This is a genomic window from Streptomyces chiangmaiensis (genome assembly GCF_036281785.1).
Taxonomy (GTDB): Bacteria; Actinomycetota; Actinomycetes; order Streptomycetales; family Streptomycetaceae; genus Streptomyces; species Streptomyces chiangmaiensis.
Map to the genome: position 1 here is coordinate 1 of NZ_JAYWVC010000029.1, position 57,424 is coordinate 57,424.

At 70.9% G+C, this 57,424-nt stretch carries 48 protein-coding genes, 1 tRNA gene and 2 pseudogenes (1 of these 51 cut by a window edge); 27 read left to right on the forward strand and 24 right to left on the reverse strand.

Features of this window, described 5'->3' with window-relative positions; translation table 11 throughout:
• The 5 genes from VXC91_RS12265 to speB form a co-directional block, all read right to left on the reverse strand.
• Positions 1-1,647 (reverse strand): ABC transporter ATP-binding protein (locus VXC91_RS12265; RefSeq protein WP_408057373.1); only part of this gene is annotated, 1,647 nt, incomplete at its 3' end.
• A gap of 76 nt (positions 1,648-1,723) precedes the next feature.
• A complete protein-coding gene (locus VXC91_RS12270) occupies positions 1,724-2,245 on the reverse strand; it encodes an SdiA-regulated/phytase-like domain-containing protein (protein WP_329507171.1) in 522 nt (173 codons plus the stop codon).
• Positions 2,246-2,286: 41 nt separating this feature from the next.
• On the reverse strand, positions 2,287-3,246 hold the full coding sequence (locus VXC91_RS12275) for a serine hydrolase (protein ID WP_329507172.1): 960 nt from the start codon (positions 3,244-3,246) through the stop codon (positions 2,287-2,289).
• A gap of 173 nt (positions 3,247-3,419) precedes the next feature.
• Positions 3,420-5,156, reverse strand: a complete 1,737-nt coding sequence (locus VXC91_RS12280) for a thiamine pyrophosphate-binding protein (protein WP_329507173.1) — start codon at positions 5,154-5,156, stop codon at positions 3,420-3,422.
• Positions 5,153-6,160: an agmatinase gene (gene speB, locus VXC91_RS12285; protein ID WP_329507174.1), complete on the reverse strand. Its 1,008-nt coding sequence runs from the start codon at positions 6,158-6,160 to the stop codon at positions 5,153-5,155. Before speB ends, VXC91_RS12280 begins: the two co-directional genes overlap by 4 nt.
• A gap of 35 nt (positions 6,161-6,195) precedes the next feature.
• On the opposite strand from speB, the gene VXC91_RS12290 reads away from it, so the two are divergent.
• The 3 genes and pseudogenes from VXC91_RS12290 (at position 6,196) to VXC91_RS12300 (ending at position 9,025) form a co-directional block, all read left to right on the forward strand.
• Positions 6,196-6,402, forward strand: coding sequence for a hypothetical protein (locus VXC91_RS12290; RefSeq protein ID WP_329507175.1), 207 nt, complete (start codon positions 6,196-6,198; stop codon positions 6,400-6,402).
• A gap of 119 nt (positions 6,403-6,521) precedes the next feature.
• Positions 6,522-8,149, forward strand: a pseudogene (locus VXC91_RS12295) (PucR family transcriptional regulator ligand-binding domain-containing protein).
• Between the two features lie 87 nt (positions 8,150-8,236).
• Positions 8,237-9,025 (forward strand): phosphatase, encoded by a 789-nt coding sequence (locus VXC91_RS12300; RefSeq protein ID WP_329507176.1) that lies wholly within the window; start codon positions 8,237-8,239, stop codon positions 9,023-9,025.
• A gap of 104 nt (positions 9,026-9,129) precedes the next feature.
• Here VXC91_RS12300 and VXC91_RS12305 read toward each other — a convergent pair whose 3' ends face one another.
• The 3 genes from VXC91_RS12305 to VXC91_RS12315 all read right to left on the reverse strand — a co-directional run bounded on the left by VXC91_RS12305 (position 9,130) and on the right by VXC91_RS12315 (position 11,991).
• Entirely contained in the window at positions 9,130-9,996 is an 867-nt protein-coding gene (locus tag VXC91_RS12305) for an acyl-CoA thioesterase (protein ID WP_329507177.1), read from the reverse strand.
• A 35-nt stretch (positions 9,997-10,031) separates the two neighbouring features.
• Positions 10,032-11,189: an acyl-CoA dehydrogenase family protein gene (locus tag VXC91_RS12310; RefSeq protein ID WP_329507218.1), complete on the reverse strand. Its 1,158-nt coding sequence runs from the start codon at positions 11,187-11,189 to the stop codon at positions 10,032-10,034.
• 193 nt (positions 11,190-11,382) lie between these two features.
• The gene (locus tag VXC91_RS12315) at positions 11,383-11,991 is read right to left on the reverse strand and encodes an SACE_7040 family transcriptional regulator (protein ID WP_329507178.1); all 609 of its coding nucleotides are present in this window, start codon (positions 11,989-11,991) and stop codon (positions 11,383-11,385) included.
• 86 nt (positions 11,992-12,077) lie between these two features.
• Between VXC91_RS12315 and VXC91_RS12320 the strand changes: the two genes are divergently transcribed.
• Genes VXC91_RS12320 through VXC91_RS12335 form a run of 4 tightly spaced genes read left to right on the forward strand, consistent with a single transcriptional unit; the run spans position 12,078 to position 17,754 of the window.
• Positions 12,078-13,694 (forward strand): carboxyl transferase domain-containing protein, encoded by a 1,617-nt coding sequence (locus VXC91_RS12320; protein ID WP_329507179.1) that lies wholly within the window; start codon positions 12,078-12,080, stop codon positions 13,692-13,694.
• Between the two features lie 8 nt (positions 13,695-13,702).
• Entirely contained in the window at positions 13,703-15,652 is a 1,950-nt protein-coding gene (locus VXC91_RS12325) for an acetyl-CoA carboxylase biotin carboxylase subunit (RefSeq protein WP_329507180.1), read from the forward strand.
• Positions 15,653-15,669: 17 nt separating this feature from the next.
• Positions 15,670-16,587, forward strand: coding sequence for a hydroxymethylglutaryl-CoA lyase (locus VXC91_RS12330; RefSeq protein WP_329507219.1), 918 nt, complete (start codon positions 15,670-15,672; stop codon positions 16,585-16,587).
• Between the two features lie 6 nt (positions 16,588-16,593).
• Positions 16,594-17,754, forward strand: a complete 1,161-nt coding sequence (locus VXC91_RS12335; protein WP_329507181.1) for an acyl-CoA dehydrogenase family protein — start codon at positions 16,594-16,596, stop codon at positions 17,752-17,754.
• 2 nt (positions 17,755-17,756) lie between these two features.
• On the opposite strand, the gene VXC91_RS12340 is transcribed toward VXC91_RS12335, so the two are convergent.
• The gene (locus VXC91_RS12340; protein WP_329507182.1) at positions 17,757-18,227 is read right to left on the reverse strand and encodes a hypothetical protein; all 471 of its coding nucleotides are present in this window, start codon (positions 18,225-18,227) and stop codon (positions 17,757-17,759) included.
• A 256-nt stretch (positions 18,228-18,483) separates the two neighbouring features.
• Between VXC91_RS12340 and VXC91_RS12345 the strand changes: the two genes are divergently transcribed.
• The 6 genes from VXC91_RS12345 (at position 18,484) to VXC91_RS12370 (ending at position 25,577) form a co-directional block, all read left to right on the forward strand.
• Positions 18,484-19,533 (forward strand): ABC transporter substrate-binding protein, encoded by a 1,050-nt coding sequence (locus tag VXC91_RS12345; protein WP_329507183.1) that lies wholly within the window; start codon positions 18,484-18,486, stop codon positions 19,531-19,533.
• 47 nt (positions 19,534-19,580) lie between these two features.
• On the forward strand, positions 19,581-20,453 hold the full coding sequence (locus VXC91_RS12350; protein ID WP_329507184.1) for a siderophore-interacting protein: 873 nt from the start codon (positions 19,581-19,583) through the stop codon (positions 20,451-20,453).
• A gap of 109 nt (positions 20,454-20,562) precedes the next feature.
• Positions 20,563-22,005: a lysine decarboxylase DesA gene (desA, locus tag VXC91_RS12355; RefSeq protein ID WP_329507185.1), complete on the forward strand. Its 1,443-nt coding sequence runs from the start codon at positions 20,563-20,565 to the stop codon at positions 22,003-22,005.
• Positions 21,989-23,266 carry a lysine N(6)-hydroxylase/L-ornithine N(5)-oxygenase family protein gene (locus VXC91_RS12360; protein WP_329507186.1) on the forward strand — a complete coding sequence of 426 codons (1,278 nt, stop codon included), beginning with the start codon at positions 21,989-21,991 and terminating at the stop codon, positions 23,264-23,266. The genes desA and VXC91_RS12360 overlap by 17 nt, the downstream gene beginning before the upstream one ends.
• Positions 23,263-23,808, forward strand: a complete 546-nt coding sequence (locus VXC91_RS12365; RefSeq protein ID WP_329507187.1) for a GNAT family N-acetyltransferase — start codon at positions 23,263-23,265, stop codon at positions 23,806-23,808. Before VXC91_RS12360 ends, VXC91_RS12365 begins: the two co-directional genes overlap by 4 nt.
• Complete coding sequence (locus VXC91_RS12370; RefSeq protein WP_329507188.1) at positions 23,805-25,577, forward strand: IucA/IucC family protein; 1,773 nt, start codon at positions 23,805-23,807, stop codon at positions 25,575-25,577. Before VXC91_RS12365 ends, VXC91_RS12370 begins: the two co-directional genes overlap by 4 nt.
• 67 nt (positions 25,578-25,644) lie before the next feature.
• Here VXC91_RS12370 and VXC91_RS12375 read toward each other — a convergent pair whose 3' ends face one another.
• Entirely contained in the window at positions 25,645-27,189 is a 1,545-nt protein-coding gene (locus tag VXC91_RS12375) for a beta-N-acetylhexosaminidase (RefSeq protein WP_329507189.1), read from the reverse strand.
• Between the two features lie 143 nt (positions 27,190-27,332).
• Between VXC91_RS12375 and VXC91_RS12380 the strand changes: the two genes are divergently transcribed.
• The 3 genes from VXC91_RS12380 (at position 27,333) to glmS (ending at position 30,689) form a co-directional block, all read left to right on the forward strand.
• The gene (locus VXC91_RS12380) at positions 27,333-28,223 is read left to right on the forward strand and encodes a DUF4429 domain-containing protein (protein WP_329507190.1); all 891 of its coding nucleotides are present in this window, start codon (positions 27,333-27,335) and stop codon (positions 28,221-28,223) included.
• A gap of 337 nt (positions 28,224-28,560) precedes the next feature.
• Positions 28,561-28,818 (forward strand): hypothetical protein, encoded by a 258-nt coding sequence (locus tag VXC91_RS12385; RefSeq protein ID WP_329507191.1) that lies wholly within the window; start codon positions 28,561-28,563, stop codon positions 28,816-28,818.
• A gap of 53 nt (positions 28,819-28,871) precedes the next feature.
• A complete protein-coding gene (gene glmS, locus VXC91_RS12390) occupies positions 28,872-30,689 on the forward strand; it encodes a glutamine--fructose-6-phosphate transaminase (isomerizing) (protein ID WP_329507192.1) in 1,818 nt (605 codons plus the stop codon).
• Between the two features lie 148 nt (positions 30,690-30,837).
• Here the strand turns inward: glmS and VXC91_RS12395 are convergent, their stop codons facing one another.
• Both VXC91_RS12395 and VXC91_RS12400 read right to left on the reverse strand, forming a co-directional pair.
• The gene (locus tag VXC91_RS12395) at positions 30,838-31,404 is read right to left on the reverse strand and encodes a GPR1/FUN34/YaaH family transporter (protein WP_329507193.1); all 567 of its coding nucleotides are present in this window, start codon (positions 31,402-31,404) and stop codon (positions 30,838-30,840) included.
• A gap of 248 nt (positions 31,405-31,652) precedes the next feature.
• Entirely contained in the window at positions 31,653-32,180 is a 528-nt protein-coding gene (locus VXC91_RS12400; RefSeq protein WP_329507194.1) for a universal stress protein, read from the reverse strand.
• A gap of 400 nt (positions 32,181-32,580) precedes the next feature.
• Here VXC91_RS12400 and VXC91_RS12405 point away from each other — a divergent pair, with 400 nt between their 5' ends.
• The 4 genes from VXC91_RS12405 (at position 32,581) to VXC91_RS12420 (ending at position 35,696) form a co-directional block, all read left to right on the forward strand.
• On the forward strand, positions 32,581-32,901 hold the full coding sequence (locus VXC91_RS12405; RefSeq protein WP_329507195.1) for a hypothetical protein: 321 nt from the start codon (positions 32,581-32,583) through the stop codon (positions 32,899-32,901).
• Between the two features lie 377 nt (positions 32,902-33,278).
• The gene (locus VXC91_RS12410) at positions 33,279-34,511 is read left to right on the forward strand and encodes a helix-turn-helix domain-containing protein (protein ID WP_329507196.1); all 1,233 of its coding nucleotides are present in this window, start codon (positions 33,279-33,281) and stop codon (positions 34,509-34,511) included.
• Positions 34,512-34,895: 384 nt separating this feature from the next.
• Entirely contained in the window at positions 34,896-35,498 is a 603-nt protein-coding gene (gene orn, locus VXC91_RS12415) for an oligoribonuclease (protein WP_329507197.1), read from the forward strand.
• A 125-nt stretch (positions 35,499-35,623) separates the two neighbouring features.
• Positions 35,624-35,696: transfer RNA gene (locus tag VXC91_RS12420), tRNA-His, on the forward strand.
• 51 nt (positions 35,697-35,747) lie between these two features.
• Here the strand turns inward: VXC91_RS12420 and VXC91_RS12425 are convergent.
• From VXC91_RS12425 to VXC91_RS12450, 6 genes are all read right to left on the reverse strand, one after another.
• On the reverse strand, positions 35,748-36,128 hold the full coding sequence (locus VXC91_RS12425; RefSeq protein WP_329507198.1) for a VOC family protein: 381 nt from the start codon (positions 36,126-36,128) through the stop codon (positions 35,748-35,750).
• Positions 36,129-36,200: 72 nt separating this feature from the next.
• The gene (locus VXC91_RS12430) at positions 36,201-37,256 is read right to left on the reverse strand and encodes a LacI family DNA-binding transcriptional regulator (RefSeq protein ID WP_329507199.1); all 1,056 of its coding nucleotides are present in this window, start codon (positions 37,254-37,256) and stop codon (positions 36,201-36,203) included.
• Between the two features lie 182 nt (positions 37,257-37,438).
• On the reverse strand, positions 37,439-38,902 hold the full coding sequence (locus VXC91_RS12435; protein ID WP_329507200.1) for a GH1 family beta-glucosidase: 1,464 nt from the start codon (positions 38,900-38,902) through the stop codon (positions 37,439-37,441).
• Between the two features lie 182 nt (positions 38,903-39,084).
• Positions 39,085-40,005 carry a carbohydrate ABC transporter permease gene (locus tag VXC91_RS12440; RefSeq protein WP_329507201.1) on the reverse strand — a complete coding sequence of 307 codons (921 nt, stop codon included), beginning with the start codon at positions 40,003-40,005 and terminating at the stop codon, positions 39,085-39,087.
• Between the two features lie 14 nt (positions 40,006-40,019).
• Positions 40,020-41,018 (reverse strand): carbohydrate ABC transporter permease, encoded by a 999-nt coding sequence (locus tag VXC91_RS12445; RefSeq protein ID WP_329507202.1) that lies wholly within the window; start codon positions 41,016-41,018, stop codon positions 40,020-40,022.
• Between the two features lie 405 nt (positions 41,019-41,423).
• Complete coding sequence (locus VXC91_RS12450; RefSeq protein WP_329507203.1) at positions 41,424-42,746, reverse strand: ABC transporter substrate-binding protein; 1,323 nt, start codon at positions 42,744-42,746, stop codon at positions 41,424-41,426.
• A gap of 492 nt (positions 42,747-43,238) precedes the next feature.
• Here VXC91_RS12450 and VXC91_RS12455 point away from each other — a divergent pair, with 492 nt between their 5' ends.
• Positions 43,239-44,282 (forward strand): LacI family DNA-binding transcriptional regulator, encoded by a 1,044-nt coding sequence (locus tag VXC91_RS12455; protein WP_329507204.1) that lies wholly within the window; start codon positions 43,239-43,241, stop codon positions 44,280-44,282.
• 125 nt (positions 44,283-44,407) lie between these two features.
• Positions 44,408-45,862 (forward strand): annotated as a pseudogene (locus VXC91_RS12460) (GH1 family beta-glucosidase).
• Positions 45,863-45,936: 74 nt separating this feature from the next.
• Here the strand turns inward: VXC91_RS12460 and VXC91_RS12465 are convergent.
• The 3 genes from VXC91_RS12465 to VXC91_RS12475 form a co-directional block, all read right to left on the reverse strand.
• On the reverse strand, positions 45,937-47,400 hold the full coding sequence (locus VXC91_RS12465) for a glycoside hydrolase family 18 protein (RefSeq protein ID WP_329507205.1): 1,464 nt from the start codon (positions 47,398-47,400) through the stop codon (positions 45,937-45,939).
• Between the two features lie 110 nt (positions 47,401-47,510).
• Complete coding sequence (locus VXC91_RS12470; protein WP_329507206.1) at positions 47,511-48,908, reverse strand: sensor histidine kinase; 1,398 nt, start codon at positions 48,906-48,908, stop codon at positions 47,511-47,513.
• Entirely contained in the window at positions 48,905-49,609 is a 705-nt protein-coding gene (locus tag VXC91_RS12475; protein ID WP_329507207.1) for a response regulator transcription factor, read from the reverse strand. The genes VXC91_RS12470 and VXC91_RS12475 overlap by 4 nt, the downstream gene beginning before the upstream one ends.
• A gap of 164 nt (positions 49,610-49,773) precedes the next feature.
• Between VXC91_RS12475 and VXC91_RS12480 the strand changes: the two genes are divergently transcribed.
• Positions 49,774-50,301 carry a hypothetical protein gene (locus tag VXC91_RS12480; protein ID WP_329507208.1) on the forward strand — a complete coding sequence of 176 codons (528 nt, stop codon included), beginning with the start codon at positions 49,774-49,776 and terminating at the stop codon, positions 50,299-50,301.
• A 16-nt stretch (positions 50,302-50,317) separates the two neighbouring features.
• Here the strand turns inward: VXC91_RS12480 and VXC91_RS12485 are convergent, their stop codons facing one another.
• On the reverse strand, positions 50,318-51,184 hold the full coding sequence (locus VXC91_RS12485; protein ID WP_329507209.1) for a spermidine synthase: 867 nt from the start codon (positions 51,182-51,184) through the stop codon (positions 50,318-50,320).
• An 83-nt stretch (positions 51,185-51,267) separates the two neighbouring features.
• Positions 51,268-51,702, reverse strand: coding sequence for a hypothetical protein (locus VXC91_RS12490; RefSeq protein ID WP_329507210.1), 435 nt, complete (start codon positions 51,700-51,702; stop codon positions 51,268-51,270).
• Positions 51,703-52,005: 303 nt separating this feature from the next.
• Between VXC91_RS12490 and VXC91_RS12495 the strand changes: the two genes are divergently transcribed.
• Positions 52,006-53,469, forward strand: a complete 1,464-nt coding sequence (locus VXC91_RS12495; protein ID WP_329507211.1) for a hypothetical protein — start codon at positions 52,006-52,008, stop codon at positions 53,467-53,469.
• 23 nt (positions 53,470-53,492) lie between these two features.
• On the opposite strand, the gene VXC91_RS12500 is transcribed toward VXC91_RS12495, so the two are convergent.
• Positions 53,493-54,089: a histidine phosphatase family protein gene (locus tag VXC91_RS12500; protein ID WP_329507212.1), complete on the reverse strand. Its 597-nt coding sequence runs from the start codon at positions 54,087-54,089 to the stop codon at positions 53,493-53,495.
• A gap of 214 nt (positions 54,090-54,303) precedes the next feature.
• Between VXC91_RS12500 and VXC91_RS12505 the strand changes: the two genes are divergently transcribed.
• The 3 genes in view from VXC91_RS12505 to VXC91_RS12515 are tightly spaced (each overlapping or abutting the next) and all read left to right on the forward strand, a layout consistent with a single transcriptional unit that may run on beyond the window.
• On the forward strand, positions 54,304-55,257 hold the full coding sequence (locus tag VXC91_RS12505; RefSeq protein WP_329507213.1) for a phosphatase PAP2 family protein: 954 nt from the start codon (positions 54,304-54,306) through the stop codon (positions 55,255-55,257).
• Positions 55,208-56,461: a hypothetical protein gene (locus VXC91_RS12510; RefSeq protein ID WP_329507214.1), complete on the forward strand. Its 1,254-nt coding sequence runs from the start codon at positions 55,208-55,210 to the stop codon at positions 56,459-56,461. Before VXC91_RS12505 ends, VXC91_RS12510 begins: the two co-directional genes overlap by 50 nt.
• A protein-coding gene (locus VXC91_RS12515) for a hypothetical protein (protein ID WP_329507215.1) crosses the window boundary here: on the forward strand, positions 56,452-57,424 show its 5' portion. It continues 632 nt past the right edge of the window; 973 of the gene's 1,605 nt are visible here — the first part of the coding sequence; its start codon is at positions 56,452-56,454; the stop codon falls past the right edge of the window. Before VXC91_RS12510 ends, VXC91_RS12515 begins: the two co-directional genes overlap by 10 nt.

Consider the following 57,424-nt stretch of genomic DNA (forward strand, 5'->3'; position numbering starts at 1 on the left):
GCGGCCCCCGTCGAGGACGGCGATGCGGTCGGCGAGATTGAGGGTGGAGCGCCGGTGGGCGATCAGCAGCGTCGTCCGGCCCTGCATGACCTGCTTGAGCGCCTCGTGGATCTCGTGCTCCACACGGGCGTCCACCGCGGAGGTCGCGTCATCGAGGACCAGCAGGCGAGGGTCGGTCAGGATCGCGCGGGCGAGGGCGATGCGCTGGCGCTGGCCGCCGGAGAGGGTCAGGCCGTGCTCGCCCACCTTGGTCGCGTACCCCTGGGGCAGCTCGGCGATGAAGCGGTCGGCCTGGGCGGCGCGCGCGGCCTGCGCGATCTGCTCGTCGGTCGCGTCGGGACGGCCGTAGGCGATGTTGTTGCGGACCGTGTCCGAGAACAGGAACGAGTCCTCGGGGACCAGGCCGATCGCGGCGCGCAGCGACTCGAGCGCCAGCTCGCGCACGTCGTGGCCGCCGACAAGGACGGCCCCGTGCGTCACGTCGTAGAAGCGCGGGAGGAGCAGCGAGACCGTGGACTTGCCGGAGCCGGAGGAGCCGACGACGGCGAGGGTCTCACCGGGGCGGATCTCGAAGGAGAGCCCGTCGAGGACCGGCCGCCCGTCGTGGTAGGCGAAGGAGACATCGTCGAACTCGACGGTCGCCGGAGCGTCGGCGGGCAGCTCCTTGGTGCCGTCCTCCAGCGACGGCTCGGTGTCGATCAGCTCCAGGACGCGCTCGGCGCCCGCGCGGGCCTGCTGGCCGACGGTGAGGACGACGGCCAGCATGCGCACCGGGCCGACGAGCTGGGCGAGGTAGGAGGAGAAGGCGACGAAAGTGCCGAGCGTGATGTGCCCGCGCACCGCGAGCCAGCCACCGAGGGCCAGCATGGCGACCTGGCCGAGGGCGGGCACCGCCTGGAGCGCCGGGGTGTAGACGGCGTTCAGGCGGATGGTGCGCATCCGGCCCGCGAAGAGCCGGCGCCCGACCTGCCGGAGCTTTCCGGTCTCCTGCTCCTCCTGACCGAAGCCCTTCACCACGCGTACGCCGCTGACGGCGCCGTCGACCACGCCCGCCACGGCGGCGGCCTGGGCCTGCGCGTACCAGGTGGCCGGATGCAACCGGGTGCGGCTGCGTTTGGCGACGAACCACAGGGCCGGCGCGACGGCCAGCGCGACCAGGGTCAGCGGCAGTGACAGCCACGCCATGATCGCCAGGGAGATCAGAAAGAGCAGGAGGTTCCCGATGGTCATCGGGAGCATGAAGAGGAGTCCCTGGATCAGCTGCAGGTCGCTGGTGGCGCGGCCGACGACCTGTCCGGTGGACAGGGCGTCCTGACGCCGGCCGTCCAGCCGGGTGATCGTCCCGTACATCTCCGTCCGCAGGTCGTGCTGGACGTCGAGGGCGAGCCGTCCGCCGTAGTAGCGGCGGATGTAGGTCAGGAGGTAGACGAGGACGGCCGCACCGACGAGGGCGCCGGCCCAGGGCGCCATGGACCGGGTGCGGGCCCCGACCACGTCGTCGATGATCACCTTGGTGACCAGTGGGACGACCGCCAGGACGGCCATGCCGCCGAGGGAGGACCCGAGTGCCAGGACGACGTCCTTCGGGTGACGCCACGCGTACCCCGCGAGCCGCAGCGCCCAGCCGCGTTGCTCCCCCTCGTGCACTGCCACGCCGCACCCTTCCTGCCGTCTGAGATCGTCCTGATCTTCCGCAATGGACCAACGCGGACCGGGACGGATTTCATCCCTCCGCAACAATCCCGGGCCGGGCCCGTTCGCGTTCGGGTGTCGGTGACGTCTCCGGCCGAGTACCACGACCTCGTCCGGGCTGCCGGAGCGCAACGTCGCACGGCTCCGGGCACGGTGTGACGAGCCTGGTGCCGTCGCGGTCGACGAACAGGCCCTCGGTGTCGAATCCGGCGCCCTTCTCGCCGGTGAGGTTCACCACACTCGTGGGCTTCAGGCTGCCCCGGCCGAGGGTGAAGAGCGACGAGCAGTCGGAGAGTGCGGCTGTCCGACCGTCGCGGTCGACGGAGAGCGCGGGAAAGTTGCCGACGAAGGTGCCCTCGTACGTCGTCTTGTCGCGGGCGTCGGAGACGCTCTCCATGTCGACGTGGGAGGAGCACGCGCGGGTGGCCGTGGCGGTCCCGCTGGAAAAGGGCCCGGCGGCGGCCGGCGAGGCGGCCGCCGCCGGGGTGGCGGTTAAGGTGGCGAGCAGGATTCCCAGCCGCATGCCGCCGCCGTAGGGCGAGGCGCGCGGCACGGGGATGGACTCCCCCGTGAATCACGGGGAGTCGGACCGTGTCAGCTCTCGGGGACCGCCGGCATGGCCTCCTGCGGCCGGCTCGTGGGCACGTACGCCTTCGTGGTGACGGTCGTCGGCACCAGATCCTTGTGGATGGCCTTGGCCACGTTCTGGATGGTGGTGACTCCGTAGCTCATGGTGCTGTTGTCCTGGGTGAGCACGGTGATCATGTAGTCGTGGCCGCGCCCGTTGAACGTGCCGACACTGTGGATGCGCCAGCCGTGCGTCGCACGCGGCAGCCAGCCGTTCTTGACGTGCACGGAGACGCCCGAGGGCGCGCCCGCCGGGGTGCCCCAGCGCTGCGAGGAGACGACCTTCCCCATCAGCTTCAGGATGTACGCGCGGGAGTTGTCGCTGAGCACCGAGTTCTTGGCGGTGATGAGCTTGAGCAGCTTCTGCTCGTCCTGCACGTTGATCTGGGTCAGGCCCCAGTAACCGTTCGCGCCCGGCCTGGTCCGGGTCATCCCGGCCGCGGCGAGGAAGCCCTTGATCTTGGTCAGGCCGAGCTGTTTCCACAGCGCGCTGGTCGCATTGTTGTCCGACTTGGTGATCATCGCCGTGGTGAGGCTGACCTCGCGGCCGGTCAGATAGCGATTGTGCTTCTTGGCGTCCCACAGCAGCGTGGCGAGCACGGTCACCTTGACGACGCTGGCCGAGTCGTAGGCACTGGTGCTGCGCAGCGAGCAGATGGTGCCGGTGGAGCGGTCGTAGAGGCCGACCGCCACGGTCCCCTTGCGGCCGGAGAGCGCCGCGGTGATGTCCTTCTGCAGTTTGGCGGCCAGGCCCGCCTTGCCCGAGGTGCAGCTGACCGCCGGCGGTGGGGGTGCCCCCTGCTCGAGCGAAGTCGAGCGCTTGGGGGAGGCAGCGGCGGGCGCGGTGGCGGCCACGAGCGGTATGAGCATCCCGGCACCGAGGCTCGCGCAGAGCACACGGGTACGCCGGGACATCCGATGTGTCATGGAAGTCCCCATCCCCTTGTGTGGAGTGGACGTGCCCGGGCACGTCCGACTCCATGACGCACAGGCATGGGTGAAAGGTTGTACGAGGCATCACCCTGGCCCCGGAGGATGCGCACGCGAGCGCCGCCTCGGGAGGCGGCGCCCCGGGTCCCGGGCCGGAGCCGGGCGCGCGATCAGGCCAGATGCGTTGGCGCGAACATGCGCAGCACCGCCGGAAGCACGACGACCGACGGGCCCGGCGCGGTCAGTGCCTTCGCCAGGTCGCTCTCCAGCGTCTCGGGGGACGTCCGCACCCCCGGGACGCCGAACGACTCGGCGAGGGCCACATAGTCCGGGCGCGTCAGCTCGGTCGCCGTGGTCTGGCCGAAGGCGTCCGTCATGTACTCGCGCAGGATGCCGTAGCCACCGTCGTCGACGATCAGCCAGGTGACGTCGAGGTCGTACTGCCGTGCCGTCGCCAGCTCGGCGATGGAGTACAGCGCGCCCCCGTCGCCCGAGACCGCGAGGACCGGCCGCGTCGGGTCCGCCACGGCGGCGCCGAGTGCGGCCGGGAAGCCGTAGCCGAGGCCGCCCGCGCCCTGCGCCGAGTGCATGGTGTTCGTCCCCCGCGGGTCGAAGGCCGACCACGCCCAGTAGGCCAGGATCGTCATGTCCCAGAAGGACGGTGAACCGGACGGCAGGGCGCGGCGCACCGAGGCCAGCACGTCCTGCTCCAGGGCGAGTTCCTGGGACGCGATACGGTCACCGACCTTCGCCAGCAGCGTTCGTACCCGCTCCGGTGCCGTCTCGTCCTGCCGGTCGGCCACCGTCTCCAGCAGCGCCTGCAACGCCAGGCGCGCGTCCGCGTGGATGCCGAGGGCGGGGTGGTTGGACTCCAGTTTGCCGAGGTCGGCCTCGATCTGGACCACTCGGCCGCGCGGCGTGAACGTGTGGTAGTTCGACGACAGTTCGCCAAGACCCGAGCCGACCACCAGCAGCACGTCCGCGTCCTCGAGGAAGTCCGTGGTGTGGCGGTCCTCGAGCCAGGACTGGAGGGACAGAGGGTGCTTCCAGGGGAACGCTCCCTTGCCGCCGAAGGTGGTGACCACGGGGGCGTTCAGCTTCTCGGCGAGCCGGAGGAGCTTGCCGGTGGCGTCCGCCCGGACCACTCCCCCGCCCGCGATGATCGCCGGGCGCTCGGCGCGGGAGAGCAGGTCGGCGGCGACCGCGGTCAGTTCGGGGCGCGGCACCAGTTCGTCAGGGGTCGCGTCCACCGCCGTGACCACCGGCAGGCTCGTCTCCGCGAGGAGCACGTCCTGCGGGATCTCCACCCACACCGGCCCGTGCGGGGCCGTCAGCGCGGACTTCCACGCCGCCGCGATCGACGACGGGATCTGCGACGGGGTGCGGACCGTGTGCACGGACTTGACCACGCCCCGGAAGGAGGCGGCCTGGTCGGGGAGTTCGTGCAGATACCCGTGGCGGCCACCGCCCAGACCCGCGGTCGGGATCTGGCTGCTGATCGCCAGGACCGGGGCCGAGGCGGCCGCCGCCTCCTGGAGGGCGGCCAGGGAGGTCAGCGCGCCCGGGCCGGTGGACACCAGGAGCGGGGCGGCCTCGCCCGTGATCCGGCCGTACGCGTCCGCCGCGAAGCCCGCGTTGTTCTCGACCCGCAGCCCGACGTACCGCAGCGCGGAGCGCCGGAGCGCGTCGAACATGCCGAGGGCGTGCTGGCCGGGCAGGCCGAAGACCGTCGTGGCGCCCAGCCCTGCCAGCGTCTCCACGACCAGGTCCCCGCCGTTGCGGCCGGTCATCACGTGGCGCGCAGCGCCTCCATGAGGGGTGGTGGTCGGGTGACGGGTGGGAGGGCTGAGCGCGGCCTCCGTCTGCGCCGCCGTCGGACGCAGGACCAGCTCGTGGTCGTGGGTCACTTGGTCTCGGCCCCCTCACCGGCACGGGCCGCCGCGATCCGGCGGGTCATGAGGGTCGTCAGCTCGTACGCGGTGTGGGACGCGGCCACCGACGTGATCTCCGCGTGGTCGTACGCGGGCGCCACCTCGACCACGTCGGCCGAGACAAGGTTGCAGGAGGCAAGGCCGCGCAGGATCTCCAGCAGCTCACGCGAGGTCATACCGCCGGCCTCGGGGGTGCCGGTGCCGGGGGCGTGCGCCGGGTCGAGGCAGTCGATGTCGATGGAGATGTACAGCGGGCGGTCGCCGATGCGCTGACGGAGCTGGTCGGCGACCTCGTCCGCGCCGCGCCGGTAGATGTCGGCGGACGTGACGATGCCGAAGCCCATCTTCTCGTCGTCGGTGAGGTCCTGCTCGCCGTACAGCGGGCCGCGGGTGCCGACGTGGGAGAGCGCGGAGGTGTCGAGGATGCCCTCCTCGACGGCGCGGCGGAACGGGGTGCCGTGCGTGTACTCGGCGCCGAAGTAGGTGTCCCAGGTGTCGAGGTGGGCGTCGAAGTGCAGCAGGGCCACCGGGCCGTGCTTCTTCGCCACCGAGCGCAGCAGCGGCAGCGCGATGGTGTGGTCGCCGCCGAGCGTCATCAGATGGGCGCCCGTGCCGAGCAGTTCGTCGGCAGCGGCCTCGATGGTCTCCACCGCCTCGTTGATGTTGAACGGGTTCACCGCGATGTCGCCGCCGTCCGCGACCTGGGCGAGCGCGAAGGGAGAGGCGCCCTGCGCCGGGTTGTACGGGCGCAGCAGACGGGACGCCTCACGGATCGCATTGCCGCCGAAGCGGGCGCCGGGCCGGTAGGAGACGCCCGAGTCGAAGGGCACACCGACCACCGCGACGTCGGCGGTGCCGACCTCGTCGAGGCGGGGCAGCCGGGCGAAGGTCGCGGGGCCCGCATACCGCGGAATGCGGGACGAGTCGACGGGGCCGCGGGGCCGGCTGTCGCCTGCTGCGGTGTTCTCGGTGCTGCTCATCGTCGGACCCCTCCAGGTCATGCGAGTTTCCTCCAGTGTCACGGACCCCCAAGGGGCCCGCCCGGCTCGGCAGCCACGCGGCTGCCGAGCCGAAGCATTGGGGCTGGACGCCCACCACCGCGGGCTCGTCCGCGGTGGTCGCGCCACGGCCCGCGAGCCGCTCGCGCCAGGTGGCCGGCACGGCCTCGTCCGTCGGCTTCGTGGGTCTCGGGGACGCGGTCGGCTGTCGGCTCGACCGGTGAGGACGGCAACGGCTCGCGGGGGACATCCGCCCCGTACCCACGGCTGCCGGTCTGGACCGACCCTAGGTGGCCGGAAAGCGACTCTGAAGTGTACGTTTCATCTACTCGAACGGAGCGTGATGGAGGAACCGTCCACCATGCCGGACACCGTGCCGCCCTCGGCACCGGCGGTGCCGCCGACCCCACCGGTGCCGCTCTCCGCCCTGCTCGCCAGGGAGGACCTGGCCCTGCGGCAGATCGCGGGGCCGAGGGACCCGGGCACCGTGATCCACTGGGCACACACCTCCGAGATGGCGGATCCCTATCCGTATCTGCTGGGCGGCGAGCTGCTGTTGACGGCGGGTGTGCACGTCCCGGAGACCGCGGGCCCGCATGAGGGCGCCCACGGACGGCCCGTGGCGGGGCTGGGGAGTATTTCGACGACTATGTCTCCCGGATCGTGGCGGCGGGCGGCGCGGCGCTCGGTTTCGGACTTGCGCCCGTGCACGACACGGTGCCGCGGGCACTGGTGGCCGCCTGCGACCGGCACGGACTGCCGCTCCTCGAGGTGCCGCCGCAGACGACCTTCTCCGGTGTGGCCCGGGCGGTGTGGCAGCTGATGGCACGGGCCCGCCTCGCCGAGCTGCGCCGGGTCACCGAGGCCCAGCGGAGTCTGGCCGCGGCGGCGGCGCGCCCCGAGCCGGTGCCCTCGGTGCTGCGGCAGCTGGCCCAGCGGCTGACCGGCTGGTCGGCGCTCTACGGACCGGACGGGGCGAAGATCGCGACAGCGGGCCGGGAGCCGGTCTCCGAGGCGCAGGAGGCTCTGGCGGAGCTGGCGCGGGTCGTGCGGCCGGCCGTGTCGTCCGGCGCTCCCGCGGGGGCGGCCCGCCCGCAGCCGGCCGGGCGACCCGCACCGTCCTCCGCCGCCGACACCGTGGCCGCGACCCACCTCGCCGCCTACGCCCTCGGGCCCGGTCAGGGCTTCGTGCTCGGTGTCGCGTCGCCGCGCCGCGACCCGGGTGACCACACCATCGCATCGGTCGCCGCCGTCCTCCTCTCCCTTCTGACCGGCGAGCGCCAGAGCGGCCACGACGCGACGCGGTCCTCGGCGCTCGTACGGCTGCTGCTGGGAGCCGCGCCGGAGGCGGTCGCGCCGCTGCTCGGGGCCGATCGATGGCTCGTCGTGCATGCTCGAGCGGACGCCAGGGCGCCCTCGGGCCCAGGGCCCCGCGAGGGAGGAACGGACGCCCAGGACTCGGTGGCCGCCTCCGCGCTCGGCGCCGCCCTCGGCTCCGCACTGGTCGACGTCGCGGACGGTGTCGTCCGGGTCCTCGTCCCGGCCGACCGTGAACCCGCCCCGCAGCCCGGCTGGACCCTCGGCGTCAGCGCCGCCGTCGCCCCGCGCGACTGGCCCGCCGCCGACACCCAGGCCTCCCGCGCACTGGCCCGCGCCCGCGCCACCCGGGCGCCGCTGGTGCGCCACGGCGAGCGCACGGGTCTGTCCGACCTGGTCCCGCCCGCGCAGGCGGAACTGCACGCCCGCACCCTGCTCGCGCCGCTGTCGGGCGCCCCCGCGCTGACCGAGACCCTGCGCACCTGGCTCTCTCTGCACGGCAGCTGGGACCGCACGGCGGTGGCGCTCTCGGCCCACCGCAACACGGTCCGCCAGCGCATCGCCCGCTGCACGGCATTGCTGCGGGTGAACCTCGACGATCCCGACGTACGCATGGAACTGTGGTTCGCGCTGAAGCGGGTGGGGCGGGACTGACGAGCCGGGGCGCTTTCCCGAGTGACCCACGTCCCATGGTGCGGGACACCGGCCCCGGCCGCCGCCGCGCCCGGCAGAATGGGTGCCATGCCGATACCCGCGATCCCCAGCCGCGCCGAACTGGTCGACCACCTCGTACGGACCCGTATCGCGGGCGACGTCGCCACGCCCCGCGAGAACAACCTCTCCCACTACCGCAAGCTCGCGAACGGCGACCGCAACTACTGGCTCGGCCTGGAGCTCGAGGACCGCTGGAACGACGAGCAGGACGTCCTCGCGGTCATGGCGGAGCGCTGCGGCGTCAACGACGACCCCGAGTACCGCTACGGTCAGGACACCATCGATCCCGAACTGACCGTCGACGCCCTGGAACGCCTCGCGGCACGCCTGCGCAAGGCCGCCGACGGGGAACAGCGCGTCCTGTTCGCCACCGGTCACCCCGGCGGGCTGCTCGACGTCCACCGCACCACCGCCGCCGCGCTGCGCGCCGCGGGCTGCGAGATCGTCGTCATCCCGGGCGGGTTGCAGACGGAGGAGGGCTACGTCATGCAGTTCGCCGACGTGGCCGTCCTGGAGCACGGAGCCACCCTGTGGCACACCCACTCCGGCGAGCCGATGCGCGAGATCCTGAAGGGCCTGGAGCGCGAGGGCCGCCCGCTGCCGGACCTGGTGGTCGCCGACCACGGCTGGGCGGGCCGCGCGGGCCAGTCCGGGATCGACTCCGTCGGGTACGCCGACTGCAACGACCCGGCCCTGTTCCTCGCCGAGGCCGAGGGCACCGTCCAGGTGACGGTCCCCCTCGACGACCATGTGACGAGCCCGCGCCACTACGACCCGCTGACGGCGTACCTGCTGAACGCGGCGGGGCTGGCCTGAGCACTCCGGAAGGTCATGTCGCGACCGGGGCGCGGCGTTCGGTCACGGACACACCCTCGGACCCGCGAGCCCAGGGTGTGTCCGGCCCGATCCGCGGGCGACCGTCACCGCGGGACGCGGACCACGCCTTCCTGGATCACCGTGATGGCCAGCCGGCCGTCCTGGGTGTAGATACGGGCCTGGCCGAGCCCGCGCCCGCCGTACGCCGAAGGGGACTCCTGGTCGTACAGGAGCAAGTCGTCGGCCCGGAACGGGCGGTGGAACCACATCGCGTGGTCCAGTGAGGCCCCGACGACGTCGCCGACGGCCCAGCCGCCGCGTCCGTGCGCAAGCAGGACGGAGTCGAGGAGCGTCATGTCGGAGACGTATGTGGCGAGGACGACGTGCAGCAGCGGATCGTCGTCGAGCTTGCCCTCGGTGCGGAACCACACCTGGGAGTGCGGATCGCGCGGCTCGCCGAACCTCCCGTACGGCGGCTCGTCGACGTAGCGCAGATCGACCGCCTCTCGTGCCTCCAGAAGTCGCTCCACCACGTCGGACGGGAGGTGGCCGTAGTCGCGCATCCGCTCGTGCGAGGTGAGGAGCGTCTCCGGGTCGGGCGCGGGCGGCATCGTGGCCTGATGGTCCAGGCCGTCCTCGTGCGTCTGGAAGGACGCGGAGAGGTGGAAGATCGGCTTGCCGTGCTGCACCGCGACGACCCGGCGTGTGGTGAAGGAGCGGCCGTCGCGGATGCGGTCGACCTCGTAGACGATGGGCGCCCCCGGGTCCCCGGGACGCAGGAAGTACGCGTGCAGGGAGTGGGCGGGCCGGTCCGCGGGGACCGTCCGCCCTGCGGCGACCAGTGCCTGGGCCGCCACCTGCCCGCCGAAGACGCGCGGGACGACGGCGGACCGGGACTGTCCACGGAAGATGTCCTGCTCGATCCGCTCCAGGTCGAGCAGATCGAGCAGGGACTGCAGTGCCTGACTCATGGGGTCAGTTGTATCGGGCGATCTTTTCGGGGACCTTACAGGCCCATGTCCTTGGCGATGATCGACTTCATGATCTCGCTGGTCCCGCCGTAGATCCGGTTGACGCGGTTGTCGGCGTACAGACGGGCGATCGGGTACTCGTTCATGTAGCCGTAGCCACCGTGCAGCTGGAGGCAGCGGTCGATGACGCGATGCGCGACCTCGGTGCAGAAGAGCTTGGCGGACGCGGCCTCGGCCGGGGTCAGCTCACCGGCGTCCAGGGCCTCCAGGGCGCGGTCGGCGACCGCCTCGGCGGCGTCCACCTCGGCCTGGCAGGCGGCCAGCTCGAACTTGGTGTTCTGGAAGTGGGCGACCGGCTTGCCGAAGACGATGCGGTCCTGCACGTACTGCTGGGCGAACCGGACGGCCGCCTTGGCCTGCGCGTACGCGCCGAAGGCGATGCCCCAGCGCTCGGACGGGAGGTTGGCGCCCAGGTAGTAGAAGCCCTTGTTCTCCTCGCCGAGCAGGTCCTCGACCGGGACCTTCACGTCGACGAACGCCAGCTCGGCGGTGTCGGAGGTCTTCAGACCGAGCTTGTCGAGCTTGCGGCCGACCGAGTAGCCCTCGGACTTGGTGTCCACCGCGAACAGGGAGATGCCGTGGCGGCGGTCCTCGGCGGTCGGCGCGGAGGTGCGGGCGCAGACGATGACCCTGTCGGCGTGGACGCCACCGGTGATGAAGGTCTTGGCGCCGTTGAGCACGTAGTGCGTACCGTCCTCGGAGAGCTTGGCGGTGGTCTTCATGCCCGCGAGATCGGAGCCGGTACCCGGCTCGGTCATCGCGATGGCCCACATCTCCTCGGCGGAGACGAACTTCGGGAGGTACCGCTTCTTCTGCTCGTCGGTGGCGAGCATCTTCAGGTAGGGCAGAGCGAGCAGCACGTGCACGCCCGAGCCGCCGAAGGTGACGCCCGCGCGGGCGGTCTCCTCGTACTGGATCGCCTCGAACTTGTGCGTCTCCAGGCCGGCGCCGCCGAACTCCTCCGGCACGTTGATGCCGAACAGACCGAGCTCGGCGAGCTTGTGGTAGAACTCGCGCGGCGCCTGGCCGGCGGCGAACCACTCGTCGTAGACCGGAACGACCTCGGCCTCGATGAAGGCGCGCAGGGTCTCCCGGAATGCCTCGTGGTCCTCGTTGAACACCGTACGGCGCACCGCCGCCACCGCCCTTCTGTGCGCCTGAACCGGCGCCGCTCTCGCGTACCTGGCTGCCCGCCGTCCGGGACCTTCGACCGGTGATCGCCGTCCCCTGGCTAAGCGCTTGCTCAGCAGCACGTTACCGGCCGGTCACGACGGTCGTCCAGAGCAGCCGATGCGTAACGCTCGTCACGCTTGCGGAGCAGCCTCCTCACTCCGACCCGGCCGCCGCGAACGCCCCCCTCGCCATCCGGTGCAGCAGCCCCGCCGTCACCCCGCGGCCCGGGAGCGAACCCGGGCGCCCCAGGTGCGGTGTCGAGTTGAGCAGGCCGAACACCGAGTGCACGGCCGAGCGGGCAGTCGGCTCGGCCAGGTCCGGATAGACCTCACGGACGACCCCCACCCACAGCTCGACGTACTGCCGCTGCAACTGGCGCACGAGTTTGCGGTCGGTGTCCCGGAGGCGGTCCAGCTCACGGTCGTGCAGGGTGATCAGGGGACGGTCGTCGAGCGCGAAGTCGATGTGCCCCTCGATCAGCGAGTCGAGGACCCTCCCGGGGTCGCGCCCCGCGGGCTCCCCGTCGGCCTCGGCGACCCGCCGCCTGGCCCCGGTCAGCAGCTGCCCGCTGATCCCCACGAGCAGCTCGGCGAGCATCGCGTCCTTGCCCGCGAAGTGCCGGTACAGACCGGGTCCGCTGATGCCGACCGCGGCTCCTATCTCGTCGACCCCGACGCCGTGGAAGCCGCGCTCGGCGAACAGCCGCGCGGCCTCCTTGAGGATCTGCTCGCGACGGGTGGGGGCGTCGGTTCTCGTGGCCATGAAATCGATTCTAGACAGGGAGGTTAGCGCTCGTTAACCTGAAGGAAATGCGTTAACGCTCATTAACAAGGTGAGGGGACCGCAGGATGCTGGAGGCACCGGAGCTGACGAGCGCGGCCAACCCCGCGTCGGAGGCCTGGCGGGCCAATGAAGAGGCGCATCGCGCGCTCGGCGAGGAGCTGCGCGCGAAGCTGGCCACCGCCCGGCTGGGCGGCGGCGAGAAGGCCCGCGCGCGCCATACGGCACGCGGCAAGCTGCTGCCGCGCGACCGTGTGGACACCCTGCTGGATCCCGGGTCGCCCTTCCTGGAGCTGGCGCCCCTCGCCGCCGAAGGGATGTACGACGGGCAGGCGCCCGCCGCCGGGGTGATCACCGGGATCGGGCGGATCAGCGGCCGTGAGTGTGTGATCGTCGCCAACGACGCCACGGTCAAGGGCGGCACGTACTACCCGATGACGGTGAAGAAGCACCTGCGCGCGCAGGAGGTGGCGCTCGAGAACGGCCTCCCCTGCGTCTACCTCGTCGACTCCGGAGGCGCCTTCCTGCCCATGCAGGACGACGTGTTCCCCGACCGCGAGCACTTCGGGCGGATCTTCTACAACCAGGCGCGGATGTCCGGCGCCGGCATTCCCCAGATCGCGGCCGTCCTCGGCTCGTGCACGGCGGGCGGGGCGTACGTCCCGGCGATGAGCGACGAGGCCGTCATCGTGCGCAGCCAGGGCACGATCTTCCTCGGCGGCCCACCCCTGGTGAAGGCGGCCACCGGCGAGGTGGTGACCGCGGAGGAGCTGGGCGGCGGCGAGGTCCACGCGCGGGTGTCGGGGGTGACAGACCACCTCGCGGAGGACGACGCGCACGCGCTGCGAATCGTGCGGACCATCGTCTCGACCCTTCCCGCGCGCGGTCCGCTGCCCTGGGAGGTCGTCCCTGCGGTGGAGCCGAAGGTGGACCCGTACGGGTTGTACGGCGCCGTGCCGGTCGACTCCCGCACCCCCTATGACGTGCGCGAGGTCATCGCGCGCGTGGTGGACGGATCGCGCTTCGCCGAGTTCAAGGCGGAGTTCGGGCAGACCCTCGTCACCGGCTTCGCCCGGATCCACGGCCACCCGGTCGGGATCGTCGCCAACAACGGCATCCTGTTCTCCGAGTCCGCCCAGAAGGGCGCCCACTTCATCGAGCTGTGCGACCAGCGTGGCATCCCGCTGGTGTTCCTGCAGAACATCTCCGGCTTCATGGTCGGGCGGGACTACGAGGCGGGCGGTATCGCCAAGCACGGCGCCAAGATGGTCACGGCGGTCGCCTGTACGCGCGTGCCGAAGCTCACGGTCGTCGTCGGCGGCTCGTTCGGCGCGGGCAACTACTCGATGTGCGGCCGGGCGTATTCACCGCGCTTCCTGTGGATGTGGCCAAACGCCAAGATCTCGGTGATGGGCGGCGAACAGGCCGCGTCGGTCCTCGCGACCGTCAAGCGCGACCAGCTTCAGGCGCGCGGGGAGTCCTGGCCGCTGGAGGACGAGGAGGCCTTCAAGGCCCCGATCCGCGCGCAGTACGAGCGTCAGGGGAACGCCTACTACGCGACGGCCCGCCTCTGGGACGACGGCGTGATCGACCCGATGGAGACCCGGCAGGTGCTGGGACTGGCCTTGACCGCCTGTGCCAACGCCCCGCTGGGTGAGCCCGGCTTCGGCGTCTTCCGGATGTGAGGGGATCCATGTTTGACACGGTGCTTGTGGCCAACCGGGGCGAGATCGCCGTCCGGGTCATCCGCACGTTGCGGTCTCTCGGGGTGCGCTCGGTGGCCGTCTTCTCCGACGCGGACGCCGACGCCCGGCACGTCCGGGAGGCCGACACGGCGGTACGGATCGGGGCGGCGCCCGCGGCCGAGAGCTATCTGTCCGTGGAGCGGCTGCTCGAGGCCGCCGCACGGACCGGCGCCCAGGCAGTGCACCCGGGGTACGGCTTCCTCGCGGAGAACGCCGCCTTCGCGCGAGCGTGCGCGGAGGCGGGGTTCGTCTTCATCGGGCCCCCCGCGGAGGCCATCTCCCTGATGGGCGACAAGATCCGGGCCAAGGAGACGGTTCGGGCCGCCGGGGTCCCGGTCGTCCCGGGATCGAGCGGCAGCGGCCTGACGGACGACGAACTGGCCGCAGCTGCCCGGGAGATCGGCGTGCCCGTGCTGCTCAAGCCGTCGGCCGGCGGTGGCGGCAAGGGCATGCGGCTGGTGCGGGAGCCGGAGCGGCTGGACGAGGAGATCGCCGCCGCCCGTCGTGAGGCCCGCGCCTCCTTCGGCGACGACACGCTGCTCGTCGAGCGCTGGATCGACCGGCCGCGCCACATCGAGATCCAGGTCCTGGCGGACGGCCACGGGAACGTGGTGCACCTGGGCGAGCGCGAGTGCTCGCTCCAGCGCCGCCACCAGAAGATCATCGAGGAGGCGCCCAGCGTGCTCCTCGACGAGGCGACACGATCGGCAATGGGCGAGGCCGCCGTCCAGGCGGCCCGCTCGTGCGGGTACGAGGGCGCGGGCACGGTGGAGTTCATCGTGCCGGGCAACGACCCCTCCTCCTACCACTTCATGGAGATGAACACCCGCCTCCAGGTCGAGCACCCGGTCACCGAGCTGGTCACGGGCCTGGACCTGGTCGAGTGGCAGCTGCGGGTGGCGGCGGGCGAGCCCCTGTCCTTCGGGCAGCGGGACATCTCGCTCACCGGGCACGCCATCGAGGCCCGTATCTGCGCCGAGGACCCGGCCCGCGGCTTCCTCCCGTCCGGCGGCACGGTGCTGTCGCTGCACGAACCACAGGGTGACGGGGTGCGCACCGACTCCGGGCTGACGGAGGGCACCGAGGTCGGCAGCCTGTACGACCCGATGCTCTCGAAGGTCATCGCCTACGGCCCCGACCGCGCGACCGCGCTGCGCAAGCTGCGTGCGGCCCTCGCGCGGACCGTCACCCTGGGCGTGCAGACCAACGCCGGCTTCCTGCGCCGTCTGCTGGCCCATCCGGCCGTCATGGCGGGCGATTTGGACACCGGTCTGGTGGAGCGGGAGGTGGACGGCCTCGTCACGACGGAGGTCCCGGAGGAGGTCTACGAGGCCGCTGCCGCCGTCCGTCTGGACGCGCTGCGGCCGCGCGGCGAGGGCTGGACCGACCCGTTCGCCGTGCCGAGCGGCTGGCGCCTCGGGGGCGAGCCCAAGCCCGTGGTCTTCTCCCTGCGGGTGTTCGAACCGGTGGAGCACGCCCTCCGGGGCACCCACACGGTCACCGAGGACGGGGTTTCCGTCGTCCTGGACGGCGTACGCCACACGTTCCACCGCGCCGCCGACTGGCTGGGCCGCGACGGCGACGCCTGGCACGTGCGCGACCACGACCCGGTCGCCGCGTCGCTCACCGGTGCCGCCCGGGCCGGCACCGACTCGCTGACCGCGCCCATGCCGGGGACGGTGACCGTCGTGAAGGTGGCCGTCGGGGACGAGGTGACCGCCGGGCAGAGCCTGCTGGTCGTCGAGGCGATGAAGATGGAGCACGTCATCTCCGCCCCGCACGCCGGGACCGTCGCCGAACTCGACGTCACCCCCGGCACGACGGTCGCCATGGATCAGGTGCTGGCTGTGATCGCACCCCACGAGGACGGCCAGATGGCCAGGGAGGTGGAGAAGTGACCGCGCAGGGACTGCCCATGGTCGTACCGTCCGAGGACCTGCCCCCGAAGGTCAGGATCCACGAGGTCGGCGCGCGTGACGGACTGCAGAACGAAGGACGCACGGTCCCGACGGAGGTGAAGGCGGAGTTCATCCGCCGGCTCGCCGACGCGGGCCTGACCACCATCGAGGCCACCAGCTTCGTCCACCCCAAGTGGGTGCCCCAACTCGCGGACGCGGAGCAGTTGTTCCCGCTCGTGAGCGACCTGCCGGTGGCGCTCCCGGTCCTCGTGCCGAACCAACGCGGCCTGGACCGCGCCCTCGCGCTGGGCGTACGCCGGGTGGCCGTCTTCGCGAGCGCCACCGAGTCCTTCGCGAAGGCCAACCTCAACCGCACACTGGACGAGTCCCTGGGGATCTTCGAGCCGGTCGTCGAGCGCGCGAAGTCCCAGAAGGTCCACGTCCGCGGCTATGTGTCGATGTGCTTCGGAGATCCCTGGGAGGGTGCCGTCCCGATCCACCAGGTCGTCCGCGTCTGCAAGGCGCTCATGGACATGGGCTGCGACGAGCTGAGCCTGGGCGACACGATCGGGGTGGCGACGCCCGGCCACGTCTTGGACCTGCTCTCGGAACTGAACGAGGAGGGTGTGCCGACCAGCGCGATCGGTGTGCACTTCCACGACACCTACGGCCAGGCGCTCGCCAACACCCTGGCCGCGCTCCAGCACGGTGTGACCACCGTCGACGCGTCCGCCGGTGGCCTCGGCGGCTGCCCGTACGCGAAGTCCGCCACCGGAAACCTCGCCACCGAAGACCTCGTGTGGATGCTTCAGGGCCTCGGTATCGACACCGGGGTCGACCTCGGCCGGCTCACCGCCACGAGCGTGTGGATGGCCGCGCACCTGGACCGGCCCAGCCCGTCCCGCACCGTCCGAGCCCTCTCCCACAAGGAGTGAACCCCCATGGACCACCACCTCTCCCCTGAACTGGAGGAACTCCGGCGCACGGTCGAGGAGTTCGCTCACGACGTCGTAGCGCCCAAGATCGGTGACTTCTACGAGCGCCACGAGTTCCCGTACGAGATCGTCCGCGAGATGGGCCGCATGGGCCTGTTCGGGCTGCCGTTCCCTGAGGAGTACGGCGGCATGGGCGGCGACTACCTGGCACTGGGAATCGCGCTGGAGGAACTCGCCCGGGTGGACTCCTCGGTGGCCATCACCCTGGAGGCCGGCGTCTCGCTGGGCGCCATGCCGGTGTACCGCTTCGGCACGGAGGCCCAGAAGCAGGAGTGGCTGCCGCGCCTGTGCTCCGGCGAGATCCTGGGCGCCTTCGGCCTGACCGAACCGGACGGCGGTACGGACGCGGGCTCGACGCGCACCACGGCCCGGCTGGACACCGAGACGAACGAATGGGTGATCAACGGCACGAAGTGCTTCATCACCAACTCGGGCACGGACATCACCAGCCTGGTGACGGTCACGGCGGTCACCGGCCGCGCTCAGGACGGCCGCCCGCAGATCTCCTCGATCATCGTCCCGTCCGGCACGCCCGGCTTCACGGTGGCGGCGCCGTACTCCAAGGTCGGCTGGAACGCCTCGGACACCCGTGAGCTGTCCTTCATGGACGTCCGCGTGCCCGCCGCGAACCTGCTCGGCGAGGCGGGCCGCGGCTACGCCCAGTTCCTGCGGATCCTGGACGAGGGCCGCGTCGCCATCTCGGCCCTGGCAACAGGCCTGGCCCAGGGCTGTGTGGACGAGTCGGTGAAGTACGCGAAGGAGCGCCACGCCTTCGGCCGCTCGATCGGTGCCTACCAGGCGATCCAGTTCAAGATCGCCGACATGGAGATGAAGGCCCACACGGCCCGCCTGGCCTGGCGCGACGCCGCCTCCCGCCTCGTCTCCGGGGACCCCTTCAAGAAGGAGGCGGCCCTGGCGAAGCTCTACTCGTCCACGGTCGCCGTCGACAACGCCCGCGACGCCACCCAGATCCACGGCGGCTACGGCTTCATGAACGAGTACCCGGTGGCCCGCATGTGGCGGGACTCCAAGATCCTGGAGATCGGCGAGGGTACGAGCGAGGTCCAGCGGATGCTGATCGCCAGGGAGCTGGGGCTGGCGGGCTGAGGTCAGTCCTCCGGCCTGATCCCCAGTTCGCACAGGAGACGGAAGAACAGCTCTTCCGCGAAGGCGGCGCCCTCCACGGCGAAGACCTCGAGGAGGCCGGACGGGTCGGGGGCGAGGCCTGCCTCCTTCGCCCAGGCGGCCGCGGTGCGCGCGGCCGCCTCCGGGCGCGGGAACTCGGCGTCGAAGTCCTCGTCGTCGTCCTCGCAGTAGGCCTCGGCGGCCTCCCGTACGAGGCGGGCCCGCCAGTGGCCGGCCCGCGCAGAGAGGCCCTCGACGAAGACGGCGTCGCTGTCCAGCACGAAGCCGGTCAGCGCCGGCGCCCCGGTCTCCTCGGCCAGTTCGGCGAGCAGCGCCGGGCCGTCGTCCGCGAGTTCCGGGCCCGGGTACCGGCCGATCCGCCAGCCGCCGGGCCGGTGCTCGTGTGCGGCGATGCCGTCGTGCCGCTCAATCTCTGTCAGGGGCCAACCCCGCATGCGTACCAGTTCGCCGTTCGGGTTGACCCGGCCCCGAAGAAAGGGGGGATTCAAGAAAACACCCGATGAACGAGGGCGAGCCAAGGGCATCCTCCGGAACCTGTGGCATATGCCGCTGTCCTCCGACTCGGGCACGAGGAAGCCACGCGACGACACCCCCGCTCCACCCCCCGGCTGGACAATTAGTGAGGTTAGGCTAACCTACCTTCGAATTGGCCCGGCGGACACTCCGCCCCGTTCGAAGGCAGCCACACTCATGTCCAACGCCCGTGCCACCCGCCTTTCCCGCCGCGGCATCCTCGCCGCAGGCGGCGCCCTGGGCCTCGGTGCCGTGCTCGCGGCCTGCGGCGACGACAAGGAGAAAAGCAGCGCATCGGACGGCGGGACGGCCGCGGTCAAGTCCGGTCCCTGGTCCTTCAAGGACGACCGCGGCCAGACCGCGAAGGCGGACAAGGCTCCGTCGAGCGTCGTCGCCTTCGTGGGCGTCGCCGCCGCGCTGCACGACTACGGCATCGACGTGAAGGGCGTCTTCGGGCCGACGAGGACCAAGGACGGCAAGGCCGACGTCCAGGCCGGCGACCTCGACATCAGCAAGGTCACCGTCCTCGGCAACGAATGGGGCCAGTTCAACATCGAGAAGTACGCGGCCCTCACCCCCGATCTGCTCGTCTCCACGATGTTCGACCGCGCCGGGACCCTGTGGTACGTCCCGGAGGAGTCCAAGAAGAAGATCCTCGCCGTCGGCGTCCCCAGCGTCGGGATCTCCGTCCACGACCGCCAGATGACCGACCCCCTGCAGCGCATGCTCGAGTTCGCGAAGTCGCTCGGCGCGGACACCACAAGCGCGAAGATCACCCAGGCCAGGAAGCGCTTCGAGGACGCGGCCGCCCGGCTGCGCGCGGCGACCAAGGCCAGGCCCGACATCAAGGTGCTGGCGGGTTCCGCGAGCCAGGACGTCTTCTACGTCTCCGGCTCGAACCTCTCCATCGACCTGGAGTACTTCAAGGCGCTCGGAGTGGACTTCGTCGAGCCGTCCCCGTCCGTGCTCAAGGCGAGCGGCGGCTGGTACGAGAACCTCAGCTGGGAGAACGTCGACAAGTACAAGGCCGACGTCATCATGATGGACAACCGCACCTCGGCCATCCAGCCCCCCGACATCACCGAGGCCACCTGGAAGAAGCTCCCCGCGGTCAAGGCGGGTCAGGTCATCGCCCGCAATCCCGAGCCCATCCTGTCGTACGACAAGTGCGCCCCGCTGCTCGAGGACCTCGCCAAGGCGATCGAGACGGCGAAGAAGGTCAGCTGACCCAGCCGTTTCCTGACTTCCAGGAGCTCTGACCCTCAGGAGCCCGTATGACCACGGCCGTGGCCGCCCCGTTCCGTTTCTTCTCCCTCCAGATCGTACGGACGAGGCGGCTCGGCCTGTCTCTGGTCCGGATCACCTTCGCGGGGGACGACCTGCGCGCGTTCCACTCAGGCGGACGCGACCAGAGTCTCTCCCTCTTCCTGCCGCACCCCGGCCAGTCCGAGCCCGCCGTCCCGATCGAACTCGGCGACCGGTGGTGGCAGGGCTGGCGCGAACTTCCCGACGACGTAGGGGCGGTGATGCGTTCGTACACGCTCCGGGCGCTGCGGCGCGACCCCGACGAGATCGACATCGACTTCGTGCTGCACGGCGTGGAGCCGGGCGCGACCGTTCCGGCGGGCCCGGCCTCGCGCTGGGCCTCCCGGGCCGCCCCCGGAGACCGCGTCGTCCTCCTCGGCCCGGCGGTCGAGGACAACCGCGCGATCCGCTTCCGTCCGCCCGAGGACACCGATCTGATCGCGCTCTGGGCCGACCAGAGCGCCGTGCCCGCCGCCACAGCGATCCTCGAACGCCTGCCCCCGGGCACTCGCGTCCACGCCTGGCTGGAGGCCGGGCACGCCGATGACGTCCAGGAAGTGGTGACACGGGCCGACGCCGAGATCATCTGGCTCGTGCACAGCGCCTCCCACCGCCCCGAGTACGTGGACGGTGCCCCCGTCGCCCTGGGCCTCGCCGCTCTGCGCGACGCCGGACTCCCCGAGGCAGGTGCCCCGTACGTCTGGATCGCGGGCGAATCCGGCCAGATCAAGGAGCTACGGCGGCATTTCGTCGGCGAACGCGGGATCGACCGCCGCCGCGTCACCTTTGCCGGCTACTGGCGGCACGGTCTGAGCGAGGATCAGCTGCGCGCGGAGGAGTGACTGCGGTCATGGGAGGAGCGGCGAACTCCGAGATCTAACTTAAGTTAGGCTAACCTAAGTTAGATCCCTTCCCCACCCCGCACGGACTGTCCCCACCGGGAGGCCCCACATGCGCTCGCACCTGCTCAATGACCTGACCGCGGAGCACTACCACCGCTCCGTGACCGAAGGAGTCGAGCGGGTGGCCGCCACACTCGCCGCCACCGACCGTCCGTTCACCGGCGTCACGGTCGATGCCCTCGCCCCCTGCATCGACCGGATCGACCTGGACCGCCCGCTGCACGACACCTCAGCCGTCCTGGACGAGCTGGAGGAGGTCTACCTCCGCGACGCGATCTACTTCCACCACCCCCGCTACCTCGCCCACCTCAACTGCCCGGTCGTCATCCCGGCCGTCCTCGGCGAGGCCGTCCTGTCCGCCGTCAACTCCTCCCTCGACACCTGGGACCAGTCGGCCGGCGGCACCCTCATCGAGCGCAGGCTCATCGACTGGACCGCCGAACGCCTCGGTCTCGGCGCCGCCGCCGACGGCGTGTTCACCTCCGGCGGCACCCAGTCCAACCTCCAGGCGCTGTTCCTGGCCCGCGAGGAGGCCAAGACCGACAGGCTCGACCGACTGAGGGTCTTCGCCTCCGAGGTCAGCCACTTCAGCGTGAGGAAGTCGGCGAAACTGCTCGGCCTGGGCCCCGACGCGGTGGTCTCCGTCCCCGTCGGCCACGACAAGCGCATGCAGACCGTGGCCCTCGCCCGCGAGCTGGAGCGCTGCGCCCGGGACGGCCTTGTCCCGATGGCCGTCGTCGCGACGGCCGGCACCACCGACTTCGGCTCCATCGACCCGCTGCCCGAAATCGCCGAGCTGTGCGCGCGGTCGGGAGTGTGGCTGCATGTGGACGCGGCCTACGGCTGCGGGCTGCTCGCCTCCCTCAGGCACCGGGACCGACTCGCCGGCATCGAGTGCGCCGACTCGGTCACCGTCGACTACCACAAGTCCTTCTTCCAGCCGGTGAGTTCGTCCGCCGTGCTGGTCCGGGACGCCGCCGTCCTGCGCCACGCGACCTATCACGCGGAGTACCTCAACCCCCGCCGCATGGTTCAGGAGCGCATCCCCAACCAGGTCGACAAGTCCCTCCAGACCACCCGCCGCTTCGACGCCCTCAAGCTGTGGCTGACCCTGCGCACGATGGGCGCCGACGGCGTCGGACAGCTCTTCGACGAGGTCTGCGAGCGGGCTCAGGAAGGCTGGAGGCTGCTGGCCGCCGACCCGCGCTTCGACGTCGTGGTCCGGCCGCAGTTGTCGACCCTGGTCTTTCGCCACGTCCCGGCGGCCGTCACCGACCCCGCCGAGATCGACCGCGCCAACCTGTACGCCCGCAAGGCCCTGTTCGCCTCCGGCGACGCCGTGGTCGCCGGCACCGAGGTCGGCGGGCGCCACTACCTGAAGTTCACCCTGCTCAACCCTGAGACGACGGCGGACGACATCTCCGCTGTCCTCGATCGGATCGCCGGCCACGCCGAGCAGTACCTGGGAGAGTCCCTTGACCGTGCTTCCTGAAGCCACCGACAAGACGTACGACTTCGTGGGGATCGGACTCGGCCCCTTCAACCTCGGTCTCGCCTGCCTCACCGAGCCCATCGCCGGACTGGACGGCGTCTTCCTGGAGTCGAAGCCCACGTTCGAATGGCACTCGGGCATGTTCCTGGACGGCGCCCACCTCCAGACCCCGTTCATGTCGGACCTGGTCACCCTGGCCGACCCGACCTCGCCGTACGCGTTCCTCAACTACCTGAAGCAGCAGGGCCGCCTGTACGCGTTCTACATCCGCGAGAACTTCTACCCCCTGCGCGTCGAGTACGACGACTACTGCCGCTGGGCCGCCTCGAAGCTGAGCAACGTCCGCTTCGGCACCACGGTGACCGAGGTGACGTACGAGGACGAGGTGTACGTCGTCCGCACGCAGACGGCCGGCAGGTACCGGGCACGCCATCTGGTCCTCGGCACGGGCACCCCTCCGTACATCCCGGAGGCCTGCCGCAACCTCGCCGGCGACCTCATCCACAACTCCCGCTATCTGGACCACAAGCACCGGCTCCAGGCCAAGGAGTCGATCACCCTGGTGGGCAGCGGGCAGTCCGCCGCCGAGATCTACCATGATTTGCTCTCCGAGATCGACGTCCACGGCTACCAGCTGAACTGGGTCACCCGCTCGCCGCGTTTCTTCCCGCTGGAGTACACCAAGCTCACGCTGGAGATGACCTCCCCCGAGTACATCGACTACTTCCACGCGCTGCCCGAGCGGACCCGCTACCGCCTCACCGAGCAGCAGAAGGGACTGTTCAAGGGGATCGACGGCGAGCTGATCGACGAGATCTTCGACCTGCTGTACCAGAAGAACCTCGACGGCCCGGTCCCCACCCGGCTTCTGGCCAACTCGGCGCTTTTCAGGGCCCGTTACGAGGACGGCACATACACCCTCGGCTTCCGTCAGGAGGAACAGGAGAAGGACTTCGAGCTGCGCTCCCAGGGCCTGATCCTCGCCACCGGCTACAAGTACACCGAGCCGGAGTTCCTCAAGCCCGTTCGCGACCGCCTGCGCTACGACGAACACGGCAACTTCGACGTGGCCCGCAACTACTCCATCGACACCACGGGCCGCGGCGTCTTCCTCCAGAACGCCGGGGTCCACACGCACAGCATCACCAGTCCCGATCTGGGCATGGGCCCCTACCGGAACGCGTACATCATCCGGGAGCTGCTCGGCAGCGAGTACTACCCCGTCGAGAAGTCCATCGCCTTCCAGGAGTTCGCGGCATGAGCACGACCACCATCCTCGGCACCTTCACCTTCCGCCCCCTCAACCCCGTGCAGGACGCCGAGCTTCTGCACGGCTGGGTCACGCACCCCAAGGCGGCCTTCTGGATGATGCAGGAGGCCAGGCTCGAGGACGTCGAGCGCGCCTACATGGAGATCGCGGCCGATGAGCACCAGGACGCTCTCCTCGGTCTGCGCGACGGCGAGCCCGCCTTCCTCCTGGAGAGGTACGACCCGGCCCACCGGGAGCTGGTCGGTCTGTACGAGCCCCGGCCCGGCGACGTCGGCATGCACTTCCTGGTCGCGCCGGCCGAGACGCCGGTACACGGATTCACCCGGGCCGTCATCACCGCCGTGATGCGGCACCTGTTCGACGACCCGGCGACCGCGCGCGTCGTCGTCGAACCCGACGTCCGCAACACGGCCGTGCACGCCCTGAACGCCGCCGTCGGGTTCGTGCCCGGGCGCGAGATCAAGAAGCCGGAGAAGACGGCGCTGCTCAGTTTCTGCACCCGTGAGCAGTTCGAGAGGGCGGGGGCGGCATGACCCTCGCCGACGCGGTCTCCCACCTCTCCCCCGGGCGCTGGGAGGAGGCCAACCGCCTCCTCGTGCGCAAGGCGCTCGCCGAGTTCGCGCACGAGCGCCTGATCACCCCCGAGCCGGAGCCCCACAGCCGTTACGTCGTCCGCGGCGACGACGGACGCACCCGTTACCGGTTCACGGCGACCATCCGCGCCCTCGACCACTGGCAGGTCGACCCCGCTTCCATCACCCGCGACCGTGAGGGCGCCGAACTCCCGCTCGCGGCACCGGACTTCTTCATCGAGCTGCGGCAATCCCTCGGGCTGAGCGACGAGGTGCTCCCGGTCTACCTGGAGGAAATCTCCTCCACCCTCTCCGGCATCTGCTACAAACTCGCCAAGCCGCAGGTCACCGCCGCCGAACTGGCAGCGAGCGGGTTCCAGGACATCGAGACCGGGATGACCGAGGGCCACCCCTGCTTCGTCGCCAACAACGGGCGGCTCGGCTTCGGCATCCACGAGTACCTGTCCTACGCGCCCGAGACCGCGAGCCCCGTCCGGCTGGTGTGGCTGGCCGCGCACCGCTCACGGGCGGCGTTCACGGCCGGCGTGGGCATCGAGTACGCGTCGTTCCTGCGGCAGGAGCTGGGGGCCGCGACGGTCGAGCGCTTCCACCGGCAGCTCACCGACCAAGGCCTCGACCCGGACGACTACCTCCTCATACCGGTCCACCCGTGGCAGTGGTGGAACAAGCTCACGGTCACCTTCGCCGCCGAGGTCGCCCGGCGTCACCTCGTCTGCCTCGGCGAGGGCGACGACGCGTACTTTGCTCAGCAGTCCATCCGGACCTTCTTCAACACGAGCAACCCGGAGAAGCACTATGTGAAGACGGCCCTGTCCGTCCTGAACATGGGCTTCATGCGCGGGCTCTCGGCCGCATACATGGAGGCGACCCCGGCGATCAACGACTGGCTGGAGGGGCTCGTCGGGGGCGACCCGGTGCTGAAGTCGACCAGCCTCACGATCATTCGCGAGCGGGCGGCCGTCGGCTACCGCCACCTCGAGTACGAGGCCGCCACCGACCGCCACTCCCCGTACCGCAAGATGCTCGCCGCCCTGTGGCGCGAGAGCCCGGTCGCCTCGCTCGAGACGGGCGAGACCCTGGCGACCATGGCCTCCCTCGCCCATGTCGACCACGAAGGGGCGTCCTTCGCGGGTGCGCTGATCGAGCGCTCGGGGCTCGTGCCGACCCAGTGGCTGCGCCGGTATCTGCGGGCGTACCTCACCCCGCTGCTGCACAGCTTCTACGCCTACGACCTGGTCTTCATGCCGCACGGCGAGAACGTCATCCTGGTCCTGAAGGACGGTGTCGTGCAGCGCGCCATCTTCAAGGACATAGCCGAGGAGATCGCGGTGATGGACCCGGACGCGGTGCTGCCCCCGGAGGTCGCGCGGATCCGCGTCGACGTCCCGGAGGACCAGAAGCTGTTGTCGATCTTCACGGACGTCTTCGACTGCTTCCTCCGCTTCGTCGCGGCCCATCTCGCCGCCGAGGGCGTGCTGGAGGAGGAGGACTTCTGGCGGACGGTCGCCGAGGTGGTCCACGAGTACCAGGACGCCAACCCTCAGCTCGCCGGCAGGTTCCGGAAGTACGACATGTTCGCCCCGGAGTTCGCGCTGTCCTGCCTCAACCGGCTCCAGCTGCGCGACAACCGGCAGATGGTGGACCTGGCCGATCCCTCTGCGGCGCTCCAGCTGGTCGGGAACCTGAGGAACCCGATCGCGGGGCTGTGACAGGCCCACACGGACGGGCGGGCACCCCGGTGTACGGTCCACCGGGGTGCCCGTCGTGTTGTCCTGCCTATCGGGTGGGCCAGGGCACCTGGGGCGACCTGTAGTACCCGATCCCGAGAGCGTCCCAGCGGGGCGCCTGCGCCGCGAGCCGTACCCGGTAGTCGTTCCAGTCGTGGGTGGAGGCCGACGACCAGCCCAGTTCGGCCGCGCCCGGCAGCCGCGGGAAGACCATGTAGTCGATGTCGGCGTTCTTGACGATCGTCTCGGTCCACAGCGGTGCCTCGACACCGGCGATCGCCGAGGCCGGAGCGCCCGGGAGGTAGCTGCCCGGGTCCCAGTCGTAGGACCGCTGGACCTCCACCAGTCCCGCCCAGTCCTGCCCGAGCGGCGTGTCCTCGGTGTACTTCATGTCGAGGTAGAGCCGGTCGGCCGGGGAGAGGATCAACCCGGTACCGTTCTGCGCCGCCTTGGCGACCTGGGCCTTCTCGTCGGCACCGGTGTCGTCGAGCCCCCAGTACTGCGCGAGGGCGCCCTTGGCCGGGTGCGCGCCGGTGATCTGGTGCCAGCCGATCACGGTCTTGCCGTACTTCGCGACGATCGGCTGCACCCGGTCCATGAACGCCACGTAGTCGTCGTGGCTGGTGGAGTGGGCCTCGTCCCCGCCGAGGTGGATGTAGCGGCCGGGGGTGATGGCGGCCAGCTCGCGGACGACGTCGTCCACGAAGTCGTAGGTGACCTGCTTGGGCACGCACAGCGAGCTGAAACCGACGTCGATGCCCGTGTAGAGCGGGGGTGCGACGCCGTCGCAGTTCAGCTCGGCGTACGAGGCCAGGGCGGCGTTGGTGTGGCCCGGCATGTCGATCTCCGGTACGACCTCCAGATAGCGCGACGCCGCGTAGCGGACGATCTCCTTGTACTGCGCCTTGGTGTAGTAACCGCCCTTGCCGCCGCCCACCTGGGTCGAACCGCCGTAGGTCGCGAGGCGCGGCCAGGAGTCGACGGCGATCCGCCAGCCCTGGTCGTCGCTCAGGTGCAGATGCAGGGTGTTGACCTTGTAGAGGGCCAGCTCGTCGATGAAGCGCTTGACCTGGGCGACGCTGAAGAAGTGACGGGAGACGTCGAGCATGGCGCCGCGGTAGCCGTAGCGCGGGGAGTCCTTGATGGTGACGCCCTCGACCGTCCAGGGCCCGGGCTGCACGGTCTTCTCCTCGACGGCCGTGGGCAGGAGCTGGCGCAGGGTCTGCACGCCGTGGAAGAGCCCGGCGGGCTTGCGGGCGGTGATCGTGACGCCCTGGGCGCCGCTGTCGAGGCGGTAGCCCTCGTCGCCGAACGGACCGCCGGCCAGACGGAGTCGGATGCCTCCGGTGCCGTGCGTGGTGACCTGCAGGGGGTAGCCGGTCGAGGGCCGCAGGACGTCGGCCAGGTACTCGCCGACCTGCCGGGCCGCGCCCGAGTCGTCCACGCGGATACGGGTGCCGAGATTGATCCGGTACGGGGAACCACCGGTCTCGACCGAGGCGGGCGCCGGTACCACCCGGACCGGAGGCGCGGCAGGGCGGCCGGCCGCGGCGGGTGTCGCGCCGACTGCGACGGAGAGTCCGGCAGCCGCCATGAGCAGCAGCGTACCGAGGAGGCGGGGCGTTCTGTGGTGCGGTCTCACATGCGCTCCCTTCCACGAGTGTTCTCGGGCTCGTCCGACCCGGACCCGATGGGTATAGACCACTCTCTCGCACACTCGATGGAACAATCACCCTCATGGCGGAAATCATCCAGAGGGACGGCACGTGGACCTTCGACGGTGACACATTGCGGCTGACGCCGGGGCGGGACAGGGGCGTCAGTCTGCTTCGCAGGACCCTGGGTGAACTCACCGTCCCGCTGGACGCGTTGGCGGGCATCTCGGTCGAGCAGGGCAGGAAGTCGGGGCGGCTGAGGCTGCGCCTGCGCGACGGCGCCGACCCGCTGCTGCAGGCGACCGGCGGCAGGCTCGCCGAGTCCGACGACCCCTACCGGCTCACTGTCGAGCCCGACCGCTACGGCGTCGCCGAGTACATGGTGGACGAGGTCCGCAACGCGATCGTGCTGGACCAGGTGCCCTCCGGTCCGGCCGACCGCTATCTGCTGCCCGGCCCTTCCGTCCCCCTGTCCGTCTCCGCCGGCGACGGCACGGCGAGTTTCGACGGCGAGCACGTGCGGCTGGAGTGGAACTGGAAGACGGAGGAGGCGAAGTCGGCCGGGGGCGCCCGTACGCTGGCCGTGGCCGACCTCACCGCCGTGAAGTGGCAGCCCACGGCCGGGCTGGAGAACGGCTACCTCCGCTTCACCGTGCGCGGCGCCGAGTCCAAGGCGCCGCCGAAGTACGACCCGAACGCGGTGGAGCTGTGGGGTTTCAAGAAGGACCCCCTGATGGCGCTTGTCGCGGCGGCCGTGCAGGCCCGTCTGCCGCACCCCGCGGCGTCCGAGGACGACGTACGGGCGGTGCCCGAGGAGCTCACCGTCCCCGCCCAGGCTCCGCCACCGCCCGTCGAGGACGCCCACGACGCCCTGCTGCGCCGTCTGCGGGAGCTCGGCGACCTGCACCTGGCGGGCATCCTGACGGACGAGGAGTTCACGGCGGCCAAAAAGGCGGTCCTCAAACGGATGTGAGGACCGCCCGCCGTCACTGCTCCCCGCCTGCCGGGCGGGGCACCGGTCTTACGCGGCACCGAGGGCGACGGCACCGCCTCTGACTCGTCGCGCGTCGGGAGAATCTTGCGCGCAGGTACCCGTGCCGCTCCGCCGTGCTCATGCGGGCCGCGATCTTCTCGGGAACTCCCCTACGAGGTATGCCCCCGTGGCCACAAGTTCCTCCACATGAACAACGTGACACAAGACGCAGAATGGACAGCCGCCAAACAAGGTCACATAAGAGCTTCGACAGCGATCTGCCCGAAATCGGGCACGATTCTTGCGATTCCGGCGCTCGTACCTCAGGATCTACCGGGTGCACGACGAACTTGTTGATCACCTGACGCGATCCACGCCCCTCAACCGGGGCGAAGCGCTGCGTGTGGTCCAGGACGTGCTCGCCTACTTCGACGAGACGACCGAGGATTTCGTCCGTCGCCGCCACCGCGAGTTGCAGGCCCAGGGCCTGGTGAACACGGCGATCTTCGAACGGATCGGGGCGGACCTGAGGTACCGCGCGGTCGCACCGCCCGAGCTCACGCTCCGGCAGCTGCGCCGCATTGTCTACGGCTGAGATGCCGATGGGCACTTCATCACAACACGGGCAAAGGAAACTTAAGGACATATATGTGCGGAATCGTCGGATACATCGGTAAGCGTGACGTGGCCCCACTGCTGCTGGAGGGCCTGCAACGGCTCGAGTACCGCGGCTACGACTCGGCGGGCATCGTCGTCACGTCCCCGAAGACGGCCGGCCTGAAGATGGTCAAGGCCAAGGGCCGGGTCCGCGACCTCGAGGCCAAGGTCCCCGCGCGCTTCAAGGGCACCACCGGTATCGCCCACACCCGTTGGGCCACCCACGGCGCCCCCTCCGACGTGAACGCCCACCCGCACATGTCGGCCGACAACAAGGTCGCCGTCGTCCACAACGGCATCATCGACAACGCCGCCGAGCTGAGGAAGAAGCTGGAGGCGGAGGGCGTCGAGTTCCTCTCCGAGACCGACACCGAGGTCCTCACCCACCTCGTCGCGCGCTCGCAGGCCGAGACCCTGGAGGAGAAGGTCCGCCAGGCGCTGCGGGCCGTCGAGGGCACATACGGCATCGCCGTGATGCACGCCGACTTCCCGGACCGCATCGTGGTGGCCCGCAACGGCTCCCCCGTCGTGCTCGGCATCGGCGAGAAGGAGATGTTCGTCGCCTCCGACGTCGCCGCGCTGGTCGCCCACACCCGCCAGATAGTCACCCTCGACGACGGCGAGATGGCCACTCTCAAGGCCGACGACTTCCGCACGTACACCACCGAAGGCACCCGTACGACGGCCGAGCCGACCATCGTGGAGTGGGAGGCCGAGTCGTACGACATGGGCGGCCACGACACGTACATGCACAAGGAGATCCACGAGCAGGCCGACGCCGTGGACCGTGTGCTGCGCGGCCGTATCGACGACCGGTTCTCCACCGTGCACCTCGGCGGACTGAACCTGGACGCCCGGGAGGCGCGCGCCGTGCGCCGGGTGAAGATCCTCGGCTGTGGCACCTCGTACCACGCGGGCATGATCGGCGCCCAGATGATCGAGGAGCTGGCCCGTATCCCGGCGGACGCTGAGCCGGCCTCCGAGTTCCGCTACCGCAACGCGGTCGTCGACCCCGACACTCTGTACGTCGCGGTCTCCCAGTCCGGTGAGACCTATGACGTGCTGGCCGCCGTCCAGGAACTGAAGCGCAAGGGCGCGCGGGTACTGGGCATCGTCAACGTGGTCGGTTCGGCGATCGCCCGTGAGGCGGACGGCGGCATGTACGTCCACGCCGGGCCCGAGGTGTGCGTGGTGTCCACCAAGTGCTTCACCAACACCACCGTCGCCTTCGCGCTGCTCGCGCTGCATCTCGGCCGCACGCGGGACCTGTCGGTCCGCGACGGCAAGCGGATCATCGAGGGTCTGCGCAGACTGCCCGCGCAGATCTCCGAGATCCTCAAGCAGGAGGAGGACATCAAGCAGCTGGCGGACCAGTTCGCCGATGCCCGCTCGATGCTCTTCATCGGGCGCGTGCGCGGCTACCCGGTGGCTCGCGAGGCCTCGCTGAAGCTGAAGGAGGTCTCGTACATCCACGCCGAGGCATACCCGGCCTCCGAGCTCAAGCACGGCCCGCTGGCGCTGATCGAACCGGCCCTCCCGACCGTCGCGATCGTGCCGGACGACGACCTGCTGGAGAAGAACCGCGCGGCCATGGAGGAGATCAAGGCCCGCAGCGGCAAGATCGTCGCGGTCGCCCACCGGGAGCAGGAGAAGGCCGACCACACGATCGTCGTCCCGAAGAACGAGGACGAGCTGGACCCGATCCTGATGGGCATTCCGCTGCAACTCCTCGCCTACCACACGGCCCTGGCGCTGGGCCGGGACATCGACAAGCCGCGCAACCTGGCCAAGTCGGTGACGGTGGAGTAGCGACGCCCCGGTCCCCGGCCGGCATGTGAACGACCCCCTGTGTGCCACCAGCACAGGGGGTCGCTCATTTCGGGGGCCGGGACCGCCCTCCCCCACGTCGTCGACCTCGGTCGACCGGGGGGACCCTCATCCCCGGCCCGGCGCTGCGTCAGCCGGCGGCCGTCACCCCCCGGCCGGCAGCGCGTCGCGGGAGGGCCGTGGGCCACTTGGCGAGTACCGCGGTCGCCGCGTACCAGGCGACCGCACCCGCGGCGACCGCGAGCCAGCCGCCGACCTTGCCCAGCGAGTCGCTGTCCGCGAAACGTGCCACGGCCAGCAGGAGCATCGAGACACAGAGCAGCCCGTAGGTGCCCTGGTCGAGAAGGCCGCCCGTGGCCCCGAGCGCGAGACTCAGCGAGACGAGGGCGAACAGCAGGAGGAACAGTCCGGCCGCGTTGTCCGATACCTGGTTGCCGGCCGTGACGGCCCAGGTGAACCACAGGGCGCCGAGCGCCGAGAACGCCGTACCCGTGGCGGTGTCATGATCGCGGAAAGCGAGCAGGCCGACGAGGAACAGGGCCACGCCGCCGACATAGTGGGCCAGTGACACGGCGTCGGCCGTCGTGACGCCGTCGATCACCTTGGTGGTTCCGAGACCGAAAGCCAGCAGCGTGATGCCCAGCGCGAGCCGACCGACGATCGAGGTGGTGCTTCCCGCAGAGACGTCATTGTCCACGGCGAGCTCCCTTCTGTCCTGCATGCACGGTTGTGCGGTGACCGATATATGCCCTTCACAAGGGCACAAACACCTCTACGCGCCAGTAGATTTACGTGGTCATGCAAGGGAGTTGGCGATACCCACGGGGCATCTCACCTGGGCCAACGCCGAGTTGCGGAATGACAACGCCCGGGTTGCCTCCGGCGCTGTCGAAGGCCGGCGCACAGGGGCCACGCGGCCGCCGTGCAGCGGTGACTGAGGAAGTGTCAGGGGACGACGACCACGGGACGCTGAGCGCGCTTGGCGAGGCGTCCGGCCACCGAGCCGAAGATCCGGCCGACTATGCCGTGCGTGGAGCCGACGACGATCGCGTCCGCCTCGTACTCCCGCCCCACCTCTTCGAGTTCGTGGCAGATGTCGCCGCCGCGCTCCACCAGGATCCACGGAACCTCGGCGAGGTGGTCCGCGCAGGCGAGTTCCAGCCCGAGCACCTCGGTGCGGTGGTCCGGCACATCGACGAAGACCGGGGGTTCACAACCCGCCCACACCGTGGTGGGCAGCCGGTTGGCGACGTGGACGATGATCAGGCCCGAACCGGAGCGGTAAGCCATGCCGATCGCGTATGCGAGGGCACGCTCACTGGAGGTGGAGCCGTCGAAGCCCACCACCACACCGTGTTTGAAGGCGGGGTCGCAGGACGTGCGTGGCTCTTCCGCCGCCAAGGGCTCGGCCGCCGTGGGATCGGCGACGGGGCGCTTGCGGTCCGCGGGATCGAAGAATTCTTGACCGGCCATGGGTGTCTCGGCGTTGTGATCCTCGTGGGTGGGACGACAGTGAGCAGCGGAGCTGTGTCCGGGAATCATCTTCCCAACCCCATACCCCCAAGGGTACGGCGGCACGCCTCCTTAGCCCAGATCCCGCGCACACCCCCGGCTCTCGGCTCCGCTCGAACCGGAGGGACCCCCATCGCGGGGTTCCAGGGAGCATGCACGAGGGGGCGCCCGTAACGCAATGGCTGCTGCCCCGTACAGGCGGTTTGCCCAGGGTTCACTCAGGAACCGGAGCGGCCCGCGCACGGGGAGCCGCCCGGGTGCCGTACGCCGGAGCGCGGACCCGTACACGGCCGGATCCGGCAGTGACCCACCGGTCGAGCACGCGTTGATTCCGGTGACCCACCGCCCTAGGGAGCACGTCGTGTCCGGACCCCGCACCGCCCCCCGGAAGCACCCCGAGCCGGACAACACGAGCGATGTGGTCCGCTGGGCAGCCTTCTGCTGTGTGCTGGTCCCCGTGGTTCTCGTCTGGTACGGCACCTCGCCGGCCGCGGCGATCAGCACGGCGCTGGGCCTGACGGCCGTCACCTCGGCGTGCCGCGCGCTGCTGCGGCAGTCGGAGCGGGGCGCGGCGCAGTTGAGGGCCGAGGAGCGCACTCCGCGCCGCGGAGGGCACAGCAGGACCGGAATGGGGGCGCACGGGGGCGGACGTCACACTGGGGGAAGCACTCCGGTCGACTGACCGGTTTCCGCGCACGCCCCCGCTTCTTTTCAGCCAACTTCTCAACCCCGTGCATGGCAAGGTCGAACACTCCCCCACCCCCCGTTCGACCTGCACCGAAAGGGCCCTCGAAGGCGCGCGCACCCTACGCGGATTGGCCACCGAGGCGAGGCGCACTTCCCTGCACGGCCCACGAGTGCAACGCTTCGTGATCGAATGCTTCACGCCAAGTTGCCATGTCGACAATGTGCCGGATGGTGAACTGGTCACGCCGGCACCACGGGACACAGTAGATTCGATCATGACTGTCTACGGCGGGGGACTCGTGCAGGACCGAGGGGAAACGTGCAGGAACGACACAACCGAGGAGCCGCGACCACCGAGGGGGGCTTAGCAGGATGAGCCACGACTCCACTGCCGCGCCGGATGCCGCGGCCCGGAAACTGTCCGGGCGACGCCGCAAGGAGATCGTCGCGGTGCTGCTGTTCAGCGGCGGTCCCATCTTCGAGAGTTCCATACCGCTGTCGGTGTTCGGGATTGACCGCCAGGACGCCGGAGTGCCGCGCTACCGACTGCTGGTGGCGGGCGGCGAGGAAGGCCCGCTGCGGACCACGGGAGGCCTGGAACTCACCGCGCCGTACGGCCTCGACGCGATCTCGCGGGCCGGCACCGTCGTCGTGCCGGCCTGGCGGTCGATCACCTCGCCGCCACCGGAGGAGGCGCTGGTCGCGCTGCGCCGCGCCCACGAAGAGGGCGCCCGCATCGTCGGGCTGTGCACCGGCGCCTTCGTACTGGCCGCCGCCGGGCTGCTGGACGGCCGGCCGGCGACCACACACTGGATGTACGCGCCGACGCTGGCCAAGCGCTATCCGTCGGTGCACGTCGATCCGCGCGAGCTGTTCGTGGACGACGGGGACGTCCTGACGTCCGCCGGTACGGCGGCGGGCATCGACCTGTGCCTCCACATCGTGCGCACGGACCACGGCAACGAGGCGGCCGGCGCACTCGCCCGGCGTCTGGTGGTCCCGCCGCGCCGCAGCGGCGGCCAGGAGCGCTACCTCGACAGGTCTTTACCCGAGGAGATCGGCGCCGACCCGCTCGCGGAGGTCGTCGCCTGGGCACTGGAGCACCTCCACGAACAGTTCGACGTGGAGACACTGGCGGCACGCGCGTACATGAGCCGGCGGACGTTCGACCGACGCTTCCGCTCGCTGACGGGCAGCGCGCCGCTGCAGTGGCTGATCACCCAGCGGGTGCTGCAGGCGCAGCGGCTCCTGGAGACCTCCGACTACTCGGTCGACGAGGTCGCCGGACGCTGTGGTTTCCGCTCGCCGGTCGCGCTGCGTGGGCATTTCCGGCGCCAGCTCGGCTCGTCGCCCGCCGCGTACCGGGCCGCATACCGGGCGCGCCGCCCGCAGGGCGACCGGCCGGGGGACCCGGACGGCCCCGGAGGCCCGGCGACACTGCAGGTCCCGCAGGAGGCCGCCCCGGTCCCGATGCAGTCCCGCCGCACGGCAGCCGCGAGCGCGCTCGGCCCCTCCACCTCGCTCTCCACGGACCACGGCAAGCACGTCCCGGAGCTGTACGCGGCGAGCCGCCCCAGCCTGCCCGGCCAGCGCAGCCCGCACTGACACCGCGGTGACGCCGAGCTCGGGCGGGATCCGGAAGGTCGTACGGACCACCGGATCCCGCCCGACCCGCGTACGTCCTGAAAGGTCCCGGGGGCCGTACCCCGTGTGACCCGTTCCACGACGGCCGACTCGGGCCCTCCCCGACGCTCCGCGCGGGCCCGGCGGCCTCCGGGGTGGACCGCGCACGTTTTCGGCCGCCCCCACAGGCTCCCAGCTGCCCCGCCCGGCCCGCGCACCGTGCGGCCGGTCTCGGGGGCGGCCGGTCCCCGGCCTCGCCCGCGGCTTCTCTCCGCCCGCATCCCGGGCCGCCCAGGACCGCTCGCGGCGGCATTCCCGCATACAGGAGCGGTCCGCCAGGCCCGGCAGGGCCATAAGGTGGGACACATGAACGATCGCATGGTGTGGATCGACTGCGAGATGACCGGACTCTCGCTGTCCGACGACGCGCTCATCGAGGTGGCCGCGCTGGTCACCGACTCCGAGCTGAACGTACTCGGCGAGGGGGTGGACATCGTGATCCGGCCGCCGGACGCGGCGCTGGAGACGATGCCGGAGGTGGTGCGTCAGATGCACACCTCCTCGGGACTGCTCGAGGAGCTGGCGGCCGGTACGACGCTCGCCGACGCCGAGGAGCAGGTCCTCGCGTATGTGCGGGAGCACGTCAAGGAACCCGGCAAGGCCCCGCTGTGCGGCAACTCCGTCGGCACCGACCGCGGCTTTCTGACCCGCGACATGCCGACGCTGGAGGGCTACCTCCACTACCGGATCGTGGACGTCAGCTCGATCAAGGAGCTGGCCCGCCGCTGGTATCCGCGCGCGTACTTCAACAGTCCCGAGAAAAACGGGAACCACCGGGCACTGGCCGACATCCGCGAGTCCATCGCGGAGCTGCGCTACTACCGGGAGGCGATCTTCGTGCCGCAGCCGGGCCCCGATTCGGACACGGCCCGCGCGATCGCGGCTCGGCACGTGCTGCCTGTGAAGTAGCCGTATCCACAGGGCCCTGACGAGACCCTGACGGACCTCGGAGAAACGCTGGCGCGAGCACCCCTTCGGACCCTGTACACTTTTTCTCGGCCGGTAGGGGAACCACTTGAAAAAAACCGGTCATGGTGGGTGTAGCTCAGCTGGTAGAGCACCTGGTTGTGGTCCAGGATGTCGCGGGTTCGAGTCCCGTCACTCACCCTCTGAAGTCGGCCGGTGTCCCGTGAGAGCGGGTCACCGGCCGAGTGCGTTTCAGGGCCCTTCGGCCCCTCGCCCGGTGTCGACGACGCGGAACCGGTTGCCGTCAGGGTCGGCCGGCACCACGAAGTCGGGGTCCTCGGGATACAGGTCCCACTCCACATGCCGCGCCCCGAGCCCGACGAGCCGCTCGACCTCGGCCGCCTGGGCGGCGTCCGCGGTGTACAGGTCGCCCTGCACACGCGGATGCTCCTGAACGGGCGTCTCGCTCGGACCGAGCGACAGCCCGGGCCCGGCCGCTCGCCCCGGCGGTACCCGCACGACCCAGTCGTCCTCGATCCGGTCCCGCGGCACATGGCCGAGGGCTTCCATCCGGAGCGCGGCGGCGCGCCGCATGTCGGACACGCCCAGCACGACGGATCCCATGATCAGCATGGCCCGATTCCCGCAGCCCCGGCGACCGTCCGCCGCACCCTGGCGAACTCCCCCACGCCGCCGCGTCCTTGCTCAGGAGGACTGGCGCACCACCAGCTCCGTCGGCAGGACCACCTGGCGGGGGGCCGACCCGCGCGAGACCGACGGGCGGGGGGCCGCTATCTCGTCCTGCAGCAGGTCGATCATCGCGCGGCCCATCTCCTCGATCGGCTGGCGCACGCACGTCAGGGGTGGATCCATATGGCGGGCGATCGCCGAGTCGTCGTAGCCCACCAGGGCCACGTCGTCCGGGATGCGCCGGCCCTCCTCGCGCAGCACCTGACGGGCGCCTGCCGCCATCACGTCCGACTCCGCGAACACGGCGTCCAGGTCGGGACGGCGGGTGAGGAGTTCCGTCATGGCGCGGCGGCCGCCCTCCTCGGTGAAGTCACCGGGCAGGATCAGGCCCTCGTCCACCTCCCGGCCCGCCTCCCGCAGGGCGTCCCGGTAACCGTCGATGCGCCGCTGCGCGCCGTAGACGTCGACGCGGCCGGTGATGGTGGCGATGTGCGCACGGCCGCGGTCGATCAGGTGCTCGACGGCCGAGCGGCCGCCACCGTAGTTGTCGGAGTCCACCGAAGGCAGCGTCTCGTGCTCCGAGCGCGGGCCGCTGATCACGGCCGGGATGTCCAGCTGGGCGAGGAGGTCGGGCAGCGGGTCGTGGGCGTGCACCGAGACCAGCAGGACGCCGTCGACCCGATGGGCCGCGAGGTACTGGGCCAGTCTGCGGCGTTCACGGTCGCTGCCCGCGAAAATCAGCAGCAGCTGCATCTCGGTGTCCGAGAGTTCGGCGCCCACCCCGCGCAACATGTCCGAGAAGTACGGTTCGGCGAAGAAGCGGGTCTCCGGCTCGGGAACGACGAGGGCGATCGCGTCCGTGCGGTTGGCCGCGAGGGCGCGGGCAGCCGTGTTGGGGACGTATCCCAGCTCCGCGACGGCCGCTTCGACGGCCGCGCGCGTCGCGTCGCTGACCCGGGGCGAGCCGTTGATCACCCGGGAGACCGTGCCCCGGCCGACACCGGCGCGTGCGGCGACCTCCTCCAGCGTCGGCCGTCGACTGCTCCGGCCCCGCCCTACGTTGACTGCCATGGTCTCCGCCTCCCGTTCGCAGCCGCCAGGCCAGGATCGTGTTCGCAGCCGTTCGGCCAGGAATGTAACAGCCTCTGTCCTGACGCCCCGCCCCCATCATCCTCCGCCGACGGGTGCTCCCGGCCGTTCCGGCACTGCAGGGGCGCCGCCACCGACGCGGCGGCGCCCCTCGGGCCGGGCGATCAGCCGTTGTTCCGCTCGTCGGCGGTGGGGAGCGCGTTCTTCCGGATCACGTCCGCGTACCAGTGGGCGCTCGCCTTGGGGATGCGGCGCTGGGTCGAGTAGTCGACGTAGACCGTGCCGAAGCGCTTCGAGTAGCCATAGGCCCACTCGAAGTTGTCCAGCAGGGACCACAGGAAGTAGCCGCGGACGTCCGCACCGTCGGCGATGGCCCTGCGCACCGCGTCCAGATGTGCGTGGAGGTAGGCGATCCGCTGCGGGTCGTTCACCACGCCCTCGGGCGAGATGTAGTCGTCGAAGGCGGCACCGTTCTCGGTGACCATCAGCGGCAGTTCCGGGTGCGACTTCGCCAGATCGGTCAGCAGGGTGTGCAGCCCGCTGGGGTCGATGGCCCAGTTCATCGCAGTGAGGTTGTCGTTGGCGAGGTGGAACGCGACGTGGTCGGAGCCGGTCCACGGAGAGTGGTCGCTCGCGCCGTGACCGTCGTTCTTGGTGGTGCCGGCGCCCTCGGTGGCCAGCGAGACCACCGTCGGCGAGTAGTAGTTGACGCCGAGCACCTCGATGGGACGGGAGATCTCCGCCAGGTCGCCGTCGTGCACCAGGGCGCCCCAGTCGACGATGCGCGCGGTGTCCTCGAGCAGGTCCTCGGGGTACGCCCCGTCGAGGATGGGGCCGGTGAAGACCCGGTTGCCGACCGCGTCGATACGGCGGGCGGCGTCGGCGTCCTCGGCGCTGCCGGTGAGCGGGCGCACCTGGTGCAGGTTCAGCGTGATGGAGGTCTGCGCGGACGCCGGCAGAACCGCGCGCAGCGCCCCGATCGCCTGGCCGTGGGCCAGGTTGAGGTGGTGGGCGGCGCGCAGGGTGGCCGCCGGGTCGGTCCGGCCCGGCGCGTGCACACCGGAGCCGTAGCCGAGGAACGCCGAGCACCACGGCTCGTTGAGGGTGGTCCATACGCCGATCCGGTCACCGAGGGTCCGGGCCATGATGTCGGCGTACTCGGCGAAGCGGTATGCGGTGTCGCGGTGCGGCCAGCCGCCCGCGTCCTCCAACTCCTGGGGCAGGTCCCAGTGGTAGAGGGTGGCGACAGGGGTGATGCCCGCCTCCAGCAGCTCGTCGGTGAGCCGGCGGTAGAAGTCCAGTCCACGCTCGACGGCGGGCCCGCGCCCGGTGGGCTGCACCCGGGACCAGGAGATGGAGAAACGATACGCCTTGAGGCCGAGGTCCTTCATCAGCGCCACGTCGTCGCGGTAGCGGTGGTAGTGGTCGGCGGCGATGTCCCCGGTGTCCCCGTTGCGGACCTTTCCGGGGGTGTGGCTGAAGGTGTCCCAGATGGACGGGGTGCGGCCGTCCTCGGTGGCGGCACCCTCCACCTGGTAGGCGGCGGTGGCGGCTCCCCAGGTGAAGCCCTGCGGGAAGGAGGTGGCCGGGGCCGACACGGGGGTCGCCTCGGGTCGTACGGCGGTCATCGTGAGAACGCTCCCAAAGTATCGGGGGAAGAGGCCGGACAGCGGTCCGGCGAGAGGAGGATGCGGGCGGACGCGGGCCGGGCGCCCGTCCGGTACGGCCCGCGTGCGGGCGGGCCCTACCGGACGACGGAAGACGGGGCAAGCGCGTGGGCTGCCGGGGCGCCGGCCCGGCGCGGATCTGGTCAGCCCTTCACGGCGCCCGCCATGATGCCCCCGACGATCTGCTTGCCGAAGATCACGAACACCAGCAGCAACGGCAGCGTGCTGATCAGGGCTCCGGCCATGACGATGCTCTGGTCGGGGGTGTAGGAGGCACTGAGCTGGCCGAGGGCCACCTGGATAGTGGGGTTCTGCTGGTTCAGGGCGAGGAAGGGCCAGAAGAAGTCGTTCCACGCCTGCACGAACGTGAGCATGCCCAGCACCATCATCGCGGGCCGGGCCACGGGAAGGACGACGTTCCAGACGATCCGGATGTTGCTCGCACCGTCCACCTTGGCCGCCTCGATGAGCTCGTAGGGCAGGGCCTCCAAGAGGTACTGGCGCATGAAGAAGACACCGAAGGCACCGACGAGGGTCGGGAAGATCACCGACTCCAGCTTTCCGCCCCATCCGATGTCCGACATCATCATGAAGAGCGGGACGACGCTGAGCTGCGGAGGAATCGTCAGCGTGGCGATGACGGCGGTCATCAGGGCGCCGCGCCCGCGAAAGCGCATCTTGGCGAAGGCGTAGCCCGCGAGGGTGCAGAAGAACAGCGTCGCCGCCGTGATGCAGCCGGACACGATGATGCTGTTGACGATGGCCTTCCCCAGGTGCGCCTGTTCCCAGGCCGACTGGAGGTTGCTCCACAGACGGCCGCCCGGCACGAGCGGCGGCGGGGTGTCGAGGACCCGCTGCTGGTCATGCGAGGCGGCCACCAGGGTCCAGTACAGGGGGAAGAGCGAGCCCAGGCCGACGATGACGAGGGCCGCGTAGGTGAGCGGGCCGCCCTTGAGCTGCTGGCCGGCGCCGAGCTTGAAACGATTGCGGCCCGTGCCCTCGGTCCGCGGCGGCGCTGCCGGGAGGAGGTTCGGAGCGGTCTTGGTGGGACTGGTCGTGGTCATCGATTTCGCTCCCGTCAGGCCGCGCTCTTGCGCACGAACCGGCTGACGATCCAGTTGATCAGGGCGATGAGCAGCAGCAGGACGAGCATCGCCCAGGCCACGGCGGCGGCCGGACCCAGGTGCCCGAGCTTCCAGCCGTAGTTGAAGAGATAGATGCTGAGGGTCTCGTACTGGTGCTCGTTGCCACCGATCGAGCCGAGGGTTCCGCCCTGCAGCAGCAGCGGCTCACCGAAGAGCTGCATGGAGCCGATGGTCGAGATGACGATCGTGAAGAGGATCGTCGGCCGCAAGGAGGGGATGGTCACCTTGCGGAACTGCTGCCACCGCGTAGCCCCGTCGATCGAGGCCGCCTCGTACAGATCCGTCGGCACCGCTTGCATGGCCGCGAGATAGATCAGCGCGTTGTACCCGGTCCAGCGCCAGATCACGATGACGGAGATGGCGATCTTGGACGTCCACTCCCCGTTGCCCCAGTCGATGTTGCCGAACCCGACGAAGTGCAGCACCCAGTTGAGCAGGCCGCCGTCGGCCCGGAAGACCAGGGCGAACACCAGGGCCGCGGTGGCCACCGAGGTGGCGTACGGGGTGAGGATCACCGTCCGCCAGAAGGTGCTGGCGCGCAGCTTGTAGTTGAGGAGATGGGCGAGGCCCAGCGCGACGAGCAGCTGCGGGACGGTCGAGATGACGCCGATCACAAAGGTGTTGACGACAGCCGTCCAGAACTCGGAGTCCTGGAGGATCTTGGCGAAGTTGTCCCAGCCGACCCACTCGGACTGGCTGAGGCTCGTCATCTCCACCCGGTGCAGGGCGATCCAGCCGGTGTAGAGCAGCGGATAGAGCCCGAAGGCGCCGAAGATGAGGAAGAAGGGGGCGATGTACGCGTAGGGGGAGGCCAGGTCGTCGAAGCGCCAGAGCCGACTGCGCCACGATCGCCGGTCGCTTCCGTTCGACGCGGCGCCGGAGCCGCCGGGCTGCGGGCTGTAGGCGCCCCGGGTGGGGGTTGTTGTTGCCACGGAGGAAGTCCTTCTCTGGGGGGTCGGCCGGGTACGGGGCCGCGGACGCGTCCAGGGGCCGGGCGCCGGCCCCGTCGCGCCGCGAAGCGCGTCGGTTCGGCACCGGCCCGCTTCGCGCCCGGGCCTTGAAGTCCGTGCGGTGCGGGACCCGGCCGCCGGATGCCCGGCCCTGTCGCTCAGGTGCCGGGCCCGATCGCGCTGCCGGACAAGCACCGGCGGGCACAGGGACCACGGGCCGGTGCGGCACCAGGTGCCGCACCGGCAGGCGCCGTGACGCCCTGCGCCCGTACGGAGCCGGGCGCTCGACCGGACACGGACGGACCCTTCCTACCGTGGGATCCGCCGGACCGGCCCCTGCGCCCGGGCCGGTGCGGGCGGCCGCCGAGCCGCCCGCACCGGCGAGCGTCAGCCGATCGCCTTGTCAATCGTGTCGGTCGCGGCCTTCCACGCGTCAGCGGGCTTGGTGCCCCGCTGCTCCATGTTGTTGATCTGCGTGGAGATCGTGTCCTTGATCACGCCGTCCTTCGGGCCGAGCACGGCCTCGGGGATCGACTTGGCCTCCTCGGCGTAGATCTGGCCGATGGGGGCGTCGCTGAAGTAGGCGAGCTTCGCGTTCTTCACGTCGGGGAGCTCATAAGCGCCCTGGTTCGAGGGGAAGATGCCGGCAGCCTTGAACACGGCGGCCTGCTGCTCAGGGGCCGTCAGCCACTTCACCAGGTCGGTGGCCTCCTTGACGTGCTTGCCGCTCTTGGGGACGGACAGGAAGGAGCCACCCCAGTTGGCCGCGGTCGAACCGGGCGCGCGGGAGATGTCCCACTTGCCCTTGTAGGCGTCACCGGAGTTGTTGGAGATCTGGTTGGCCATCCACGCGGGGCACGCAACGGTGGCCACGGAGCCCTTGCGCAGCGCCGCCGTCCATGCGTCGGTGAACTGCGGCAGACCCTCGGTCAGCTTCTTCGCGGCGGCCTCGGCGGCCAGGCTCCAGCCCTGCTGAACGGCCGGGCTGTCCTTGTAGATCGGCTTGCCGTCGGCGTCGTAGTACTGCTTGGCGTCGGAGCTGACGACCGCGTTGTACATGGCGCTCGCGGAGTCCATGAAGTAGGTCCCGGAGGGGGCCTTCTTCTTGTACTGCTCACCGAGCTTGAGGTAGTCCTCCCAGCCACCCGCGACGGCCTTGGCGACGGCCTCACGGTCGGTCGGCAGACCGGCCTTCTCGAAGAGGTCCTTGCGGTAGCACAGCGACATGGGACCGATGTCGGTGCCCGCGCCGATGACCGCGCCGTCCTTCGTGGTGGCCTGCTTCTCCTTCCAGGACACCCAGTCGCTCACGTTGATCGACTTGCTCAGATCGCTGAACTTGTCGGCCTGGGTGTCGACGACCTCCTTGATGCGGCCGACCTCGATGCCGGTGACGTCCGCCAGGCCGCTGCCCGTGTTCAGCTGCTGAAGGAGCTTCGGGTAATAGTCCTGCTCGTTGGCGGTGGTCTCTTCCTTCACCGTGATCTTCGGGTGGAGCTTGTGGTACTGGGCGAACAGACCGGCTTCCTTGTAGCCGAACTGCCCGAAATCGGCCACGGTGAGGGTGATGTTGCCGTCGGACCCGGAGGCGTCCGAGTCGCCGTCGTCGCTGCTGCAGCCCGTGAGCAGCAGGGCCGAGGCCGCCAGGGCCGAGGTGGTCAGGACCGCCGCTCTGCGGCCACGACCGCCGCCGGTGCCAGTTATGCGCATTCCACTACTCCTTGTTCCAGTGGGGAACGGGACCTCAGGATTCGGACCGCCGGCGGTCGACAGTCCGGACCTGCCCCTCTCGATTCGAGCAGCGGCCAGCCCACAGCACGGGCGTGCAGTGCGAAGATGCTGGTCAACGGTGTGCCATGCGAGGTAGAGGGAAAGGCCATCGGTGCTTCGGGGCCGCGCGAGACGCCCCCCGGCGATCCGTGGGACCGCTCCCACGCGGCATGCCGGAAGACTCCTTCCTGACGGGCCACGTGTCAAGACTTGAAAACACCGATGTTGCGCGAGCGTGTCCCGTACGTCACGTGAACGTGTCGTGCCGTGGATCGCTCAAGGCCCCGGCATCCGCCGATCTGTGCCCAAATCCCCGCAGGTCACGAGCGGTATGCGGGTGCGGATCCGCTGGGCCGGCCCGCTCGTGGAAGCGTTCTCCGAAAATTCCGAGTCACAATGAAGCACTCCTTACAGAACGCCGGAAGGTGAACAATGAGTTCTGCCACACAGCCGCCCGAGGCCGCCCACGTCCGGCGCCCGACGCTGGACGCCGTGGCCGCTCGTGCCGGTGTCGGCCGCGGCACGGTCTCCCGGGTGATCAACGGCTCCCCGAAAGTGAGCGCCCGCTCCCGGGCGGCCGTGGAGCAGGCGATCGCCGAACTCGGCTACGTTCCCAACCGCGCCGCCCGTTCCCTGGTCACCCGCCGTACGGACTCGGTCGCCCTGGTCGTCCCCGAGTCCGAGACCCGGCTCTTCTCCGAGCCGTACTTCTCGGCGATCATCCGAGGCGTGTCCTCCGGGCTCTCGGGCGCCGGCATGCAGTTGCTGCTGGTGCTGGTCCGCGACGAGAGCGAGCGCGCACGGCTTGCCACCTACCTGACCGAACAACGGGTGGACGGCGTGCTGATGATGGCCGTCCACCGCGACGACACGCTCCCGGACCTTCTGGACGAGTTGGCGATCCCGACCGTGCTGGCCGGACGGCGCGGCGATCCGGAGCCCCTGGGACACGTCCGCGCGGACAACGGAGGCGGCGCCCGGGCCGCGGTCCGGCATCTGCTGGAGGGGAACCGGCGGACCATCGCCACCATCACGGGACCGTTGGACATGGACGTCGCCCGCGCCCGGCTCGACGGCTACCGGGAGGCCCTGCAGACAGCGGGCATCACCGTCGACGAGGAGTTGATCGCGGTCGGCGACTTCACGGAGGAGGGCGGGCGGGCAGCCATGCGTGAACTGCTGCGCCGGCGCCCCCGTCTCGACGCCGTCTTCGCCGCCTCCGACGTGACGGCATCGGGTGCCGTACTCGAACTGCGCGCGGCGGGGCGGCGGGTGCCCGACGACGTCGCCGTCATCGGTTTCGACGACTCGATCGTGGCCCGGCACACCGATCCACCGCTGACCAGCGTGCGCCAGCCGATCGAGGAGATGGGCCGCACCATGGCGCGACTCCTGCTGGAGGAGATCGCCCAGCGGGGCAAGGGCCACCGGGAGGTCGTCCTGCCGACGGAACTGGTGGTCCGGAAGTCCGCCTGAGCGGCGCCGCCCACGCGACGGGCCCGAGGGCGGCGCCTGCCTCATCGCGCCACCGGCGCCGGAGGCTCACCCCGAGGAGACTTCCTGCCTCGCACCCCTTCCCCATGGGAGCGCTCCCATGCACAATGGGGTCAGCCGAACCCAGGAGAGCTCCCACGATGACCGTGTCCGCGCCACCCGTGACGTTCCCCCGCGCCTTCCTCTGGGGTGCCGCCACGTCCGCGTACCAGGTCGAGGGTGCGGTGCGGGAGATCGGCCGCACGCCTTCCATCTGGGACACCTTCAGCCACACACCGGGCAAGACGGTCAGCGGCGAGACCGGTGACACAGCCGTCGACCACTACCACCGCTACCGCGACGACGTCGCGCTCATGGCCGAACTGGGCCTGAACGCCTACCGCTTCTCGGTCTCGTGGTCGCGGGTGCAGCCGACCGGCCGGGGCCCGGTGGTCCAGCGGGGCCTGGACTTCTACCGCCGTCTGGTGGACGAGCTGCTCGCGCACGACATCAAGCCGGCGATCACCCTCTACCACTGGGACCTGCCGCAGGACCTGGAGAACGCGGGCGGCTGGCCGCGGCGCGAGACCGCCTTCCGGTTCGCCGAGTACGCGCTGCTGGTGGGTGAGGCGCTGGGCGACCGCGTCCAGCAGTGGATCACTCTGAACGAGCCCTGGTGCAGCGCGTTCCTGGGCTACGGCTCCGGGGTGCACGCTCCGGGCCGCACCGACGCTGCGGCGTCACTGCGCGCGGCCCACCATCTGAATCTGGCCCACGGCCTCGGTGCGTCCGCGCTCCGGTCTGTGATGCCGGCCCGCAACACCGTGGCGATCAGCCTCAACTCGTGCGCGGTGCGGACGGTGTCACAGGACCCGGCGGACCTGGCGGCGGGGCGGAAGATCGACGATCTGGCGAACGGCGTCTTCCACGGCCCGATGCTGCACGGGGCGTACCCGGAGACACTGCTCACGGCGACGTCGTCGCTCACGGACTGATCCTACGTCCACGACGGCGATCCGGCGGCGATCAACCAGCCGCTGGACGCACTGGGCCTCAACTACTACACCCCGACTCTCGTGTCGGCGGCGACGGCTGCGGGCCGCCCGCGGTCGGACGGTCGCGGCAAAGCCGCGGGCTCGCCCTGGCCGGGTGCCCAGGACGTGACCTTCCATCAGAGCCCAGGCAGGCGCACGGAGATGAGCTGGAGCATCGACCCGGCGGGCCTGCACGAGCTGATCATGCGGTACACCCGGGAGGTGCCGGGGCTGCCGCTGTACGTGACGGAGAACGGCGCGGCCTACGACGACAAGCCCGACCCGGACGGGCGCGTCCACGACCCCGAGCGGATCGCGTACCTGCACAGCCATCTGTCGGAGATCCGCCGTGCCATCGCGGACGGTGCGCACGTGCGCGGCTACTACCTGTGGTCCCTGATGGACAACTTCGAGTGGGTGCACGGCTACAGCAAGCGGTTCGGGGTGGTCTACGTGGACTACGCGACGCTTGCCCGGCAGCCGAAGTCGAGCGCGCACTGGTACTCCCTGGCGGCCCGCACCGGAAAGCTGCCGCCGCCGCAGGACTGACCGCCCGGGGACGCGGCGCGGGAGGGAGGTGCCGCGTCCCCGGCGATCCGGGATCCGGTTCGATGGGCCTGGCCCTACTTGAAGGCGGCGAACGCCCTCGAGAAGGCGAACCTGTCCTGGACGACCGAGCTGCACGTCGCGTCCGCCGTGGGCTTGGCACCGCCCTCGCACTGCTTGTCCCGCGTGGCCGACCACATCGACAGCCCGCCCAGGCCCTTCGACTTGGCGAAGCCCACGAGCTGGGCGGCGTCGTCGACCTTGAAGATCTCCGACGACACGTCGTTGACGCCGATCATCGGGGTGACCGCGACCGTCTTCCAGGCCGCACCGTCGGAGAGTCCGAGCACACTCTTGATCTGGGCCTGAGTGGCGGTGGCGGCCTGTTCGGCGTAGGTGCCCATGTCACCGCTGTACGCGGCTCCGTAGTCCATCGCCATGATGTTGACCGTGGAGATCTTCACACCGTTGGACTTGGCGTCGGCGACAAGGTTCACGCCGTCCTGGGTCAGGCCCTCCGGCATCACGGGGAGGGTGAACGACACGTCCAGACCCGGGTGCCGGCGCTGGAGCTCGGCGATGGCCTGGGCGCGACGGGTGTTGGCGGCGGTGTTCGGCAGCGCGCCGCCCTCCACGTCGAAGTCGACCTTGGTGAGCTTGTAGGCGTCCACGACCTTCCCGTACGCCGCGGCCAGCGCGTCCGCCGAGGAGCAGGCCGTGGCCAGTTCCGAGCCTGAGGCGCCGCCGAAGGAGACCCGGACGTCGCCGCCCTTGGCGCGCAGGGCGCCGGTCTGCGCGGCCACGGCGTCACTGCCGATGGCGGTGACACCGCCCCACTTGGGAGTGCAGCCGCCGCCGTCGGTGACGAAGGCCAGGTTGTATTCCTTCACGCCCGTCGCGTCGGCCGAGGCGATCAGGTCGAAGGCCGGGTAGAGGGAGGTGTCGACGTACGGGGCGAAACCGGCGCTCGCGCCCATCCCGGAACCGGGGGTTCGAGAGGCGGTCGGAGCCGGCGTGGCGGTCGCCGTCGCGGTCGGGGTCGGCTTCGCGGTGGGGGTCCCGGTGGGGGTCGCCGACTGCGTCGGACGGCCGCTCGGCTCCGGCGTCGCACCGTCGTCGGCGGAACACTTGGCGCCGTCGACGAGGCAGCCGGTCGGGTTCCCGGAGCCGGTCACGACGAAGCCGACGGTCACCGACTCGCCGGCCGCCAGCCCGTCCTTGTCCCAGGTGGGCGGCTTGACGGTGACGTACTGCCCGCTCACCGTCGATGTGCCGTTCCACAGCGAGCTGAGCTTCGCACCGGACGGCAGGTCGAACTGCAGCGTCCAGTCGGACTCGGTGCGGTCGCTGTCGTTCGAGACGACGTACTGCGCGGTGTAGCCCGTGGACCAGTCACTCGTCCTGGTGTAGACGGCACCCACGCCGGCAGCCTGCGCGGTGCCGGTGACCAGGAGCGCTCCGCCGCCCACGACGGAGGCGGCGACGATGCCGCCGATCACCGTGTTCCTGCCGCTGATCCTGCGCCGGTGCGTACTGCTCATCGCGTGCCTGCCTTCGCTGCTCACGGGGGGTGGGGTACGGCAGCACGCTAGCGAGCCTGAATCGCGCAAATCAGATCATCTGGACGGCAGTTGAGGATCTTAGGGTGCGCTTAAGGAAGGGATCGGGGCCGGTTAAAGGGAGAGACCGATGTGCCGGACCGTCTGCGGCGCACCCGGTGCCCGCGCCGCACCGGGGCCCGCCCGTCGAGCTGGAACCAGATGCGCACCTCCGTGCCGCCCAGCACGGACGAGCCGATGCGCACGTCCCCGCCGGTCGACTCGGCGAGCCTCCGCACGATGTCCAGGCCGAGGCCCGTCGATCCGGCGCTGCCCGAGCCGCGTCCCCGGGCCATCGCGGCCTCCGGGTCGAGGATGCCGGGCCCGGCGTCGGACACCAGCACGATCACCGCGTCCTCGCCGTTGTGCACATCGACCGCGAACGCCGTGCCCTCGGGTGTGTGCCGGAAGACGTTCCCGAGCAGCGCGTCGAGCGCGGCCGCGAGATCGGCCCGGCCCACGGGGATGCGCACCGGTCGGCCGACCCCGGCCACCCGCCACTTGCGGCCCTCGTCCTCGGCGAGCGCCGACCAGAACTCCATCCGCTCCCGCACCACTTCGGCCGCGTCGCACCCGGCGCCCGGACCTGCCGCCGCGGTCTGCGGCTTGGCCTCCCGTGCCGTACGGATGATCGTGTCGACCTCGCGTTCCAGTTGCGCCACCGCCTCCCGTGTCTGCTCGGCGGCCGGGCCGTCGCCGAGCGAGGCCGCGTTCAGCCGCAGCACGGTCAGCGGTGTGCGCAGCCGGTGGGAGAGGTCGGCCGCCAGTTCCCGTTCGCCGGCCAGGAGTTGGACGACCTGGTCGGCCATCGAGTTGAACGCAACGGCCGCGAGGCGCAGTTCGGCCGGCCCCTCCTCCGGGACCCGCGCCCCGAGTTTTCCCTCCCCCAACTCGTGTGCGCCCTCGACCAGGCGCTGGGCGGGCTGCACCATCCGGACGCCGAGCCGGTCGGCGACCGCGACCGAGCCGATGACCAGCGCGACGCCGACCGCGGCGAGCACCCCCCAGGCCGTTGCGACGCCGTTCGACACCTCGGACTCCGGGACGTACACCTCGACGACGGCGATGGCACCGGAGCTGAGCGCGGTGGGCTGGAGCAACGCCGAGCCGCCCGGGACCTCGGCGATGGACGCCCGGCCCAGCCGGCGGGTGGTCGCGATGTCCTTGGCCACGGCGCGACCGGGCCCGATGTCGACGGCCTTCGTGCCCTCGCCGGCCGGAATGTGCACGGCCATCCCGTCGCCGGGGCCCGCCGAGGCGACCACCTTCTCCAACTGGTCGCGGTCGGTGGTGATGGACAGCGCGGGCGCGATCGCCGCGGCCTCCCGCTCCGCGTTCGAGAAGGCACGGTCGCGTGCCATCTCCTTGATGACGAGCCCGAGCGGGACCGCGAAGGCGACGACGACCATGGTGGTCACCGCCACGCAGACCTTGACCAGCGCCCACCTCATGTCAGCGGCTCCGCCCTCGGTGGTTCCAGCTTCACGCCGACTCCCCGCAAAGTGTGCAGATAGCGCGGCTTCGCCGCCGTCTCGCCCAGCTTCCGCCTGAGCCAGGAGAGATGGACGTCGATGGTCTGGTCGTCCCCGTACGACTGCTGCCACACCTCGGCGAGCAGTTCCCTGCGCGGTACGACGACGCCGGGCCGGCCGGCGAGGAAGGCGAGCAGGTCGAACTCACGGCGAGTCAGGTCCAGTGGTGCGCCGTCCAGTTCCGCGAGGCGGCGCAGCGGATCGATCGCGAGGCCGCCGACCCGGACGACCGACGGCGGCGCGGCCTCCGCGGTGGCGGCGCGGGTCCGGCGCAGCACCGCCGCGATCCGTGCCGACAGGTGCTCGACCGAGAAGGGCTTGGTCAGATAGTCGTCCGCGCCCGCGTTGAGCAGGCGGACGATCTCCGTCTCGTCGTCGCGTGCGGTAGCGATGATCACCGGTACGTCGGTGATGCCGCGCAGCATCTTCAGCGCCTCCGACCCGTCCAGATCGGGCAGTCCGAGGTCGAGGATCACGACGTCGAACGGGAGGTGGGCGACCTCGCGCAGCGCCTCCAGGGCGGTGCCGACGCTGCGCACGGTGTGCCCGGCCTCCGTCAGATGCCTGATGAGCGCCGAGCGTACGAACTGGTCGTCCTCGACCACGAGCACACGTGCCATGGGCGGCACCGTACGCCATGAGGGGACGGGATCCCCCCGGTCGGGCGAAGCCGACCGGGGGGATCCCGTGATAAGGGGTCAACTCCCCCGCGCCGCAAGGGGACGACCGGAACTGTGTGCGACCCGTGAGACACAGGTGGGGCGTGTGGGGCAGTATGGCGGGGATGGTCAGAGGACTCGTACACGTACTGGCGTGGTCGCTCGCCACGGGAGCGGCGGTCACGCTGTCGTGGTGGGGCGTCCATACGGTGATGGCCGGGACCGCATACGATCCGCCACGCGCCCTGCCCATCACGGCGGGCGGTGCGACCGCGCAGGGCGCGAAGCCGGTGACTTCGCCGACGGAGCGGCCCGAGTCGTCGAGGAGCACGAGCCGCAAGCCCGCGCCGAGCCCGACACCGACCCCGACGAAGACGGCCGGCGCTGGTCCGCGTCCCACTCCGGCAGCGTCCTCGTCCCCCTCCTGGGACGGCCGCGTGAAGAGTTACGACACCGACGGCGGGCGCGCGGTCTTCGACCTGGGCAGCAGGTCCGCGTCCTTGGTGTCGGCCACGCCCGGGCCCGGTTGGTCGATGCAGGTGTGGAAGACGGAGACATGGATCCGGGTCGAGTTCGCCTCCGGCGTGAACCGGGTGTCGGTGTTCTGCACGTGGCACGACGGTCCGCCGCACGTGGAGATCTGGACCTACTGAGGGCCGGGCACCCGGGTCAGCGGAAGACCGACGGCGGCGGGGCCGGTGAGGCCACGGCCGCCGCGTCCGTGACCGCCGCCGCGCCCCCGGTGAAGTCGGTCAGCGCCCTGCCGTGCTCGACGCGCGCCGGGTGCGGGTCCGAGGCGGCACGGCGGGTCAGTTCGGCGACCGGAAGCGGGTTGGCGGAGGCGACGAGGACCGCGTTCCCGAAACGCTTGCCGCGCAGTACGGCGGGGTCGGCGATCAGGGCGAGTTCGGGGAAGACGGCCGCAGCGGTCGAGATCTGACCGCGCAGATGAGCGAGCGGTGGCCCGTCGGCGAGGTTGGCCAAGTACTGGCCGCCGTCGTTCAGCACCCTGCGCACATCGGTGAGGAACTCGACCGACGTCAGATGCGCCGGGGTGCGCGCCCCGCTGAACACATCCACGATGACCAGGTCCGCCCAGCCGTCCGGCACCTTGGCGAGCCCTTCGCGGGCGTCCGTGGAGCGTACCCGGATGCGGGCGTTCGGATCCAAGGGCAGGGCGCGCCGCACGAGTTGGACGAGCGCCGCGTCACGCTCGACGACCTGCTGGGTGGAGCGGGGCCGGGTGGCGGCGGTGTAGCGGGCGAGGGTGAAGGCGCCGCCGCCGAGGTGGACGGCGTGCACCGGGCGGCCGGGCGGGGCGGCCAGGTCGATGACATGACCGAGGCGGCGCTGGTATTCGAACGCGAGGTAGGCCGGGTCGTCGAGATCGACGTGCGACTGGGGAGCGCCGTCGATGAGGAGGCTCCAGGCGCGCACCCGGTCCCGGTCGGGTATCAGCTGGGCGAGCCCGCCCTCGACCGTCTCGACGACGGCCTCTGCGGCCTGCCCGCGCCGCGCGTTCCGTGCCCTGCCCATTCAGCCATTATCGAGGGGAAGGTGAAGTGCGGCCCACCGGCGGTGCGCGGGGTCCTCGGCCGACCCGGACCGTCAGCGCACGCTCACCGACAGTTGTCGGCCGCCTCGAGCAGCCGGGCCGCCTCTCCGAGGGCCTCCCGCAGTACCGCGGGGTCCGTGGCCAGTTCCGCGTCGCCCGGCGGCAGCAGCCAGCCCGTGCCCTCGACCGGAGGTACCGGAGCCGCGGGGCCGATGGCGCGTGCCTGCGTCTGGGTACACGTGCTGCCGGGGACGTCCCAGGCGTCCGCGGTGCCAGGCGGGACCAGGAAGCCCAGGGTGTCGCAGCCGTCGTCGTGGAGGACGGGCCCGACACAGTCGCCCGCGCCCCGGCGCAGGATGTCGACCGCCTCGAGTCCCTGCCGGGCCGGAACGGTCACGAGGTCCGGCGCCTGCTGTGGCGCTGCGCTGCACTCCGGGGTCGGCATGTGCCGCGCGGTCGACGGTGACGTACGGAAATCGGTGCTCTGCGTGGTCTGCATCCCGGCCTCCATGGCGGAACCCCTCCTCGACGAGTGAGTTGGGTCGGGAGTTCGGGGGGCTCCCGGTCCATCGGGTTAAACGCGCCGGAACGTCAACGGCAACGGGCACAACACCGCCGTAAAGGATGGCAGTTCATGGCAGATCGCGCATGAGATATCCGGTTTGTAGGCAAACCTCGCGTGACGACTCTCGCGGGACAGGTACGTTCTTGCACCGCCGGACGCAGGGAACCAACTGGCACCACGCGGGCAAGTCATCCCGAATCCGGCATGGTTCGACGGTTCGCACGAGAGGGCCCGACCATGACCTCGTCCCAGCACCCCAGGCCACCACGGCCGAACCTCGCCTTCCGGCAGCTGCGCGGACAGCGCTCGCCGGGCGAGTTCGCCGCGGCGGTGCGACGCGCCGCGCGGGAGATCGGCGAGCGGGTCAGCTGTGACGCCCGGTACATCGGACGCGTGGAGGCCGGCGAGATCCGTTGCCCCAACTACGCCTACGAACGGGTGTTCCTGCACATGTTCCCCGGACGCACACTCACGGACCTGGGGTTCGCACCCCGCTCCGCGGTGCGCGGCCGGGGGGCGCGAACCACCCAAGAGGCGCCCCCCGCACACACCACCCCCCGTCCGTATGCCCCAAGTGAGACACGTGAGGGCTACGAGACGTATGAGACGCCAGACACCTACGAGACGCACGAGTCGTACGACGGACACGCGTACGACGAACAGAACCACGAGGAGAGCGACGTGCTACGTCGCGCATTCATGACCGGCGGCACCGTCACAGTGGCGACCGCCTCTTTCGGCCCTCTGGGCCTCACCTGCGGCGGGGCGGCAGCGGCCGCCGGCCGTCCCGTCCATCGCGCGGGCTCGTCCGAGGCGAGCGCCCTCGAGGAGGCCGTACGCAAGATCAGACTGCTCGACGACCGGCACGGCGCGGACGGCCTGTACCGCCGCGCGGCGGCCCCCCTGCGCACCGCGTACGCGCTGCTCGACGCGGGCACGACCCGGCAGTCGGTCACCGACCGGCTGTACGCGGGCGCGGGCGAACTGGCCATCTCGGTCGGATGGTTGGCACACGACTCCGGGCGGTTCGACGACGCCCGCTCGCACTACGCGGAGGCGCTGGCGACGGCCCGGATGTCCGGGGATCCGGGCCTGGAGGCACACGCGTTCTGCAACACCGCGTTCCTCGCCCGCGACGCGGGCCGGCCCCGGGAGGCCGTACGGGCGGCGCAGGCGGCCCAGCGCGCCGCGCGCCCGCTCGGCTCCCACCGCCTGATGTCGCTGCTCGCCCTGCGCGAGGCGGGCGGCTGGGCGGGGCTCGCGGACCGGGTCGGCTGTGAGCAGGCGCTGGCCCGGGCGCAAGCCCTGTTCGAACGGGGGACGTCGGCCGTGGACCCGGAATGGATGACGTTCTACGGCGAGGCCGAACTGGAGGGCCTCGAGGCGCAGTGCTGGTCGACCCTGGGCGACTGGCCGCGCGCGGCCCGGCACGCCCGGCGGGCCGCTCATCTGCAGGACCCGCACTTCACCCGGAACATCGCCCTGTACACCGCGGAACTCGCCGACGACCTGGCCCGCGGTGGCCGCCCCGACGAGGCGGCCGAGGCCGGGCGACGCGTTCTGGACCTCCTGGACCAGGTCCAGTCGTCCCGGATCCAGGCGATGCTGGCAGGCACGGCGAGGGTTCTGCTGCCGCACCGCAGGGCATCGGGGGTGTCGGCGTTCCTGGACCGCCACGCGTCCCTGCCGCGCACGGCCTGAAGGCGCCCCCGCAGTGAGCGCGGCTACCCCGCGAGGTGACCGCAGTCGTTCCAGGACTCGATCGCCGGCTCCCCGTAGGCCCACCCGAGGACCGACAGGGAGGTGGGGTTGAGACGGATGCGGGCGGCGAACCCCAGTGGCAGCCCGAGCCACCGCGCCCCTATGGAGCGCAGGATGTGCCCGTGCGCGAAGACCAGGACGTCGCGATCCGACGCGCGGGCCCAGGCGACGACCTCGTCCGCTCGCGCACCGACGTCGGCCAGGGTCTCCCCCTCGGGCACCCCGTCGCGCCAGATGAGCCAGCCCGGCCGGATCGCCTGGATCTCGGCCGGCGTCATGCCCTCGTACGCGCCGTAGTCCCACTCCAGCAACGCGTCCCACTCGCTCGCCCGCTCACCGAACCCGGCGAGCTCGCACGTCTCACGCGCGCGTGCCAGCGGACTCGTGCGCACCTCGACGCCGCCCAGCCCTTCGAACGGTGCCCGGTGCAGCCGCTCCCCCAGCAGCTCGGCGCCCCGCTTGCCCTCCTCCAGGAGCGGTACGTCGGTCCTGCCGGTGTGCTTGCCGGACAGCGACCACTCCGTCTGTCCGTGCCGGGCCAGCAGGATGCGCGGTACCATGAGCGACCTTTCGGGATGAATCGAACAAAAGTCAACAATGACGTCACAACAAGGACGTCACACCAATCATCGCGCACTACGCCCCCGGGCAACCCGGCGGGCGATCTCTGCGTCTTGAGGGCCGGATGCCCCTCAAGAGGGGGCGCATACGCCGTAAGGTGGCAGACCGGGTCAACGGGACTCGCAGCAGAACAGAAGGGGGAGGGCGAATCGGATGCCGCAGGCCGAGACACCAGGCATCGGGGGAAGCCCGCTGACCCGGCTGCGCTGGTGGACCGAACTGTCCCTGATCCTGGTGGTGTACCTCTGCTACTCCGCCGGACGGCTGCTCGCCCGGGGTGACGTCTCCTCCGCCGTCGGCCACGGCCTGGCGATACTGCGCCTGGAGAAGCTGCTGCGCATCAACGCCGAGCACCCGCTGAACCGTCTCTTCACCCGCGAGGCGTGGCTCGGCGTACCGGCCGACTTCTGGTACGCGTCGCTGCACTACCTTTTGACCCCGGCGATCCTGGTCTGGCTGTTCAGGCGGCGCCAGGAGCACTTCCGAGTGGCCCGCACCTGGCTGATGACCTCCACGTTCATCGGTCTGATCGGCTTCACGCTGCTGCCGACCTGCCCGCCCCGGCTGCTCTCCCCGGGCCACGGCTTCGTCGACACGATGGCCCAGTACAGCTCCTACGGCTGGTGGGGCGGCGACGCGAGCGCACCGCGAGGCCTGGGCAGCATGACGAACCAGTACGCCGCGATGCCGAGCCTGCACGTCGGCTGGGCGCTGTGGTGCGGAGTGATGCTGTGGCGATACGGCGGCACGCGCTGGGCCAGGGCGGCGGGTGTCGCCTACCCACTGCTGACCGCGATCGTGGTGATGGGCACCGCGAACCACTACTCGCTCGACGCGGTCGCGGGCGTCGCCGTCATGGGCGCCAGCTTCCTGCTCACCCCGTCGGTGATGCGTGCGGCGGACGTGTTCCGCACCCGGCTGCGGCGTCCGTCCGTACCCGCCGCGGATGCCCCGCGCACCTCAGGTTCCCCTGTTGTCAGTGCAGGATGCCAGACTTCGACGGGTGAGCGAATTCCCCGACAGCGCATCTCCCGCTCCGGATCGGGAGCCGAGCCGGGTGCCTCTCCCGCGGACGCGGGGGACGGCGCTGCGGCAGCGGCTCGCTGACCTGCGCGGCCCGTCCGTACAACCCAAGGCGCTCGACGCGCGCGCCCTCGCCGCGCTCGCCGCGAACCCCGGGTGCAGGCGTCGCGCGCTCCTGGACGGCGCGGGGGTGGACAAGGCGGCGCTGGCGGGAGCGCTGGGAGCCCCGTCGGCGTTCGGGCAGTCGCAGTTCGCCTTCATGCGGGGCAACGCGTTCGAGGCACGGGTCAAGGCCGACGGCGGCGCGGAGCTGCTGCGGCTGGTGCGCGAGAAGCTCGACCCGACCGCCGACGCGCCGGAGGGAGCGCGCGTCCCCGACCTCACCGCCGTCGGCCCCGAAGGCCGCACCGCCCGGACGGCGCTGGCGTTGCGGGAGGCTGTCGAGGCGGGTGGCTGGACACTGCTCGACCACCCCATGCTCGCCCTGTCCGTGGCGGGTTCCCTCGCGTTCCTGGAGCCGGATGCGGTGGTGGTGCACCCGGACGGCAGCTGGACCGTCGTGGAGATCAAGTCCTTTCCGATGCTGGACGGGTCGGCCGACCCGGCCAAGGTGGGAGCGGCCGCCCGCCAGTCCGCGGTGTATGTGCTGGCCCTGGAGGAGGTCGCCGCCCGCCTCGGCGCGGAGCCTGAGGAGGGCGGCGGTGCCGAGGAAGAGAGTGCGCGCGGGCCCGGAGGGCTGAACACGGTCGCGTCCCCGACCCCGGCCGAGGCACCCGGGAGGCAGAGTGCCCAGGACGGCGTCCCCGCTCCCGTGGTGCGCCACCGGATCCTGCTGGTCTGCCCGAAGGACTTCAGCAACCTGCCGACCGCGTCCCCGGTCGACATCCGCAAACAGCGCGCGGTCACCCGGCGCCAGCTGGCCCGCCTCACCCGTATCGAAGAGATCGCGGACGACCTCCCCCCGGGCACGTGCTTCGCACCCGACCTTCCCCGGAAGGCGTTGACCGCCGCGGTGGAGTCGGTCCCGGCGACCTACGCGCCCGAGTGCCTGGCCGCATGCGAACTGGCCTTCCACTGCCGGGACCGCGCACGAGCCGAGGGGGCGGTCACGTCCTACGGCCGGTCGCTGCGGGCCGAGCTGGGCGGCCTGGAGACAGTGGACGAGGTCCTGGCCGCCGCCCACGGGACGGCCGGGGACCCGGACGACCCGGCGGTGGCGGCGCTGCGCAGGGCGGCGGAGCTGCGGGCCGGGGCACTCGCCGGCCGGGAGGGCGCCGTATGTCGCTGATCGCGACCCTCGCCCGGCTCGAGGCCGTGCAGTCCGGCCGCGCCCGGCCCGTCGCCACCGTCCGGCACCGGCACCTGTCCGAACGGCCCCTCGTCTTCGTGCCGCTCACCACCGCGGGCGAGGCCGGGGCACCGCTCGGCGCGCTCATCGGCACCGACCGGCACACGCCGCGGCTGCTCGTGGTGCCGCAGCCGCGCGACCGCGACCTCAGGTTCGCGTTCCTCACCGACCTCGCGGACGTCGTCCTGCCCTACATCGACGCGTTCGCCGACGCGGTCGAGCCCGCCGAGCGCTCCGAGACCGACCCGGAGACCGGCAAGCGGGTCAAGGTCGAGGTCGACCTGTGCGCGGACGCACCGCAGTTGATCGTGCCGAGCCGCGCAGGCATCGACTTCGTCCGGCTCCTCGGCCGCTCCACGCGATTCCGCCGCACCGCCGAGCAGGACCCCGAGACCCCGTTCCCGGCGCCCCCGCGCGTACCGCTGCTGGGCCGGTGGCTCACGCACTTCGGGGAGCGCTCCCGGGTCCCGGGATCCTCGCTGTTGCTCTCCGTCACCGATCTGCTGGCACGGCACTGGGCAACCGGGCAGTCCAGCCTGGAGGACCAGCACCTCGGCGCACTGCTGGCCTGGATCGACCCGCCGGAGGACGCCTCGGGCGCGGACGCGGCGTTGCGGGCCGAGCGGGCACGGGACGGCGCCGGCCAGCTGCTGTGCCCGCCCGCCGGGCCCGCCACCGACCCGGCCTTCGACAACAAGCTGCTCGCCCCGGCCATCGAGCGCTACGACCGGGTGCGGACCCGGCTCGCCGCCGCCGAGGACGGCGTCGAGGCGGACGAGCGGTTCGGTGAACTCACCGCCGCCGAACACGCGCTCCGCGCGCTGGTCGAGAGCCGTACGCGTCCGACCTGGGACGCGGTCTGGCGGGGACTCGACCTGCTGCGCGCGCTCGAGGAGGGTGGTC

Bases quoted from the DNA above. Each gene is read 5' to 3' on its own strand.
- VXC91_RS12335 (WP_329507181.1), top strand. From the start codon at position 16,594: ATGGACCACCACCTCTCCCCTGAACTGGAGGAACTCCGGCGCACGGTC.
- VXC91_RS12380 (WP_329507190.1), top strand. From the start codon at position 27,333: ATGGCGGAAATCATCCAGAGGGACGGCACGTGGACCTTCGACGGTGAC.
- VXC91_RS12450 (WP_329507203.1), bottom strand. From the start codon at position 42,746: ATGCGCATAACTGGCACCGGCGGCGGTCGTGGCCGCAGAGCGGCGGTC.
- VXC91_RS12315 (WP_329507178.1), bottom strand. From the start codon at position 11,991: ATGGCCACGAGAACCGACGCCCCCACCCGTCGCGAGCAGATCCTCAAG.
- VXC91_RS12440 (WP_329507201.1), bottom strand. From the start codon at position 40,005: ATGACCACGACCAGTCCCACCAAGACCGCTCCGAACCTCCTCCCGGCA.
- desA (WP_329507185.1), top strand. From the start codon at position 20,563: ATGCGCTCGCACCTGCTCAATGACCTGACCGCGGAGCACTACCACCGC.
- VXC91_RS12470 (WP_329507206.1), bottom strand. From the start codon at position 48,908: ATGAGGTGGGCGCTGGTCAAGGTCTGCGTGGCGGTGACCACCATGGTC.
- VXC91_RS12485 (WP_329507209.1), bottom strand. From the start codon at position 51,184: ATGGGCAGGGCACGGAACGCGCGGCGCGGGCAGGCCGCAGAGGCCGTC.
- VXC91_RS12400 (WP_329507194.1), bottom strand. From the start codon at position 32,180: ATGGCCGGTCAAGAATTCTTCGATCCCGCGGACCGCAAGCGCCCCGTC.
- speB (WP_329507174.1), bottom strand. From the start codon at position 6,160: ATGAGCAGCACCGAGAACACCGCAGCAGGCGACAGCCGGCCCCGCGGC.
- VXC91_RS12370 (WP_329507188.1), top strand. From the start codon at position 23,805: ATGACCCTCGCCGACGCGGTCTCCCACCTCTCCCCCGGGCGCTGGGAG.
- VXC91_RS12365 (WP_329507187.1), top strand. From the start codon at position 23,263: ATGAGCACGACCACCATCCTCGGCACCTTCACCTTCCGCCCCCTCAAC.
- VXC91_RS12455 (WP_329507204.1), top strand. From the start codon at position 43,239: ATGAGTTCTGCCACACAGCCGCCCGAGGCCGCCCACGTCCGGCGCCCG.
- VXC91_RS12305 (WP_329507177.1), bottom strand. From the start codon at position 9,996: ATGAGTCAGGCACTGCAGTCCCTGCTCGATCTGCTCGACCTGGAGCGG.
- VXC91_RS12465 (WP_329507205.1), bottom strand. From the start codon at position 47,400: ATGAGCAGTACGCACCGGCGCAGGATCAGCGGCAGGAACACGGTGATC.
- VXC91_RS12345 (WP_329507183.1), top strand. From the start codon at position 18,484: ATGTCCAACGCCCGTGCCACCCGCCTTTCCCGCCGCGGCATCCTCGCC.
- VXC91_RS12435 (WP_329507200.1), bottom strand. From the start codon at position 38,902: ATGACCGCCGTACGACCCGAGGCGACCCCCGTGTCGGCCCCGGCCACC.
- VXC91_RS12410 (WP_329507196.1), top strand. From the start codon at position 33,279: ATGAGCCACGACTCCACTGCCGCGCCGGATGCCGCGGCCCGGAAACTG.
- VXC91_RS12430 (WP_329507199.1), bottom strand. From the start codon at position 37,256: ATGGCAGTCAACGTAGGGCGGGGCCGGAGCAGTCGACGGCCGACGCTG.
- VXC91_RS12505 (WP_329507213.1), top strand. From the start codon at position 54,304: ATGCCGCAGGCCGAGACACCAGGCATCGGGGGAAGCCCGCTGACCCGG.
- glmS (WP_329507192.1), top strand. From the start codon at position 28,872: ATGTGCGGAATCGTCGGATACATCGGTAAGCGTGACGTGGCCCCACTG.
- VXC91_RS12495 (WP_329507211.1), top strand. From the start codon at position 52,006: ATGACCTCGTCCCAGCACCCCAGGCCACCACGGCCGAACCTCGCCTTC.
- VXC91_RS12475 (WP_329507207.1), bottom strand. From the start codon at position 49,609: ATGGCACGTGTGCTCGTGGTCGAGGACGACCAGTTCGTACGCTCGGCG.
- VXC91_RS12275 (WP_329507172.1), bottom strand. From the start codon at position 3,246: ATGACACATCGGATGTCCCGGCGTACCCGTGTGCTCTGCGCGAGCCTC.
- VXC91_RS12340 (WP_329507182.1), bottom strand. From the start codon at position 18,227: ATGCGGGGTTGGCCCCTGACAGAGATTGAGCGGCACGACGGCATCGCC.
- orn (WP_329507197.1), top strand. From the start codon at position 34,896: ATGAACGATCGCATGGTGTGGATCGACTGCGAGATGACCGGACTCTCG.
- VXC91_RS12490 (WP_329507210.1), bottom strand. From the start codon at position 51,702: ATGCAGACCACGCAGAGCACCGATTTCCGTACGTCACCGTCGACCGCG.
- VXC91_RS12300 (WP_329507176.1), top strand. From the start codon at position 8,237: ATGCCGATACCCGCGATCCCCAGCCGCGCCGAACTGGTCGACCACCTC.
- VXC91_RS12330 (WP_329507219.1), top strand. From the start codon at position 15,670: ATGGTCGTACCGTCCGAGGACCTGCCCCCGAAGGTCAGGATCCACGAG.
- VXC91_RS12480 (WP_329507208.1), top strand. From the start codon at position 49,774: ATGGTCAGAGGACTCGTACACGTACTGGCGTGGTCGCTCGCCACGGGA.
- VXC91_RS12425 (WP_329507198.1), bottom strand. From the start codon at position 36,128: ATGCTGATCATGGGATCCGTCGTGCTGGGCGTGTCCGACATGCGGCGC.
- VXC91_RS12325 (WP_329507180.1), top strand. From the start codon at position 13,703: ATGTTTGACACGGTGCTTGTGGCCAACCGGGGCGAGATCGCCGTCCGG.
- VXC91_RS12350 (WP_329507184.1), top strand. From the start codon at position 19,581: ATGACCACGGCCGTGGCCGCCCCGTTCCGTTTCTTCTCCCTCCAGATC.
- VXC91_RS12500 (WP_329507212.1), bottom strand. From the start codon at position 54,089: ATGGTACCGCGCATCCTGCTGGCCCGGCACGGACAGACGGAGTGGTCG.
- VXC91_RS12320 (WP_329507179.1), top strand. From the start codon at position 12,078: ATGCTGGAGGCACCGGAGCTGACGAGCGCGGCCAACCCCGCGTCGGAG.
- VXC91_RS12375 (WP_329507189.1), bottom strand. From the start codon at position 27,189: ATGGCGGCTGCCGGACTCTCCGTCGCAGTCGGCGCGACACCCGCCGCG.